The organism is Bacillus sp. RB3 (assembly GCF_030164735.1).
Lineage (GTDB): Bacteria > Bacillota > Bacilli > Bacillales > Bacillaceae_G > Bacillus_A > Bacillus_A cereus.
This window is the reverse complement of the sequence record NZ_JASNGE010000004.1, coordinates 115,344-171,457: the sequence shown is the minus strand read 5'-3', so window position 1 is coordinate 171,457 and position 56,114 is coordinate 115,344. Positions and strand designations below refer to the sequence as shown.

Here is a 56,114-nt window from a genome sequence, read left to right as displayed (position 1 = left end):
CAGCTGGCAAAAAAATTGTCACTGTAACAATGCAAGATAGTGATTATTTTCAATATCTTAGAATAGAAGATAGAAACCAGCCTGGTGTATTTCATGATGTGAAGGTTTTGTCAGAAGATAAGAGGAAGAATGGAACGAAAGTAGTTCAATTTGAAATTGGTGAGTTTGAGAAGAAGCACAATATGCAAATGCATATACTTATTCCAGCTATTGGATATGATCACAAATATCAAGTTCAATTTGAAATTAAAGATCCAACTGTAGGTAACAAAGAAACAGAGAAACCAGATGATAACTCTAATTCAGGCAATACGGAAACGGATAATCCAGTTGATAATCAAAATATGATAACAGATAACAAATTAAGAGAACTTGTGAATAAAAAAGTATTTAATAGAAAAGATTTAAATACACCAATTACGAAAGAAGAGTTATTACAAGTAAAGGATTTGTTTTTAAATACGAATGAGATACTTGATTATAGTGCATTAAAATATATGCCAAATTTAAAATCTTTAACAGTTGCGAATGCGAAGATAAAAGATCCGTCGTTCTTTGCGAACTTAAAGCAATTAAGTCATTTAGCTTTGCGTGGTAATGAATTTTCAGATGTAACGCCACTTGTTAAGATGGATAATTTAGAATCTCTTGATTTAAGTAATAATAAAATTACAAACGTTGCACCACTAACTGAAATGAAAAATGTAAAAAGTTTATTTCTATCAGGCAACCAAATAGAAGATGTAACAGCATTAGCGAAAATGGAACAACTAGATTACTTGAATTTAGCAAATAATAAAATTACGAACGTTGCTCCATTAAGCGCTTTGAAAAATGTAACATACTTAACTTTAGCAGGTAATCAAATTGAAGATATTAAAGCGTTATATTCATTACCTTTAACAGACTTAGTATTAACACGTAATAAAGTTAAAGATTTATCCGGCATTGAGCAAATGAAGCAATTAGAAGAATTGTGGATCGGGAAAAATGAAATAAAAGATGTTACTCCTCTAAGTAAGATGACACAGTTAAAACAATTACACTTACCTAACAATGAGTTAAAGGATATTAGGCCATTATCAAGTTTAGTAAACTTACAAAAGCTTGATTTAGAAGCGAATTATATTTCAGACTTATCACCAGTTAGTAATTTGAAAAAATTAGTATTTCTAAGTTTTGTTGCAAATGAAATCCGAGATGTCCGACCAGTTATAGAACTAAGTAAGACGGCTTATATTAATGTCCAAAATCAAAAAGTATTTTTAGAGGAAACAGAAGTAAATAAAGAAGTAAAAGTACCTATATATGAAAAAGATGGTGAGGTTTCTACGAAAATCCGTCTGAAGAGCGATAACGGTACGTATAGTAATGGTGTAGTGAAATGGAGTACACCAGGTGAGAAAATATATGAATTTGGTGTGAAAGATCCATTCGCGGATACAGGAATTTTCTTTACAGGGTCTGTTATTCAAAATGTAGTAGAAAGTAAAGACGGTAATACGTCTAAAGAAGATGAGAAAACAGAAGTGGTAGAATTTAAAGATGTACCAAAGGGACATTGGTCAGAAGAAGCAATTAATTACTTAGCGAAAGAAAAATTATTTATAGGCTATGGAAATGGTGAATTTGGATTTGGTGATAACATTACTCGTGGACAAGTAGCTCTTCTAATACAAAGGTATTTAAAATTAGAAAATAATCTAGTACCAAAAACGGCATTTACAGATACGAAAGGAAATATGTATGAAACGGCTATTGATGCAGTGGTTCAAGCTGGAATTATGACAGGCTATGGAAATGGTATGTTCCGTCCAGATGGAGTATTAACTCGATATGAAATGTCAGTAGTATTACAAAGAGTATTTCAGTTAAAAGAAAATGAAAATAGTGCAGAGAATTTTAAAGATATACCAAATGACCATTGGGCGAAAGGATATGTGAAAGCTTTAGTGGATAATAAAATATCAAAAGGCGATGGGGAAGGGAATTTTTTAGGAGATAATTTCGTAACACGTGAACAATATGCACAGTTTTTATATAATGCAATAAAGAAATAAAGTGAAACTTTAATCAGTGGGGGTTTTGTTCATTCCCCACTGATTATTAGCCCTCACTAATCGGGCTGCCCGTTAATGCGGAATAAAAAATGAGGAAAATACGCTATTCTTTAATTAAAGAGTAGCGTATTTTTATGTACAAAATGAAATAGGAAATAGATAGGAGTATAGACATATGAATAGCCTATTTTAAAGAAGAACCACGAAACTATATTGACAAAAAAGCGTTCTCATGTGATAATTCAATTAATTTTTAGAATAATCAAAAAATATTCCTTTTACATAGAAAGGATTCGAACCTTATATGAATATTATGCCGGGGGTGACGAAATGTTATTTTTTCTGAAGAAATGGAATGAATTAAAAGATGTGAAATCTGAATTGGCACTTCGTGATTGGTTTTATGGTACCAAAATTAGCTTATCGCTATGTACGTCAAAAGAGCCGTTAACATTCTTAGTAAATGTTGAAGGAAGAGATAAAGGGCTATTTTCGGAAGAAGATTTTATTGTCGTAAATTGCATGTGCGAGTCAGTATTTGAAAATGAAGAAAAACCAGCTGCAGAGTCATTTATGCATGCGGATATTTATAAAAAAAGTAGTGCAGGATGTATTTTACAAGTGCAGACTGTAGATAGTCATTTAATATCAGAGTTATATGGGGAAGAAGGAGAAGTAACGTTCGATAAACGCAGTGTGGAGCGTGTTTTCGGAAAAGAAGGTATAACAGAAATGACAATTCCAATTGTAGAAGATGAAAAAAAATTCGCTGATTTATTAGAAAGGAATGTTCCGAATTTCATTGAAGGTGGAGGAGTAGTTCTTGTTCATAATTACGGCATGATTGTGTGGGGAAAAACGCCAGAAGAGGCGAAAAAATGGCTAGAGGGTATAGAATATTTAATGAACTATCATGTAAAGTTATTAATGATTAAGGGGGCAAGGAGCTCTGTTATATAAAAATGGATGTGATATAGCTACAAGTTAATAAATAAATGAAAGCGTTTTAAAAATAATTTCACTCATAAAATATAGGTCTCCTTATTATATATAGATTACATGTTGACATGTAAGGAGGAACATATTTTGCGAGTTAAATATCATTTTCTGCCAAAGCAGCAAGTAACATTTTGCAAAATAAATGATTCTGGTGAAGAGGCACTGCAAATGATGAACGAAACGGGATTTCGAGCCATCCCGGTATTAGCAGAAGATGAGAAGAAATTCACGGGGATTATTTATAAAGTAGATTTATTAGAAAAAAAATGCAATAGCGGATTAGAGCATGTAAGTGCAGGGGATATGCTCGACGATTCCAATGCATTTATTTTTGAAAAGGATTCCTTCTTCAGAGCCTTTTATGTAATTCGTCGGCTTCCGTTTTTAGCCGTGCTAAATGATTATAATGAATTTGTCGGTATGTTAACGCATTCGAATATATTTGATGTTATTGAAGATTCATTTGGTATGCGAACAGGTGGTTATATATTAACAATTGCAACACAAGATTGTAAGGGAACGATTAAAGAGCTTGGGACATTGTTAAAAGCATATAATATCGGTGGCCTATTTACGCTAGATAACGGTGATCAATATATCCGCCGCGTTATTGTAAATATATCAGATGAGTTAGATGAAACAAAATTAAAGCAATTAATCGGAAAAATAGAGAAAAAAGGATTCAGAGTGAGTCACGTAGATTATATTTAAGTTAAAAAGAAAAGTACCTATCTGTTATATATAGATAGGTACTTTTTTGTCCCACTATTTGTGGGTAGTAAAATCCACGCCTCAAAATTTGGTGAAAGCAAAGAAGTTAGGTGGGCGGGTGTTACCTGTAAAAGCCCAATTGGTGAGGGCTGATTATATGTGAGTAATGAACTTTATTTTGAAACAGGAGGCGGGGATAATGCTAGATCAGATAAGAAAATAAAGTCTGCATGCTCACGAATTTTAGGGATAGAAGTTTCAATAACGCGTGATGTAATTTCACCTGGGGGGCCCACATGCCCGATAGCTACCATAATAGGTTTTTCTTGAATTTTTTTGATGAGTAATTGGGCTTGTTTTGAAATATGTCCTGCTGTATACACATCATCAAAAAATAGTTGGTTTTCAATAATAGGAACTCCTAATTCTTTTCCGATTTTTGGGACGACACTATTAGGATTCGTTTTACTATCTAAGTAAAATAAACCGTGTTTTTTACAAGCAGCAAGTATAAGGCGAACAATTCTTTCATCCGCTGTTACTTTTGACCCCATATGATTGTTCATTCCAATTGCATGCGGTACTTCTTGAATGGCTTGTTCAAGTCGGTTGTTTATTTCTTCATCGCTTAAATCAGTTGTAATTGCTTTCGGCCCAAGCCATTCTTTTTTACCTTTTATAGGTTCCATTGGCATATGTATAATAACTTCATGGCCTTTCTTATGGGCAGCTATTGCGTCTTCTTTTGTGGAAGGAAGAAAAGGCATAACAGCAACAGTGAGTGGAATGGGAAGTGATAACATTTGATTAGTCCCCTTCATATTATTACCGAAATCATCAATGACAATAGCAACTTTATTCGTATGAGCATTTGCTTGAATAGGAAATAAGAAAGACGGTAAAAACAAAACAATGATGAATAATGCAATCGTATATTTTCGCATATAAATATTTCCTTTCTATTGTTATCCTGCTATTTGTGGGTAGTAAGACTCCCACCTCAACATTGGGCTGGATAGGTGGGAGATTCACTGCCTACCCGATTGGTGAATGCCAATTATCAGTGGGGGCTGAACAAAAAAACACTGATTAAAGTTTCACTTTATCAATCATCATTATGTTTTGCTTTTTTATATAAATTAAACAAAAAATGTCGAAGAAAAGTAGGTGGAAAATTAAGAATCCCCGGTTTACGTAGAATTTATAAAAAAAGAAGATGAAAAAAATGTCTATTATTGCGAATGTATTTACAAAGATAGAATAATTTGTAATAATTCTCAAAGTGAGGGTAAAGATTTGTAAATTACAGGGAGAAAATGTTAAATTTTCTGATTCTTCAAATTTGCATATGATTAAGTAGTTAAAAAAAGTCAATGGAGAAGTGAAGTTAAGAGCATGGAAGTATAATAAGGGGGATATGGATGTTTACTGTAAAAAGGAAGTACACATTAGAAAAGCTTTCACGTGATATTCATATGAAACGTGAAGAAATGATTCAACTAGGATTAACAAGTGGGCTAAATAGTAGGGAGACAATTCAAGTTAGTCAAGAATTGGACAAGCTTATTTTACAATATCAATGTTATAAAGAAAAACAAACACCGAAATGGTTTTCAATTATAAAAATACCTATTTTCCAAATCGGGTATGAAGGAAAATCAAATAATTTTTGGCGAATGCTTGTGGCTGGTTTTATGAAATAAGTATAATTACCCTTATAGGATAAGGATAATTATACTATGTGTAACGGAATTTCGATATGAACTGTCGTTCCTTCATTTTCTGTACTGTCGATAAAAATATGCCCATTATACATCTCTACAATTCGTTTACATATGACAAGTCCAAGACCTGTTCCAGTATCTTTATTAGTAAAGAACGGATGAAAGAGGTGTTTTTGAATATGTTGCGGAATCCCTTTTCCAGTATCTGTAATATGCAGTTGTGCGTGTGTTTCATTGTTTTTTACTACAATGGTTAGTGTATCATTAGAAGTCATGGCCTCAATTGCATTTTTGGTAATGTTTAAAACCACTTGTTTCATATGGTCTTTCGAACAACGGATATGAACAGGATGGTCTGGCAAATGTAAATGGAATACAATGTTATGTAAATTCGCCTCAGATTGAATAATTAATGCTACCTCATTTAGAATTGTTCTTACATCATATGTTTGTTCGATGATGGCGGTTGGCTTTCCTAGAATAAGAAATTCACTTACAATTTCATTGATTCGCTCTATTTCTTGTTCAATTACGGAAAAGTAGAACTGATCTTGTTCATCTTTATATTTCTCTTTTAATAGAGCGACGAGTCCTTTAATTCCAGTAAGAGGATTACGGATTTCGTGTGCTGTACTCGCTGCAAAAGTTCCAACTAATTCAATTTTCTGTAGTTCATTTTGTTGTCTTTCAAGTTTTGTTTGACGTTTTAACAACATATATTGAGCAAGCAAAAATAAAATAGACATTAAAAATAAAGTAGCTATACACTCTATTGCAACCCACTGGTATAAGTTTTTTTGATGAATGGGTAATGGAGAAACAGAGACCTTCCAATTTAATCTTTGGAGTGGGGTAGTAAGCATATTAGAATGCGTATCACTTGTGTCGTTATTATCATCGGTTAGAAAAACTACATCATGTTTATCAGTTACCTCAAAATGGTATTGTGGTTTAATGGCATTTAAAGAAGAGGAAATGTAATCAAAGCGTAAACTAGCTAATAATAATCCTGAGAGCTCCTTCTGTTTATTAAATATGGGGGCAGCAATCATAATAGCTTTATGTCCAAGAACGCGATCAGTAATGACTGATGATACAGTGGTTTTTTTAGTTTGGAGCGCGTCTTGAATATATTTACGGTCTGAAACATCTATAGGCTTTGATTCATCTTCAGATGCGATTGTAATGACTCCTTCTGGTGTAGCGTAATATAGACCAGAAAAGCGTGCATCGTTTCCATCTGTATCATGTACAATTTGTTTAATGCCATTTATATTACCAGTTTCGGTGCCTACAACTTTTGCAAGCATGTCTAAAGCAGAAATTGCTTCACCAAGATGATGATCCAAATAATCTCTATATAAAAAGAGAACTGTATGAGCAGATAATTTGTTTTCCTGTTTCATTTTATATGTATGATACGAATAAAATGTAGCACCAATCCCTATTGTCGGTAGGATAACAAGCAATATATATATAATTATGCTTTGGAATTTGACTTTCAAATGTGGTACTCCTTCTTTTTTTATTATCATTATATATAAACTATGTTAAAATTGTCATGTTTTTATTCAAGAATGATTTTTAATATATTAGGGGAGAGGAAATGGATGAGTGAATGCTCATTCGGAATTCACATGAAGTATGAAGTGGTATTTTCTTTTTATTGCTGAGAATTTAAGTGAAGGGTTGAAAGTTGTATGACATCAAATAATGAACGAGAAGATATTTCTCAATCTTTAAAAGTATTTATTGCATTATCTCGTGTACATCGTTCTGTTATGGATACTACAAATAAATCTATACAAAGTAACGGGTTAAATCCAACTGAATTTGCTGTATTAGAACTGCTATATCATAAAGGCGGTCAACCACTCCAGCAAATTGGTGAGCGCATTTTAATAGCTAGTGGCAGCATTACATATGTTGTAGATAAGTTGGAAAAAAAGGGATTAGTAAAGAGAATCCCATGTCCGAATGACAGACGTGTTATTTACGCGCAATTAACTGAGTCTGGCGAGAACTTTATTGCTTCTATTTTTCCGGGGCATGAGAAAGTTATACATCAGTCTTTTGAAATGTTAACGAAAGATGAAAAAGATGAATTACTTGATTTATTAAAAAAAATTGGGAAGTATGAAAAATAATATGTTCCAAAGGAGCTTTGGATAAATAAATCCAAGGCTTTTTTATTTGTAATGAACTCATGGCAGTCACTGCCGAAATTTGTTGAAAATTAAGAGGGGATTCGAGAATACGTATTGAATTATAATAAAGGTATGTAATGGAGAGGAGGCTCGTTCATGTCATTTAAAGACTATGAATATAAACGCCCAAATATTGAAGAGTTAAAAGAGAAATTTACTGTTGCTTTAGAGAAGTTTGATAACGCAAAAACTGTAGAAGAACAAAAACAAGTCATTCATTCAATTAATGAGATTCGCAACGATTTTGGTACAATGGGAAACCTTTGTTACATTCGCCATTCTGTTGATACGACGGATACTTTTTATAAGGAGGAGCAGGATTTCTTTGATGAATTCTCTCCAGTTGTACAAGGATATGGTACAAAATATTATAAGGCACTCATTAATTCTCCATTTCGTGAAGAATTAGAGGCGTATTATGGAAAACAATTATTTGCTCTAGCAGAATGTGATTTAAAAACATATTCAGATGAAGTCGTGAAAGATTTACAATTAGAAAATAAATTATCATCGCAATATACACAGTTATTAGCATCTGCAAAAATTGACTTTGCTGGAGAAGAAAGAACGTTATCGCAACTGATTCCGTTTATGCAAGGAAAAGAAAGAAGCGAACGTAAAGCAGCAAGTGAAGCATACTACGGATTTTTAGCTGGGAATGAGGAAGAACTAGATCGTATTTATGATGAGCTTGTTAAAGTGAGAACGAAAATCGCAAAATCTTTAGGTTTCAAAAACTTTGTTGAACTTGGATATGCAAGAATGTACCGTACAGATTATAATGCGGAGATGGTGGCTAATTACCGTCAGCAAGTGCTAGATTATATCGTTCCCGTTACAACGGAATTAAGAAAGCGACAACAAGCACGTATCGGTGTAGAGAAGTTAGCTTATTACGACGAAAACTTTGAGTTTGCTACAGGTAACCCAACTCCAAAAGGAGATGCGGATTGGATTGTTGATCATGGAAAGACAATGTATAAAGAGTTATCGGTTGAAACAGATGAATTTTTCAATTTCATGCTAGATAATGATTTATTAGATTTAGTTGCGAAAAAAGGAAAAGCTGGTGGCGGATATTGTACATATATTGAGAATTATAAAGCGCCATTTATTTTCTCAAACTTCAATGGAACATCTGGTGACATTGATGTATTAACACATGAAGCAGGTCATGCTTTCCAAGTATATGAAAGTCGTAAATTTGAAATTCCAGAATATAATTGGCCAACATATGAGGCATGTGAAATCCACTCTATGAGTATGGAATTCTTTACATGGCCATGGATGAAGCTATTCTTTGAAGAAGATGCAGATAAATATTACTTCTCTCACTTAAGTTCAGCACTTCTGTTTTTACCTTATGGTGTATCTGTTGATGAATATCAACATTATGTATATGAAAATCCTGAAGCATCACCTGAAGAGCGTAAGACAGCATGGCGTAACATAGAGAAGAAATATTTACCACATCGTGATTATGAGGATAATGATTATTTAGAGCGCGGTGGTTTTTGGCAACGTCAAGGGCATATTTATAGCTCACCGTTCTATTATATTGATTACACGCTTGCTCAAATTTGTGCGCTACAATTTTGGAAACGTGCAAGAGATAATAGACAAGAGGCTTGGGAAGATTATGTGAATCTGTGCCAACAAGGTGGAAGTAAATCGTTCTTAGAATTAGTAGAAGTTGCAAATTTAACATCACCATTTGCTGAAGGCTGTGTGAAAAGTGTTATTACAGAAATTGAAGCATGGTTACATGCGATTGACGACACAAAATTGTAAAAAACATGCGCTTTTTTTCACATGTTTAACATCGACATAATGGGAAAATGATGAGATAATAAAAGAAAATTCAGAATACTAAAGAGGTGTTTCTAATAAGGAGCACCTCTTTTCACAAACAAAAGGGGGGAACAAGTATGCTTCAATCTAATATGGATGTAAGTTTAGAAAGTTTAGTAAACTCATTACAGTCTACTCGAAGCACGCTATTATCAGAAATTGAAATGTTAAATGACACAGAAATGAATGTAAAGCCACGCCGTGATAAATGGAGCATTATTCAAATTTTACACCACTTGCATTTAGTTGAACAATCTGTCACGTCTGCCCTTGTATATGCTTTACAAAAAAAGGAAAGAAACATGACTCCATTTAAAGACCTCCAACTTACGCTTGATCGCACACATAAACGAGAAGCTCCTCAGCAAATGCAACCAACAGAAACTTTAATGAAAAAACAGCAAGGAATTCAATTGCTAGAACATTCACGCCAAGAACTATTACACGCGCTTCATAGTGTTATAGATGAAAAAGATTTATTTGAAAATGGATTAAAGCATCCTGTTTTTAATGATCTGAATTTGTATCAATGGGTTCAATTTCTTGATTTGCATGAACAAAGACATCTTACGCAGTTAAAAGAGGCGAAACATGCAATTTTGCAACGCTAAAGTGGAAGAAGTGGGAAACCACTTCTTTTTTGATACGTGCATAGTTTTCTTTCTTATTTTGGAATACTACATGGAGAAAGAAAAGAAGGAGTTGAAAAAACATGTCTAAGAAGAAGCGAGAAGAAGAGCGCGCCTGGAAAGCACGTAAAGAAAATCAACAACCGCACGGAAAAGTGAAAGCTTTTGCTGAATTAGTTGAAGGAACAGAAAAAACGTGATGAGTATTTCATCACGTTTTTTGTATGAGTGGAAAAGTTAATAAAAAGGTTGTACCGATTCCTTTTTCACTTATAATATCAATTTTTCCATTCATAGCTTGAACAACACTGAATACGACCATCATTCCAAGTCCAGTACCTTTTTCTTTCGTTGAATAAAAAGGAGAGCCAAGACGTTTTACTTGTTCTGAATCCATACCGACTCCTGTATCTTTTATATATAACTGAATATGCTTATGATCAGGAACTAATGTGAAATAAAGATCACCGCCTTTTGGCATAGCCTCAATGCAATTTTTTAAAATATTTAATAAACATTGATTTAGTTTTTGCTTTTCTCCAACGATAAAAAAAGAAGTGCTTTGCTTTATATAATGAGTACGCACATTTGTTAAATTAGCAAGCGGTGTAATTAACGACAATGCATGTAGTAATTCTTCTTCTAACTGTAATGTTTGTTCTTTTTCAATGCTTGGTTTAGCAAAGGTTAAATAATCTGTAAGAACATGATTTGCTTGTTCGATGCCATTAATGGCAATGTCGATATATAATTTTCGTTCCTGCTCAGTGCATGTATCTGATTGTAACAGTTGTAAAAAACCTTTCGTTGAAGTTAATGGATTGCGAATTTCATGAGAGATAGACGCTGCCATTTCACCAATTAAATGAAACTTTTCAGCATTTATAAGTTCGTTTTGGAGACGAACTTGAGTTTGTAATATGTGTAGTAAATATAGAATTAGAATCGTACCAAGCATTGAACATAATTCATACACAATAATATGCGGTATATAATCAGTCTTATTTGTAACCTTTGAAAGGAAGAAGGGTATCCAACTAAATCCGTATGTGAGACTGTAGATAATAGCAAGTGTTATTTTTATACGATTAGAAGTTCGATTGAAAAATTTATATGTTAATAATAGAACAATAAATAGAAGAACAGAACCGATAAGAGATGGGAAAACACCTACCCCACCTAATAATAAGCGATATATGTTTAATACAACTAAGATAGAACCACCAGCAATAGGTCCTCCCGTTAATGTACCGACAATTAATACAATATGGCGCATATCAAATTGAAAACCATTATTTGTTTTTGCTGCAAATGTAATACAGAGTACGGTAGCAAGGCAACAGAGTACAATGAATATAGCTGAATTTAATTTAGGAGAGCGTTTCCCTTTTTGATTCCAAAATAAATGATATACGAGCATTGTAATCAGGATGAATAATATATTTAAAAAGAGATAAATAATAAAGGATTTCAGTGGGATGCCTCCTCTCTTCTTAGATTAAATTAATCATACTATAAAATGAAAGAAATGAAATAATAAATAGCGGAAAAATCAGAAATTTTTACGCTAGTATACAATATGTTACAATAAGCTGTGTCAATGAAAGAAGAAATTCCGTGCATCGCGCGGGAGAGGTTCGCGAACTCCCTCTATAAAAAACTATGGAAACAACAATATCCTTAGGTATTGTTTTGTTTTTTTATTGTGACAGTTCAAGAACGTTCTTTCTTCTTATTTATAGTAGAGAAGGAGAATGAGTGAAATGAAAAAAGAAAAAGCAGTTGTTGTTTTTAGTGGAGGACAAGATAGTACGACATGTTTATTTTGGGCAATAGAGCAGTTTGCAGAGGTAGAAGCTGTAACGTTTAATTACAATCAACGTCATAAGCTAGAAATTGATTGTGCAGCGGAAATTGCAAAAGAACTAGGAATAAAGCATACGGTACTAGATATGAGTCTATTAAATCAACTTGCTCCAAATGCGTTAACGAGAACGGATATGGAGATTACACATGAAGAAGGTGAATTGCCATCGACATTTGTAGATGGACGAAATTTACTCTTCTTATCATTTGCTGCTGTATTAGCAAAACAAGTTGGAGCACGTCATATTGTAACGGGTGTATGTGAAACTGATTTCAGTGGTTATCCAGACTGCCGTGACGTGTTTGTGAAATCGTTAAATGTTACTTTAAATTTATCTATGGATTACCCGTTTGTCATTCACACGCCACTTATGTGGATTGATAAGGCTGAAACATGGAAATTATCAGATGAACTTGGAGCATTTGAGTTTGTTCGAGAAAAAACATTAACATGTTATAACGGAATCATTGGTGATGGTTGCGGTGAATGTCCAGCATGTCAACTTCGTAAAGCAGGATTAGATACGTACCTACAAGAACGCGAAGGAGCGAATAACTAATGGATAACTTTTTTGGATTTCGCATCGTAGAGAATTTGCAAAAAATGGACAAGGATATTCAGCGTAAACAACTCAAATACCATAATAAAAGAGTAATGGTCAGCAAGGAATTTACATTTGATGCAGCACACCATTTACACTGTTATGAAGGGAAATGTAAAAACTTACACGGTCACACATATAAAGTTGTATTTGGAATTAGTGGATATGTAAATGAAATAGGTCTTGCAATTGACTTTGGAGATATAAAAGAAATTTGGAAAAATGAAATCGAAATTTATCTAGATCATCGTTATTTAAACGAAACGTTACCTGCAATGAATACGACTGCTGAAAATATGGTCGTTTGGATTTATGAAAAGATGGCAGAAGCACTAACAAAAGAGAATCGAGTGAACGAATATAAAGGAGCTCGCGTTGAATTTGTTCGTCTATTTGAGACGCCGACTAGTTATGCGGAAGTAAGACGGGAGTGGATGCTTGATGAGTAAAATCCCTGTCTTAGAAATATTCGGTCCGACTATTCAAGGTGAAGGAATGGTTGTAGGGCAAAAAACAATGTTTATTCGTACAGCTGGTTGTGATTATAGCTGTGCTTGGTGTGATTCTGCTTTTACGTGGGATGGATCAGCTAAAGATCAAATTAGACAGATGACACCAGAAGATATTTGGGATGAGCTTGTTGCAATTGGAGGAGAAAATTTTTCTCATGTTACGATTTCAGGTGGAAATCCGGCATTGCTGAAAAATATTGAGTTTCTTCTTTCTATATTAAAAGAAAATGGAATGCGAACGGCAATTGAAACGCAAGGGAGTAAATGGCAAGATTGGTTACTTCAAATTGATGAGGTAACAATTTCTCCAAAACCACCAAGTTCAACGATGAAAACAGATTTTCATAAGTTAGATGCTATTATTCAGAAACTAGCAGGAAAAGATATTAGTTTAAAAGTAGTAGTATTCGATGATCATGATTTTGAATATGCAGTTAAGATGCACGAACGTTATCCAAAGGTACCATTTTTCTTACAAGTAGGAAACGATGATACAAAAACAGTGGATGATGCGATGCTTATAAAAAATTTATTAGATAAGTATGAATGGCTGATTGATAAAGCTGTAAATTGTAAAGAGATGAATGATGCAAAAGTATTGCCTCAGCTTCATGCGTTAGTATGGGGAAATAAGCGCGGCGTATAACGAGAAGGGATGTTTAAAATGACAGGAAGATTAGATGAAGATTTAAAAGATGTAACATTACTAGGGAATCAAAATACAAAATATTTATTTGAATATAGCCCAGAAATATTAGAGGTATTTGATAATAATCATCCAAACCGTGATTATTTTGTAAAATTCAATTGTCCTGAATTTACAAGTTTATGCCCGAAAACAGGACAACCAGATTTTGCAACAATTTATATTAGCTATATTCCAGAGCAAAAAATGGTAGAGAGTAAATCTTTAAAGTTGTATTTATTTAGTTTCCGCAATCATGGTGATTTCCACGAAGATTGCATGAACGTTATTATGAACGATTTAATTAAATTAATGGATCCGCGTTATATTGAGGTATGGGGGAAATTCACACCACGTGGTGGCATTTCAATTGATCCATACTGCAACTACGGGCGCCCAGGTACGAAGTATGAACAAATGGCTGACTACCGCATGATGAACCACGATCTATATCCGGAAACAATTGATAATCGTTAATAGAAAGAAAGGGCCTGTATACTATACAGGCCCTTTCTTTCTATTATATTATGCATTTTGATTAATGACAGTATAGTTTTTATGACTTACAACTGTAAGAGGTTCCATATCTAGTTCTCTAAAATTCTTCATAATTGTTATATCAACAATAACAGAGTTTTGATTTACTTTTTGAACACGGCCTTGCATTCCACCTTTAAATTCGATGATATCTCCAGTTTCTGCGATCTGCATAAGCAACTCTCCTTGTTACAGTTTTCCCAAAAAAAGAATAAATTTGGGTTTTTTTATTTCCTCCTATTTTGAACCATATTTCCTACTTTGTAAATGTTTCCAAAGTAAAAATTCGAAAAATATTCACTTTTTGTAAGAAAATATGTAGAAAATCCATGTTTTTTAGAAAAAATAGCAAAAATGCGAGAATCTTTATATCGAGGTATAATGAAAAAGTAGAATAACCTGCTGAAGTGGGAGAAATTAGAGGCGGTAAAATGATGTTTGAATTTGTGGGGAGTGTTATAGCTTTAATTTTATTTTTATTTTCTTATATGCATTTAAAAAAGATTCGTCAATATGATACGAGTACATATTTTGATGGGATGGATGGTATCCATGCTTCGATAACACATGATAGTGGTGGGGAGATGTAAAGGTATATAACTTTATTTTCTTGCGTGGTATGATGTTTAGAACTAGTGCATAATAGAGTTCATAAGTGATGAATGGAGAGTGAAAAGAATGAAGATTTCTTTTATTCGTCATGGTTGTTTAAGTCGTATAAGAGAACCGATGACAATTAATTCATTTCACGAATGGATGAAACAGTATGATTCCGAGTCAATGATACAAAAAGCTAAAATTTCGATAGAAACAATAGAGGCAATTGAAGCAGCGAAATTTGTCTTAACAAGTGATCAAAGGCGTGCTGTACAATCAGCAGCTGAATTGACGGATTCTTTATCTTTTATGCAAAATTCTCTTTTTAGAGAAGCTGAAGTTCCTTCATGCTTTTTTGCTCCGAAGTGGTTGAAATGCACAATTAAGGTATGGATGTTCATTGGACGAACATTATGGATACTTGGCTACCATAAAGATGTTGAGTCTTATAAGGAAGTAAGAGAGAGGGTAAGGCAAGCGGCTTACCTGTTACATCGTTATGCTCTCGTACATGGAAGTATAGCTCTTGTAGGTCATAATTATGTGAATGTAATGATTGGTGCTGAACTGAGAGCGATGGGATGGTCTGGTTCTCCTATTTTGCACAGAGAGCCATGGGGATGTACAACATATACGTTTCACGAGGCGATGGATGGAAATATATTAAATACAAATTTAACATAAAAGCACACGATTTATATAAATCGTGTGCTTTCTTTTTAAGATATAGAAATTTTGACGTTTAATGGTTTTACGAGATGAGCATAAGGTTCTCCTACTAGCATAACAATTTCATCTTTTTTATAACCTAACTTTTCGTATAGTGAATAGGCGCGTTTGTTTTCTAAATTAACAAGTAAAGCGATTTTTTTATGCCCTTTTTCAGTTGCATAGATTTCGGCAGCTTCAATTAATTTAGAACCTATACCTTTTCCGCCGTGTGCACTTGAAACTGATAATGTATCAATGTAATACTCATCAAGCTCAGCTTCTTTTTCTAACGTAATTGATTCATCTTTATGTAATGCTCTTAAGTGATGTACAATTGGTGCGTCAAGCTGTGTTGCTTCACTACCGTGATAAGCGACAATAATTCCAACTGCACTCTCGTCTTGTTCATAGACAAAACAGTTTTCGTAGCTCAGACGGTTATTTTCTTTTGAGAACCATGTCTCAAGTCCTAGTAATACTTCTGCTTCAACTGTGCTACCTGTGATTTTTTCAGCAATTTCATGCAGAGCATTATACAATAAAGGAGCTATTGCCATTGCATCTGTCTTTTTTGCTTTCCGAATCATAGTATCCCTCCTAGTTCTATTTGTATATTGTAGCATAGTGGTATGGAACTTTGCATAATTGAATGGCGAAATGTTTGATATAGAGAAGTAGCTATGTTAGTATATGATATTTAGTGGACATATAGTAAAACAATATTGTTTGCGAAATAACGAAAATAAAATCATGGCATAACAACGAGATAAAGTGAAACGTTAATCAGTAAGATTTTTTGTTCATTCTACGACTGATTAGTAGTCAACACCAATCGGACTACCTGCAAATAGCGGGATAAATTTACAGTTGTTGACCTATAGAATATAAGATAAAATAAAATATTGCAGAGAGGTGAAATACATGGATAAAGAATTAGCAAATACAATTTTAGATCAGCTAAAAAATGGTGAAATAAAGGAGTATGTTGTTACGAAAGATGTATTTTATACGTTCAGAGAAGTTGTTGTAAATAGAGAAGACTTTAAGCATTTCATTGGTAACGCACAGCGAGGCGGGCAAGTGATTTATACATATTCAGAAACGCCACGTTCATAAAGGAGAATTTTGATCAGCAGGGCATCTCTCACTGATTAGTAGCCTTCACCAAACGGACGTTTAATGCGGGATAAATAAAAGATAAAGGAGAGGGGAATTATGGGCGATTTTAAACAAGGCATTTTACCACATTGGGATTATATGTGGAAAGATAGAGCCGGCAATCGATTTATGGGAATGGTTATGTATCCAGAGAAACGAAAATGTTCAGCAAAAATGCTTCGGAAAATAAAAAGAGCATATGAAGAAGCAATAGAAATTAAAGTAACTGTACAAGTTCAACATACATATCAGTACGTAGAAGGACTGATTGTATACTTTGATGAAGAGGCTCCTGTATGTACAATGCTTGATAAAGATGAAAATCCACATCATATATTTGTAAAAGATATTTTGCGCATTGAGTACTCTGAATAAACTTTTCATAAATAAATTGAAGTTCCATAATAATAATCTTTTTCTATAATAGTTATCTTTTAGTATGTAACGAAAAACGAAAGTATATGTATAATATATTTAATAAGGTAAATTTGATAAATGTAATCGTTTTTTAGAGCAGATTATAGTTTCATATCTGTTCTTTTTTGCGTGATGCTGGAGAAATATATTTCTTCAGCATCTACCGTTTTATGACAAAATATATTGTTAACTTTTTTAAAAATAAGGTTAAATTCGTTGACAACTTTTTTGAAAAGCACTTTATTGACATGAGTTTTAGAATGTTGTTTCATAGTCATTGTATTGAAAAAAAACGGCTATCATGTCGAAAAGTAAAAGTTAAAAAAAGAAAGAATTTATACATATATCTTGTGTCTTATTTTGAAACGTAATACAATATATAGAGAAATCAAGAACAACATATAGAGAATATAGATTTGAGAGGGAGGGTCGGAAATGTTAGTTGCATATGATTCTATGACAGGAAACGTGAAGCGTTTCATTCACAAATTAAATATGCCGGCCGTTCAAATTGATGAAGATCTAGTAATAGATGAAGACTTTATTCTTATTACGTATACAACAGGTTTTGGCAATGTACCAGAACGTGTTTTAGACTTTTTAGAGCGCAATAATGAAAAATTAAAAGGCGTATCTGCAAGCGGCAATCGTAACTGGGGAGACATGTTCGGTGCAAGTGCTGACAAGATTTCTACTAAATATGAAGTGCCTATTGTATCAAAATTTGAGTTATCTGGAACAAATAACGATGTAGAATACTTTAAGGAAAGGGTGCGGGAGATTGCGACACATTGAACTGAATAATGAAATCACGCAAATGCAGGACGGTTTTTATCAGCTTCATAAAGATAAAGAGGCATTAGAAGTCTTTATGGAAGAAGCTAGAGAGAATACCGTTCCTTTTAATAGCGTGGCAGAGCGAATGGAGTATATGAAAGAACATGATTACTATTACAACGTTCTGGACGAGTATAGCTTGGAGGAAGTAGAGGAAGTATATAACATCGCTTATGGTGAAAACTTCGAGTTCCAATCTTATATGGCAGCATCTAAGTTCTACAAAGATTATGCGTTAAAAACGAATGATCAAAAACAATACTTAGAAAGCTATGAAGATCGTGTAGCAATTGTTTCATTATACTTAGGACGCGGTGATGTTTCGAAAGCAAGACAATTCGCAAGCATGATTGTAAAACAAAACTACCAACCAGCGACACCAACCTTTTTAAATGCGGGAAGAAGCAGAAGAGGAGAAATGGTGTCTTGTTTCTTGTTAGAGATGGATGATAGCTTAAATTCAATTGGCTTTAACATTAATACTGCGATGCAATTATCAAAAATCGGCGGGGGAGTAGCTTTAAACTTATCTAAGCTACGCGCACGTGGTGAGCAAATTAAAGGTATCGACAACGCTGCAAGTGGCGTAGTACCTGTTATGAAATTGCTTGAAGATTCGTTTTCATATGCGAATCAGCTTGGCCAACGAAAAGGTGCCGGTGCAGTATATTTAAACATTTTCCATTGGGATATTATTGAATTCCTTGATACAAAAAAAATAAATGCCGATGAGAAGAGCCGTATTCAGTCTCTATCAATCGGAATTATCGTTCCAAGTAAGTTCTTTGAGCTTGCTGAGAAAAACGAACCTTTCCATGTTTTCGCGCCTTATACGGTTTATAAAGAATATGGCAAGCATTTAGATGATATTGACATTGATGAAATGTACGATGAATTAATGAGCAATCCGAAAGTGAAGAAGAAGCCACTAGATATTAGTGCACGTGATATGCTTATTAAAATCGCTATGATTCAGCTTGAGTCTGGTTACCCATACTTAATGTTTAAATCAAATGCAAATAATCAACATCCATTGAAGGATATTGGAACTGTGAAGATGTCGAACTTATGTACAGAAATCTTCCAGCTTCAAGAAACTTCAGAAATAAATGATTACGGTACAGATGACATTATCCGTCGTGATATTAACTGTAACTTAGGATCGTTAAATATCGTAAACGTAATGGAAAATAAAGAAATTCGTGAAGCAGTTCATGCGGGAATGGAAGCTTTAACAGCTGTTTCTGATATGACGATTATTCCGAATGCACCAACTGTGAAAAAAGCAAATGACGAGCTTCATTCAGTTGGACTTGGAGCAATGAACTTACACGGATATTTAGCAAAAAATAAAATCGCTTATGAAAGTGCAGAAGCGAAAGAATTCGCTCGTACATTCTTTATGATGTTAAATTACTATTCTATTGAGAAAAGTATGGAAATCGCTACAGAAAAAGGCGAGACATTTAAAGACTTCGATAAATCTGATTATGCGAATGGCACATACTTCGAAAAGTATGAAACGACAGATTACAGTCCAGTAACTGAAAAAGTTCAGCAACTATTTGAAGGAATTCATATTCCGACAAAAGAAGATTGGACAAGTTTAAAAGAGCAAGTACAGAAGAATGGTTTATATAACTCATATCGTCTTGCCATTGCTCCAACACAATCAATCAGTTACGTTCAAAATGCAACTTCAAGCGTAATGCCGATCGTAAGTCAAATCGAATCAAGAACATATGCGAACGCGACAACATATTATCCAATGCCGTATTTATCAAAAGATACGTTCTGGTACTATAAATCTTCTTACGATATGAATCAGTTTAAATTAATTGATTTAATCGCAGAAATTCAAGAACATATTGACCAAGGAATTAGTACAATTCTTTACGTTAATAGTGATATTTCAACACGTGAATTAGCACGTTACTACATCTATGCACATAAAAAAGGCTTAAAGAGTCTGTATTATACGAGAACACGTAAATTAAGCGTGGAAGAGTGTGTGGCTTGTACCGTTTAATATAAAAAGTGAGACATGATGAGCAGGGTTTTCTGAACCCTGCTCATGCTTAGTTATCATATTTAGAGAAGGGGCGATTTAATGCGTGCGGTAAACTGGAACAAAAAAGAAGATGATTTTAGTTTAATGTTTTGGAAGCAAAACATCGCTCAGTTTTGGACAGAAGAAGAAATTGCGGTTTCGTCTGACAAAAATACTTGGGTGCAATTATCGAAAGAAGAGCAAATTGCTTATAAGCGTGTATTAGGTGGTTTAACACTTTTAGATACGAAACAAGGTGGCGAAGGAATGCCACTTGTACTTGTTCATCTTGAAAATTTACAAGCGAAAAGTGTATTAGCTTTCATGGGAGCTATGGAAGAAGTACATGCGAAAAGTTATAGTCACATTTTCACAACACTAGCTACAGAAGAAGAGATTGATGATATTTTTGACTGGGTAGACAATCATCCGTTACTTGAGAAAAAAGCTGGTATTATTACTAGTTACTATCGTCGTTTATTAAAGCCTGAAGTAACAAAAAAAGAGTTATACATGGCAATGGTAGCAAGTGTGTTCTTAGAAAGTTACTTATTCTATAGCGGATTCTTCTATCCACTTTACTTAGCTGGTCAAGGAAAACTAACAGCAAGTGGTGAGATTATCAACTTGATAATTCGTGATGAGTCAATTCACGGCGTATTCGTCGGTATTTTAGCACAACAAATCTTCGCAGAACTTTCTGTAGAAGAGCAACAAGAAGTGCAAAAAGAAACACAAGAGTTATTAATGGAACTATATGAAATTGAAATGGCCTATACAGAAGAAATTTACACTTCTATCGGTCTTGTAGAAGATGTAAATCGTTTCGTTCGTTACAATGCAAATAAAGGGCTTATGAACTTAGGACTTGAGCCGAAGTTTGAAGAAGAAGAAATTAACCCAATCGTTTTAAATGGTTTACGTACAGATACGAAAAACCATGATTTCTTCTCTGTAAAAGGAAATGGTTACGTAAAAGCAACGAACGTTGAAAAGTTAGCTGACGATGACTTCGTGTTTAACTTTTAATATAGGATTATAAGGAAAAGCTGTCTTATTGATTGATAAGACAGCTTTTCTTTATAATTTTGTTTACATAACACTATTATTTTTGTATAGCGATTTATATTTGGGAAGTTCTATTCGGTTAACGGATAGAACTTTTTTGTAATTAAATGGGTATTTACAAACCTTTTGTATCAGTGTATTATTTAACTAGTACACCGATACAAAAGGAGGGAAGAAATGAAAATAGAGTTTTCTCCAAATACACCAATTTACATTCAGGTAATGGAATACATAAAAAAAGAGATCGTAACAGGACATTTATTGCCTGGTGATAAAATTCCCTCTGTCCGTGAATTAGCGAGTGAATTACAAGTGAATCCAAATACGATTCAGCGTACATTTCAAGAGCTAGAACGGGATGGAGTTGTTGTCACACGTAGAGGAATGGGACGGTATGTAACGAATGAAGGGGAGAAAATTATGGAGCTGCGAAAAGAGATGGCGAAAGAATTACTTCATTCTTTTATAGATGGAATGGACAATTTAGGTTTTTCAGAAGAAGAAATTCTTACAATTCTTCGTTCTTCATTACATGATAAGAGGGAGGAGAGCCAATGACAGAGCTATTGAAAATAGAAAACTTATGGAAGAGATACGGATTAAAAGCAGTGATCCGTGAATTAAACATAGAGATTACGGAAGGGAAAATCGTTGGGCTTGTTGGAGATAACGGGAGCGGGAAAACGACGTTATTGAAAATGATTGCAGGCTTGCAACACCCTTCTGAAGGTAGTATTACAATAGACGGTAAAAAGGTAGGATTACAGACGAAAGAAATCGTTTCATTTATGTCTGATAAGCCAGTCTTTGATGATTGGATGACTGTAAAAGATGCTTTATTTTTTTACCGAGATTTTTATAAAGACTTCGATATTCAAAAAGCGGTAGATACGATTGCAGAATTTAAAATACCGTTAGAAGAAAAAATTACAGCATTGTCAAAAGGTATGATAGAGAAGCTGCAAATCATTTTAACATTTTCTCGAAAAGCGAAGCTATACGTACTGGATGAGCCGTTGGGCGGGATAGATCCTCTTTCTAGAGAACATGTATTGGATTTAATTCTACAGTTCTATAGGGAAGATTGTACGATATTAATTTCCACTCACTTAATAAATGAAATTGAAAATATTTTTGATGAAGTGATCTTTTTAAAAGATGGAGAAATGGTTCTATATGAAAATGTAGAAGAAATTCGTTTTCAGAGAGGAAAAGCAGTTCATGAATTGTTTAAGGAGGTGTTTAGTAAGTGAAGTCAGTACTTTCCTATTTATGGAATGTAAATAAGAAAAGATATATTGTTACTTTTTTATTCTTTGTGCTAATTGAAGCTGTGTTATTTTCACAAATGATTGTAAGAAAAAGTGATGCGGCTATCAGTAGACAAGAGGGTATATTTGGAATCATTATGATTATATTTTTCTTTTATATTGTTTATATGTTTATACAAACAATGAAATCATATTCACGCTTACTAACTAATCCAATGTTACGACTTACAGCAATATCTGGGAAACAATATGTAATTTCTATGCTTATTTTCTCATTTATCGCAATGGCTATATGGTATGGGATATGTGGAATTCTTTTCTACGTAAGTTATGTATTAGCTTTTCCTACGACTTCTGTATATGTAGAGGCAAAAGAGATTATGCAAGTAGGCATAATTAATAATTTAATATATACGATAAGCGATTTATTTGAGTTTTTGTTTAGTGTGTTACAAATCATATTAGTAATTACTCTAGTTAAGTTACTTACCAAAAAGAAAAAGGCGCAAAATATACTGATCGTTATTATTTTTCTAGTAATAAATATAGCGATTACTTTAGCGACAACCTTGCTAGGAAAATTAGCTCCAGCTTTCCAAGTATTGCGAAGAGTAGAATATCATAGTGAAAGCAAGAGTCTATTTATTAATATGTTTCAAGAAAATGGATTTAACATTTTTAATATAAGTTTCATGGTAATGGTTAGTGCTCTAATAATATATGTAATTGCTTATATTATCGATAAAAAACTAGAAGTCTAAAGGAGGAATCAGCATTGGGAAACGTAGTAGTAAAGTTAGAGAATGTTCGAAAAAAGATTGGTGGAACGGAAATTATTCGTGGTTTATCATTTGAGGTTCGTGAAGGAGAAGTATACGGTTTCCTTGGACCGAACGGTAGCGGTAAGACGACGACGATCCGTATGATGACAGGTCTTATTTCAATGACAGAGGGCGATATTACAATTTGTGGACATAGTATTCGCTCGGAGCGTGAAAAGGCACTAGAGCAAATTGGAGCGATTGTAGAAAATCCTGAACTATATGATTATATGACAGGAATGCAAAACTTAAAGCATTTTGCGAACATGGCCATTACACCAATTAGTAAAGAGCGCATTGCTGAGATTGTCAAGCTTGTTGAATTAGAGCATGCGATTCATAAAAAGGTGAAAACATATTCACTTGGTATGAAACAACGTTTAGGAATTGCACAGGCATTACTTCATCAGCCGAAAATCTTAATTTTAGATGAGCCGACAAATGGATTAGATCCAGCTGGTATTCGCCAAATTCGTGATTATTTACAACGTTTAGCGAAAGAAGAGAATATTGCTGTAATCGTATCAAGTCACTTATTGAGTGAAATTGAATTAATGTGTGATCGCGTCGTTATTATTAAACAAGGTGAGTTTGTACAAGAGTACAACTTACATGAAAAAGTGAAACATGATGAGGCAGCCGTTGTAGCGTTTGAAGTAGATGAAGTTCAGAAAGCAAATGAAATCATTAAAGGTAAAGCAAAAGGGAATGTAATTGTAGCATCTGTAACAAAAGACAACATTCCGCAACTTGTAAAAAAACTTGTTCATGCTGATGTGCTTGTATATGGGGTTACTGTTCAAAATAAAACTTTAGAGGATGAGTTCTTAGCGATTACTGGGGGAGTGAAAGCGTAATGTTTAAATTAATTCAAAATGAATTTTTAAAGTTGCATGCGAAAAAAGGTATGTATATTTTAATTGGTGTCATTGCGGCACTCGAAATTTTAGGTACTTTAGCAATGTTGAAGTGGGGAAAAGGTGATGAGTTTAAGGGGTCATATTTAGATTATGCAAACTCAGAGATTGGCTTAATTGTTTTATTTACAACGATTTTTGGGATTACACTTGCTGCCCGTACTCTTACTGATGAGTTCCAAAAAGGTACAATTAAACAATTGTTAATCCGTCCAAGAAAAAGACTTGCAGTTTTATTTTCTAAATATATTACAGTGTTATTAGCAATGTTATTTATCGTATTAGCTGGTATGCTAATTGCAATGATTATTGGCGGTATTGTAATGGATGGTAGTAAAACAGAATTAACGTTAGGAATCGTAATGAAGTCAACTTTATATCAACTACTTTCACCGTTCTTTTTTGCAACACTTGCATTTTTCCTAGCAAATGTCTTTAGAAAATCTGTATTACCATTAATTATTACGATGTTCCTATTCTTCTTACAAGGTGCAATTAATATGGTATTAATAATGTTTGCAAAAGGTGTAGCGAAGTTTGTAGTATTCAACCATTTGGATTTAAGAGCTTACGATAGTAATAAATTAATCAATGGTGGAATGGAACCAACATTTACAGAATTTACGTTTACAACTTCATTATTACTTGTAGTTGCATACTTTGTTGTGTTACTTGTAGCATCAAGTGCATTATTCCAAAAACGTGACGTATTATAATAAAAGAAATCCCCGCTTGTAAAAACGGGGATTTTTATTACATAAAATTCACTTAGATTGCAACAAGTATGCAATTTTTCGGTGGAGAAGAAAGTGGTACAATCTCAATTACTGAATTACAAGCGCAAAGTAATTTATGGATTGGTATCGGTCTTACAGTTGTTGGATTACTTTGGTTAATTCCTTATGTTTGGAAACAATGGCGTACAGTAAAAGAAGTTGGCGTGCCACGAGTACGTTTTATAAATGAGCAAAAAGTAGTGAGTTCATCACAAGAAAATGAAGTGTATAGTCAAGTGATCGTAACCGATAGATTGATGGCCATAGAGTTACCAGATGAGGCTGTAAATAAGCTTCGGTTAGAAGAAAATGATTATGTAACAGTATCTGTAGAAGAAGATAAAATTGTTATAAAGAAAGCACATAATAGATAATTAAAAAGTAGCTCCTTAAGAGCTACTTTTTAATTTGTAATAATTTCCACGCGGAAATTATTACCGTTCTTTACATATTTAATATCTGTAACAGTACGGACCGTCTTTAAAATCTCCACTTTTTCACCAATTCGCGGGATGGTCGGAACATTGTCCCAAATACCAAGCAAGTCATCTAATTGTGCCGTTTTTTCATAAAACCAGATTTTCAATGTAAAGCCCCTTTCTCGAACTTTATGTATTTTAATACATAATATATTATTTTTATTCTTATTGTAAGGGGTTTTTTTATATTTTATGAATAAAAATAAATTAATCTTCTGGGAAGATATGTTCAATATCAGGAGTAAGAGATACTTCTGATAATACGATATGAGAAACGGTCGTTGCATATGAAGAAACATCATTGATAAATTCTTCCAGTTCGACGAGTGAAGGAACAGAAATTTTTACAATGTAGCATAAGCTTCCTGTTACTCGGTAACAAAAACTTGCAGATGGATAAGACTGAATAAACTGTTGCATACGTGTTGTATCACCATTTTTTAAAGTGATTTCTAAAATACAATCTAAAACGAGTCCTGCCTTTTTATAATCAATATCGATTGTGTATTTTTGAATAACCCCTTCGCTTTCGAGCTTACGAACACGTTCTGAAGTAGACGGAGCAGATAAGTTTACTCGTTTCGCCAATTCACGCATCGAAAGGCGACTATCATTATATAATTCATTTAAAATTTTTCGATCAACACGGTCTAATTGCATTTGTAAATATACCTCCAGTAAAATAATGATTTTTGTAAAGGGAAAATATAAATTAAGATTCATATGAAATGTAAAGTGAACGTTATTTATTTTACAATAAAACAGAAGGGAATAGGAGGGGAAATGATGGAGAGAATTTCATTATCAAATGTAGGAGATACAAAGTTTCAAAAGTTATTAGGGCATAATTCGGATATATTACATTCGTGGAGTACGTTAGAAGATACACTGTACAATAAAGGAACTCTTTCAGCAGAGTTGAAGGAGCAAGTGAGAAGAACATTAGCGTATGGGAATGAATGTCCGTACTGTATGGCAAAAGGAAGACCTGATGATGTGCAAAAGGCAGAGGAGATTGGTGTAGCCGTTACTTTTGCGCATACATTTGTTCATGACCGAAAAGCAATAGATGATACTATGTTTCACGTATTAAAACAATATTGGACAGAAAAAGAAATTGTAGAGCTTTGCGCCTATGTTTGCTTTATTACTGCGTCACAACAACTTGGTTTTCTATTTCGATTACAGCCAAATTAAGGGGGAAATGATGAAAAATCAAATAGCACTTATCATAATCGATGTACAAAAGGCATTTCAATTACCAGATTGGGGCGAGAGAAATAATATTTTTGCTGAAGAAAACATGAGAATTTTATTAGAAGAATGGAGAAAAAGGGAACGACCAGTTTTTCATATTCAACATGTAAATAAAGAAAATGCGCAGTCAATGTTTTATGAGAGAGCGGAAACGGTAAACTTTAAAGAAGAAGTGCAACCACTACTTGGTGAAGTGGTTATTCAGAAATTCGTTAACAGCGCGTTCATTGGGACAAATTTAGAAGAGCAATTAAGAAAGAACAAATGTAATGCAGTAATGGTTGTAGGATTAACGACAAATCACTGTGTGGAAACTACGACACGAATGGCAGGGAATTTAGGATTTACAACATATTTAGTGAGTGATGCAACGGCTACTTTTAACCGTAAAGGTTTAGATGGTAAGGAGTATAGTGCAGAGGATATTCACAATATGACACTTGTAAATTTACATGAAGAGTTTGCTACGATTGTGACGACAAAAGAAGTATTAAAATTATTTTAAGAAAATAATTGCGAATTATGTAGAAAAAAATAAGAATATTTCGTATAATCTAAGTACAATCATTTTGAAAATAGGGGTGGCATCATATGGAGCAAATTTCAGTAAAGAAATTAGAAGAGGTACTTGTTGTAGCAGGGGATGATAAACAAAAGCAAAAGGAATTTTATGAATTGCTCTTATCTACTGAGTTTTATGTTGCTGGTTCACTAGAAGCAGAGGACGGGGCAACAGAAGGAATACTTCGTTTGCGTCATTTCCAAGGAGAAGGTAGATGGATCGTTCCGTTCTTTACACAAATGGAATTTGTAAAAGATGTGTTGCCAGAAGGAACGCCCCTTATTACGATACGTGGGAAAGAGTTATTTGGTAGCATTGAGAAAGATGCTATAGCTGTATTAAATGTTGGCACTGATATAAGTAAAACATTTATTCCAGAAGAAATTGCAGATATCGCATCTGGACGAATTTTTAACTATTATAAATAAAAGGAAAAGCGTAATCGCTTTTCCTTTTTAATTTGAACACGGGGTGGCTACGCCGGAAGAAATAGAGAGTGTTTTATTATGTGTACTTATTGTAGCTGTAGCTCCAAGAGGAATCCCAATGTTTGGACTTATATGTCCAATCGGTAGACCGAACAGGACAGGGATAGCATATGGAGTGAAATACTCATATAATATTGTTTGCAATGATTGAGATGGCTTTGAAGGAGTGCAGTCGTGACAACTTGTGAAAATAACGCCCCTGCATTCATTAAACTTTCCAGATAAAAGTAGCTGATTTAACATACGGTCAATGCGGTACGGTTCTTCACCAATGTCTTCAAGTAATAAAAGTGTATTGTCCGTATTTATCTCGTAGGGCGAGCCAATTATACTTGTTAACACAGCTAAATTTCCTCCAACTAACGTACCTGTAACTGTACTGTGAGAGCTAGGTACGATACATTCTGATGCAGATAAAATGGTTGAATACGGATGGAATAGTTGATTGAAAGAGGATAAAGATAGGGAATCAATACCTTTTCCTAGTTCTTCAATCATCGGACCATGAAATGTTATAAGCTTTGCATAACGTGAAAAAGCATTATGTAAAGCTGTAATATCACTATACCCCCAAAAGATTTTAGGGTTTTGCCGAATGATTTCATATTGAATGTGAGGGAGGAGACGAGCACTTCCGTAACCACCTCGTGCACAGAAAACGGCCTTCACTTCATTATTTGTAAATGCTTCATGTATATCGTCAAGCCGAACTTGATCACTTCCGGCTAAAAATCCATATTTCTCGTAAACACTCTTCCCGATTATTACGGATAACCCCATCTCTTGTAATACATTCACACCTTTTAATACATTTTCGATTGTAGGTGGACCAGATGGTGCAATAATCATTACTGTATCACCTTGTTTTAATGCATTTGGATAAATCATTAAGCTCAGCCTCCTTCTCTTTCAATATATTCGCTTCATATGAAGTTCAACCCTTGCAAAAGCAGGGGAAAGCTTATCAAATAAAGAAGATATAAGGGAAATAGGAGGGAAAATGATGTTTACAAGTCGAGTAACAGACATATTAAAAATTGAGTATCCCGTTGTTCAAGCCGGTATGGCAGGCGCGATTACGACGCCAGAACTTGTTGCAGCAGTAAGTAATAGCGGAGGATTAGGGACGCTTGGAGCGGGCTATATGAGCCCAGAACAAATTCGTGAAGCGATTTATAGAATAAGAGAACTAACAGATAAGCCTTTCAGTGTTAATTTACTTGTAACGAAAGAGATACAAATAGAAGAAGAGAAGGTAAATGAGGCGAAAGTATTACTAAGTGGAGTAAATAGAGAATTAGGTATAGAAGTAGAAGGGACGTTAAAACTTCCAAAAAGCTATAAGGAACAATTACAAGTGTTATTAGATGAAAAAGTACCAGTCGTTAGCTTTGCATTTCAAACGTTAGAAAAAGAAGAAATAAATGATTTAAAAAGAAGTGGAATAAAAGTTATCGGAACAGCTACCCATGTGAAGGAAGCGAAAGTACTTGCCGAGCTAGGAGTAGATATTATTGTCGGGCAAGGAAGCGAAGCCGGAGGGCATAGAGGAACGTTTATTGGGAAAGAACGAGATGCTATGATCGGTACTTTTGCGTTAATACCTCAGTTAGTAGGGGCTATTCCGCATATCCCAATTGTCGCAGCAGGTGGTGTAATGAACGGACAAGGGCTTGTTGCGGCATTGGCACTAGGAGCAGAAGGTGTTCAAATGGGATCGGCCTTTTTAACAAGTGAAGAGAGTATTACGCACGATGTGTATAAAGAAGCGGTTTTACATAGTACAGATACGAGCACAACTGTAACTCGTGCGTTTTCTGGGAAATATGCGCGGGGTATTCGGAATGAATTTATAGAGAGACATGAAGGAAAAGAAGAAGGGCTACCGATGTATCCAGTGCAAAACGTATTAACTTCTAAAATACGCCAAGAGGCAGCGAAGCAAAATAAGGAAGAATATATGTCACTTTGGGCAGGACAGGCAGCATCATTAGCTCGAATCGAATCAGCTCAGCATGTAGTGGAGCGAGTTATGAAAGAAGCAGAGAATGCAATCGAACAATTACAAAATATATACAAAAAGACCACTTGAGTAATTCAAGCGGTCTTTTCATTAGTTTGCTTTATAAAATTGTTGGATGGCTTCGTCGATGTAAACCCAGCCTTTCCAACCTAAGTGCATATGATCTTTTAAGAAGTATTTATCGTATTCATGATTTGAGAAGTCGGCAATTGGATAACCAGCTTTTTCAATTTGCTCATGAACTTTCTTATAGTATGCTTCGCGGCGTTCTTTCGGGAAGCCAGCGTAGTCGTACCAAGGACCTTTTACAGGAACAGAAATGAAGAGTGGTTTTGCACCAGATTGTTTTAATAAATCAAGTACAATTTGTAAATCTTCATATTCTGGCGATTGGTCGTAAGCATCATTTTTTAAGTAACCTTCACGTTGCTTTAATTTTTTCTTAATTTTGCTATTGAAGTAACCATCTTCGATACCATATTCATTAGATCCAGATTCTGCTGCACCTGTTTGATCCGCATGTTTACGAGCTTCTTCCCAGTTCATTTGTTTTAATGAAGGATCGAGCTTCTCTTTGTGCGGTTTAATATTAAACATAGCTGTAAATAAATCTTTACGATCTAAAATGTTACGGTAAATATAAGCGAAAGGTTTAGCAGCAAGTGCTTTTACTTTATACTTCGTATCATCATAAGCGATGCCTTCAAGCGAGATTTTTAATAAAGTTTCTTTTTTTACAATCTCAAAGTTTAATAAACGCTTTGCAATTTGTTTTTTCATTTCAGGTTTTAAATCATTGTTGAAAATGAAGTGGTAACCTTGTTGTTTTGAAAAGTTAGGTGCAAAGTGCGTTTCATCAATACCTTGTGGTACAAACCATTGCGGAGAAAGAACGAATACCATTTTCTTATCTTTCAATTGATCCATTGTAGATGCAAAGTTTAACACATGTACAAGGTCTTGTGTTCCGCCGCGTCCAAGAAGGAATGGTGTGAACCCTTCAGGCTTTACTTTAAAATAATTAGATGGATGGAAAGCATCCATACGTGCGAATTCCGATGAACCGTACATCGGAAGATATTTTGGATCTGCTAACATCTTTTGCTGTAAAATCATACTTTGAATTTTTTCTTCTTTTAAAGAAGTGGCAGCTTGTTCTACTTTTTCATCACTTAAAAGTGGAAGTAGGAAGCGCGTTGGAATAAGTAAGAATACAGCAAAAAGGGCCAATGCTAAAAGCATCGGACCAAATTTTGCTTTGTTCATCGGATTTCTTCCAACTTTTTAATAACCATGTTTGGTGTAGCCCACTCGTCACGGTCAAAATCAGAAATAGAAACTTCAATATCTAAACGCTCTTGGAATTCAACTAATAAAGATACTACAGCAAAAGAATCAAGAATACCTTCTTCAAATAATTGAACATCTAAGTTTTCTTTCACAATATCGTTTTCACATACTTCTTCTAAAATATCTAATACTTGCTCTTTGAATTCTGCCATTTTTAAAATCTCCTTTATATCCGAAATATATTATATGTGCAACTTCTTAATGGAATAAGAAGGGTGCATTAAAAGTATCTGTTAAGGTGTCCAGAGAAGATTAGGAAACCGAAACATACAATGTGGAACGTAATTACAATCGCAAGGATGCGTGTGAATTTATTGTTTGGCCAAAATTTATGCTTCTTGTTTTTTCGTTCGAAAATATCGAATAAAATAAACAGTGCGGCATGATATAGACCATAAATAATATACTGCGCAACAGCGCTTCCTTGGATATGCCAAATTCCCATAATGAAGAAGTTTAAAAATGCACCGATATACGAAATTGTGTAACGGTTCTTAATTAACTTTTTCTTCGTTGCAAAAAATACGAAACGCATGTAGATGAAGTCACGGAACCAGAATGATAAACTCATGTGCCAGCGGTTCCAGAAGTCTTTAATATTACGACTAAGGAATGGCTTATTAAAGTTTTCTGGCGTTTTAATTCCCATCATATAACTTACACCAATTACAAAAGAGCTATAACCAGCAAAATCAAAGAATAGATATAAGCTATAGCTATACATGTAAATCATATTTGAAAAGATTGTATCGTGTTGAGCGAATGCTGGATCCATACAATATTGCTTTATTAAGTAAGCAATAATAAATTTATACAAGAAACCTTGGAAAATACGATTTAGTCCTGTATATAGTAAATTTTGATATTCTTCAGCGCTAGGTGGCTTTTGAATATCTTTTTGGAATCTACGGTAACGATCGATAGGTCCTGTTGAAATCGCAGGGAAAAATAAAACGAATTCCCAGAAGTTAAAGAAAGAAAGCTCTTTAATTAAACCATCACGAACTTCAAATACCATTTGAACTGCTCTGAATGTTACGTAAGATATACCTAGAAAAACAACAAGTTTTAACTCAGGTAGTAACGATGCAAATGGTGCGATTTTTGCCAAAATAAGAGGCAAAATCGATAAAATAACAGCTATGCAAAATGTGAATGTACTATTATTTTGTTTTCTTAAAATTAAATAGCCTTTAATTAGGGCATATTGCCAAATAATAAATGCGGCTAACATCATTGCTTGCTTTGGTTTATCTGAGAAGATAATAGCAAGCATGACTAATGTTAAAACGGCATTATATTTACGCAACATTTTACCTTTTAATCCAGCTATGATAGTAGGTATTAATAAAATGCCCACTATAGCGAAAAAATAAAATGATCCATATGCGGTCATGCTGTAACCTCACTCAATAATTTTTTGCGATCTACCTTTCCATTTGGTGTCATTGGAATAGAAGATTGATACATGAATTTACGTGGAATCATGTAGTTTGGTAATCGCTCATTGAGTTCTTTTTTGATTGCAGATGTTAATTTGAATTCTTTTTCAAACGAATGCTCCCCAGGAACAACAACCGCTAATAAATAATCGTATTTCTCACCTTTTTTAATTGGAACGATAACTGCTCCTTCTACGTAAGAACACGCACGAAGGTGATGCTCAATTTCTTCTAATTCCATTCGATAACCATGCAACTTAATTTGGAAATCAAGACGACCATTATAGAATAGAAGACCATTTTCAACATAGCCAGCATCGCCTGTTTTATAGGCGCGCTCACCGTCAATCATAGTAAATGCTTTTTCTGTTAATTCAGGGCTTCCTAAATATCCAACGCTTACGCTTGGACCGACAATTACGATTTCACCTTTTTCACCATCAGGTGCAATCGTGCCATCTTCTTTCATAATAAGAAGGCGACAGTCTGATTTACAATAGCCAACTGGAAGTGATTTGTATTGATTAAGCACTTCTTCTGTAACGTGAATACCTGTTACAGCGACAGTAGCTTCTGTTGGACCGTAAGTATTCATAATTGTTGCTTTTGGGAAACGCTCAATTAATTTTCTAGCCACTTCATTTGGTAACACTTCACCGCAGAATAAGAATGTTTTCATGTTCGGTAGCATACTTTCAGAGAAGGATGCTTCCATTAAACACATTTCAGCGAAAGAAGGTGTCGAAGTCCATACTTGAATATCCGATTGCTCTAAAGAAGCAAACAAGTCTTTTGGACGCGCAATCATATCTTTATCGATTGCCCAAAGTGTACCACCTGTTACTAATGATGGGTAAATATCCATTACAGATAAATCGAATGAGAAAGGTGCTTGATTTAAGAATACTTGCCCTGTTTGTAAGTTGAAATCTTCTACAGCCCATTTTGTAAAGCTAACAAGGCAGTTATAAGTAATCTGAACCCCTTTCGGATTACCTGTGCTTCCTGATGTGTAAATAATGTAGAAGTTCTCATCACCTTTTACCGCATGTTCAGGATTTGGAGTGTTCCCTTTATGAGTAAAGAAAATATCTTTTAAGTTGTCTTCACTTACGATGCGAACTGGTAAATCAGTTACAGTTACTGCTGTTGCCGATAAAAGTAATTTCGCACCAGAATTTTCAGCAATACGTTGTACACGATCAGCTGGGATAGATAAATCTACAGGAATGTAAGCATGTCCAGCTTTTACACATCCTAAAAAGTTAACAATCATTTCAGGTTGCATATGGCCATACACCATAATTGGTGAACGATCGTCTGGATACTCAGAAGAAATCCAATGTGCCAACGCATCAGAATCTTCCTTTAATTGTTTGTACGTAATTTTCGCATCTCGCCAAACAAAAGCGGTTTGATCAGGCGTTTCTGCAGCCCACTTTTCAATTTGTTCTAATAACTTCATAACGTTCCCACCCTAGAATTCATTGTAAATAAATGTACTTGTGTTTGTATCATGGAATCCATACAACCAAAGTAATGCAAATAAAATTGCAAGATAATAAACCGTCTTTGCAACCCATTGTGTGAGTGGTCGAGACCATATCTCTTTTAATCTTTCCATGTCTTTCCCTCTCTTAATGAAATAATAGCTCTTTGTAGGTATCATGTCCTACATTATTGTGAAAAAAACAAAATCCCACATTTTAGGTAAAAATAAGTCAAAAGGCTCTTTTTTGATATTAGCACTAAATACTAAAAAAGAAAATCCCTAACTTAGCAATTATATTACATTCAGCATGAATTTGTAATGGGTTTGACATGTAAATAGAAAGTGGATTGTGTGAATACATAAAAGTGGACTATAAGAATACGTAAAAATACAGTATTTGTTTTTATTAATCATTCAAGACGGAGTAAACTTTTAAATTTCTAGTTCTTTTGAAAAGGAGGAAATTATCATGAATAGAGTGTGGAAGAATCTAATTTCGGAAGAAAATATCGTGAAATGGAGAAGGCACTTCCATAAGTATCCGGAATTATCATTTCATGAAAAAGAAACTTCGCAATTTATATATGATACATTATGCTCATTTTCTTCTTTTGAAGTAACGAGACCGACGAAGTATAGTGTACTAGCAATTAAAAGAGGTGTGAAGCAAGGGAAAGTAATTGCGATTCGAGCTGATATAGATGCTTTGCCAATTCAAGAGGAGACAAGTAAATCTTATACATCTGTGAATAAAGGAATGATGCATGCATGTGGGCACGATGCTCACGCAGCTATTTTATTAAGCACAGCAGAGGTGCTATCAAATATAAAGGAAGATTTTGCAGGTGAGATTCGTCTATTCTTTCAGCACGCAGAAGAGGTGTATCCCGGTGGGGGACAAGAAATGGTTGAGGCAGGTGTAATGGACGGTGTTGATTATGTAATAGGTTTACATGTTATGTCTGGATTGGAAAGCGGAAAGGTAGGAATTGCGTATGGGCCGATGATGGCGGCACCAGACGTATTTACAGTTGAAATTCAAGGCAAAGGAGGACATGCGGCGCGGCCAGAAGAAACGATAGACCCTATTGCTATCGGAGCACAGATTATTACAAATTTACAACATATCGTATCAAGAAATACGAGTGCTTTTATGCAAAGGGTTATTTCAGTTACACAATTTCATGGGGGAACGGCTGACAATATTATTCCTAGTACAGCAACTTTAATGGGAACCGTTCGTTCATTTAATCAAGCATTGAGGGTGGAAGCAGAAGGGAAAATCGAGAAAATTGTGAAAGGAATTACAGAAGCACATGGAGGATCGTATACATATACGTATCGATATGGATATGATCCGGTTATTAATGATGAATATATTACGAAAATAGTAGAAGAAAGTGCACTACATTTGTTTGGGAATGAGCGTGTTGTGAAGCTTGAACCTTCTATGGGTGGGGAAGATTTTTCAGCATATTTAAGAAAAGCACCCGGTTGTTTCATTAAATTAGGAACAGGTAATGAAAATATATATACTTGTTATCCACATCATCATCCGAAATTTGACGTGGATGAATCAGCATTAATTTGTGGAGTGGAGCTATTTTTAGAGACGACTATAAGATTACTAAAATCATAGAAAAACAAAAAAAGGCAACTGCACTCTATTGCAGTTGCTTTTATTTCTTTCCGTCAGAGAGGGCTGAGAAAGAACTATGCTCATTCATAGTATATGAATAGCTAACGGACAAGCTTGTACATTTTAATCATTTTTTTAAAAATAGTTGTTGACATTGATAATCAATGTCAATTAATCTAAAAGTAGTTGAAATTGATAATTATTATCAATAGGATGGATGCGACATGTTAATGAGAAAAAATTTTCACCTTCTGCGGAGGGGATTAAAAGATAAAAATAAAGATAAAGATGTTGATCAGCATATGGAATGGCAAAGAAATGTAATTCGGTCTGAATATGTAGATGAGAAGAAGAGCATTCAAACAGAAAAAGAGATACAAAGTAAAGGGAGAGGTTCAGTTGAGTAAGTTAGTAATGATTTTTGCAAGTATGAGTGGAAATACCGAGGAAATGGCTGACCACATTGCCGGCGTAATTCGTGAAACAGAAAATGAAATTGAAGTTATTGATATTATGGATTCACCAGAAGCTTCTATATTAGAACAGTATGATGGAATTATTTTAGGTGCATATACTTGGGGAGATGGTGATCTTCCTGATGATTTTTTAGATTTTTATGATGCAATGGATTCTATTGATTTAACTGGGAAAAAAGCGGCAGTATTCGGATCGTGTGATTCGGCTTATCCGAAATACGGAGTGGCAGTTGACATTTTAATAGAAAAGCTACAAGAGCGCGGGGCAGCAGTTGTGTTAGAAGGACTAAAAGTAGAATTAACGCCAGAAGATGAAGATGTAGAAAAATGTTTACAGTTTGGAGCTGAATTTGTAAAACACCTTTCTTAATGGCAGAAGGGAGATGAAGAGCAAGTGCATGAGAAAATCTCAATCAAAACGATGACAGATTATCATTTGTATGATTTTATGCGTTGTCCGCATAAATTTTATTTTCGTCATATAAAAAGAAGAGAACCTTCTTCATTTGAATGGCAACAAATAGCACAAATGATTGTCAATCAAATTATTAACGAGTATTACACGCTACCTGCGGGTCAACAAACGAAAATTGTACTTTTAATATTAATAGAAAAGTATTGGAAAAAAGTAAGGATTAATATGTTTGCTTCGAAGACGGAGTACTATATTGTATTAGCTAAGCTAACGGATCACTTATTACAGTTTGTTGAAAAGGATGATAGTCAGACACCGCCATTGTTTTTATACGAGAAGTTTCAAACATATATGGAAGAGTTAGGTGTCCACATGTCATTGACATTTGAAGTTGGTGAGTGGAGTGCTGGGTCGTTTGTAATTAAAAAGTATGTCGTCGATGCGGATGAGGAAATGCTTGGTCTTTGTCAGAAGCTAATGACAGTATTCAGTTATAAAGCTTTCGGCGTTCTTCCAGGAAAGATTGAAGTTATTAATTTAATAGAAGGAACTAAGTATGAGTACATTCCAAAACAGGAAGATATTATAACTGGAATGGCTGATTTATCTAGAATGAAAGAAATGTTGCAACAACCTGAGCATTATACAGAGCGTCATTTTCGTTCTGAGTGTATAAGTTGTGCATTTCGTAGTGAATGCCAAGGGGAAGAAGTAAAGAAAGAAGCGGAGCAGAAGAAAAATATCGTACATTAAAGGATGCAACTTTGCATCCTTTTTTGTTGTTGACATGAAAAGCTTTTCATCATTTACCGTATATTTATAGCAGATTTTAATAAAGTGAATCTTTAATCAGTGGGGGTTTTGTCAATCCACCACTGATTATCAGCCCTCATTAATCGGGCTACCCGCAAATAGCAGGATAAAGGGAGGAATAATCAATGAAAGATGAAACAAAAGTATTTCAATGGTTAAAAGAACAAAATGCTCCTTTTGGAATTCAACTGCAAATTTTACAAGCATTTCAACTGTATAAAGTCATTGTTGAAATGGATAAAAAGTTAATGTTGTATGAGGAGAGAGAGCAGAGGGAGAGAATGTAATCTCATCCCTGCAGTATTATTTTCAGTTGTTCTATACCCGATATGAATTCAAGTTCCTCGTTTCTAAGTTAAGTTATTCCATTTTATGATATCAGAATTTTCTTTCTATATGTTAAAATATAGCTATCATTATGAAGAAGGGCGGGAGCATTACGAAAAAAAGACTGTTAATCAGTTCTCTATGTATCGCTTTTATATTGTTTTGGTCATATAAAGAGGAGGTTTTTGCTACCTTTAAACCGATTGATCAGTACGAGTTAAATAAGGAGTTAAAGAACAAAAGTATAGAAAATTTAACTCATAATGAAATGAAAAAGGTAGGAGAGCATTTTGTGACCGAGCAACTATCAGTGTTTGGGTCTACTAATAAAGAAGATGTGAAACGAAAAGGTGAAGAACTATTTTTAAATAGAGGGTATGAACAATTAATGGGAAATTATTATCCAAATCGTTTTCGAGATTTAGAGTATAAATTTACAAACGAGGAGATACGTGAAGAGACCGATGAGAGTTTTCTTTATCAAGCTGTAGCGTACGTTGCGGGTACTGAAAATGGTAAGAGAAGCGAAATGAAATTGAATTATGAAGTGAAAATTGTAAAGGTTAATAATATATTTATGGTGCTAGAACAAAAGCAGCGCGTACAATAAAGGAAATTCATTGCTCAATAGAACATTTTGGGGTGTGTACTACTTAATGCGGAATAAAAAGGCCCTCAAGGAATAAAGGGCCTTTAAAGATTTTCATTTTGTTGACCAAGTTCTTTTTGAGCAATATATAAATTTCCTTGCTCGACTTGTTTAAGGGTATGAACAGAATCTCCTGCATATCCTTTTTGTGTTTTAACAGTTCTTTTTGAACGATTGGAATCTTGTTTCTTCATATAATAGGCCACCTTTCATCAAAAATAAACGAAAATGATAAGTATGAGTAATACAGCAGCGAAAATGGTAATGCCCATTAAAAACGAAGTGTTTTTATATTTAGGTGGCTTATGTACATCTTGCCGATATCCAGGTGAAATTTCAGAGGCAAATTCTTCATCGAATGATTGCTTTTTTTCTTTGTCGTCCATATGTACCCACCTTTCTTTTTCATTATATTATACGTTACAAGAAAAAATATGCATAAAGAAAACAGCCGCTTTATTATTAGCGGCTGTTTTGTGTTGTATATTTTCGTTGTACTTGAAAGAGACGGATAAGTAGGAAGGCAGCGCCAAATGCTAGACCGATAATAAGACCGATCCAATAGCCTTTTGCGGCCCATTCTGTATACGTTGCTAATATATAACCTAGTGGTAGACCTATTATCCAATAAGCAATTAAAGTCATAATTAGAGCGACATTTACATCTTTATAACCACGCAGAGCTCCTTGTACAGGGGTTGCAATTGCATCTGAAATTTGAAATAAAATCGCAAAGATAAGAAATTCTTTTGCTAAATGATGAACTTTTGCATCTGTCGTATAAATAGAAGCAATTTGATCATCAAAGAAGTAGAGAAGAATCGAATATAATAAAGCAAAGGCAAGGGCTAATCCAATTCCAATCAGTCCGTATTGTTTTGCATTATCGAAACGTTTTGCACCAACTTCGAATCCGACCGCAATAGTCATTGCCATTGCTAAACTTAGCGGAGTCATATATAACAAGGAAGCAAAGTTCATAGCTGCTTGGTGAGCTGCAATAGTTGTCGTACTAAAATTACTCATCATAAGCGTTACCGCAGCGAAAATACTCGTTTCAAAAAAGATAGCAAATCCGATAGGGACGCCAAGCTTTAAGAATGCTGTCCAACTCGAAAGAGAAGGGCGGTATAATTGTTTGAAAATGTTGAAAGAGGCAAAAGGCTCTTTCGTCTGAATAATAATGACTGTAATAATTAAAATGCACCAGTATGTTGCAGTGGAAGCAATTGCCGCTCCAACACCACCAAGTTTTGGGAAACCGAAGTTACCAAAGATTAATAAGTAATTTAATATTACGTTAATTGGTAATGATAGTAATGTAATAATCATCGTTGTTCGAGTTTTTCCTAATGCATCAATAAATCCACGTAAAACCGTGTAAGTGAATAAAGGTATAATTCCTATTGCGATAATACTTAAAAATTGAGCTGCAATACGTTCCACAGGTTCTTCTAAGCGCATGCCGTTTAAAATAGGTGAAACGACGAAGAAACCGATGAGGATAACAACGAAACTAGCACAAATTGCTAAATAAACTGCTTGTATGACAACGTGGGGAACGTCCTCTTTTTTCTTGGATCCAACGAGTTGTGCAACAATGGGAGTCGTGGCCATTAAAATTCCTGTTAACCCAGTACTAACTGGAATCCATATACTTGTTCCAATTGCGACACCTGCTAAATCAGTTGGGCTTGCATGTCCTGACATTGTTGTATCGAAAAAGCTCATCGCAAATAATGACATTTGCGTTACGAAAATCGGAAAAAATAGTAATACAAATTGCTTTAACTTTTGTGAGAATGAAGTAGTCTCTTTCATAAAATCCCCTTTCCGTATAAAAAAACAAACTCTTACTATCATACAATTTAATCAAAGATTAGAAAAGAAATACGCGCCTACAACATATGAAGCCAATAAAAAAAGGATGCACTTTGAAAAGGGATAAGGTATTATGATAAGGTGTGAAAAAATTACATATTATTTGTTATTAAGGAGGCACTACTTGTGGCTGATTGGTTAATTGGTTTAATCATGGGTGCTGTTGAAGGGTTAACAGAGTTTCTACCAGTATCATCAACAGGACATATGATTTTAACAGGACATTTAATTGGATTTGACGATGAGAGAGCGAAAGTTTTTGAAGTTGTAATCCAATTGGGATCGATTTTAGCGGTTGTAGTTGTATTTTGGAAACGATTATGGTCGTTAGTTGGAATTGGGAAAGTAAAAGAAGGGCCATCGTTAAATTTATTACATATTATTATTGGGATGATTCCTGCCGGGGTACTCGGTGTATTATTCCATAGTGCAATTAAAAAGGTTTTATTTGGTCCAGGACCAGTTGTCATTAGTTTAGTAGCTGGTGGTATTTTAATGATTGTTGCTGAGAAGTTTTCAAAACCAAGTACAGCAAGAACGTTAGATGAAATCACATATAAGCAAGCATTTACAATTGGAATGTTCCAATGTTTAGCACTTTGGCCAGGATTTTCTCGTTCTGGTTCTACAATAAGTGGTGGTTTATTAGCTCGCGTGTCGCATACAGCGGCAGCTGAATATACGTTCATTTTAGCAGTACCGATGATGGTAGCTGCAACTGGATTAGATTTAATTAAAAGCTGGGATGTATTAAGCTCGGCAGATGTAACGCTATTTGCAACAGGATTTGTAACTGCATTCGTTGTTGCGATGCTTGCAATTGTCTCATTCTTAAAATTATTATCTCGTGTAAAACTAACACCGTTCGCTTATTATCGTTTCATTTTAGCTGCGGTATTCTATTTCTTCATTATGTAAAATAAAAACCTGCCGAGCTCGGCAGGTTTTTATTTTACTAATTTTTCTATCATGTTTTCCATTACATGTTCCCAAAGAGAAGTATCATCAGCTAATGTAGCACGGAAATTAGCATACATTTCTTTTTGTTTTTCTTCGAATGTTGGATCTTCTTTTTCAGGTAATGTAGCGCGCATTGAAGTTACTAATTCTTGTACTTTTGGAGCGCGTGGTCCAAAGACGGCTTGTTCATTTCCATCTTTATCAATGAAAATAAAGATTGGAATCGCACGTGCTGTTCCATTTGTTAAATATTGATCCATTAATTCTAAGTTTTCATCGCGAATTAATAAACGCATATCAATATTTGCAACTTCAGAAATTCGTTTCATAACAGGTACGCATAAAAGAGCATCGCCACACCAATCAGCAGTTAATACGATAACACGCCAGCCATCATTTTGACGTTCTTCTAATACAGGAAGTAATTCATTTGGAATTAAAAAATTATTGTAAATGTGTAGTAGCTCGTATTGGTTTACTTGCATTTCATTCACATATGTATCAAAGGACATACCTTTATCAGCCCATTGTTGTAAGTTCATAATTAACACCTCTTTAGTAAGATTTGCTTTCATTGTACCAATTTTTATATAGAAAAGCTTGTATTCTTACTCTTTCTTGTCACTTAATAATTTATTTAATAGAAAAAAGAATAGTACGACACATAATTCAGTTAAGTTGGACATTTGTACGCTTTCTATCCAATCATCAGCAGTATGAATGACGAACCAATCTAGTGTAATTTCAATGAATGAGAAAAGAGTGAGAGAAATCCAATTTGGCATGTTTTGAGTCAATGGATATAGCAGCGCTTTGAAGAAACTGAAAATAAATAATGTAATACCATCTAAGAAAGTGATTAATAAAAAAAAGAGAAGTAAAGCAGTACGTGAACTATACGCTATACCTGTAATTTGAAAGATTCCTACATATACAAAAAATATAAATGTAAAAACTATAATGAGAAAAAGAGCAATAATACTAATGATAATTGTTTTATCTTTTAGGCTGAGATTTGAGAACCTATCCTCCTCATGCATTAAAATATCCCTTTTTCTGGAAGTTGACTTCATTTTATCATGAAATACATATTAAAAAACTACGAATTATGGGAAAATAAGGTGACAAAAAGTAAGATTTCATGTAAAATTATTAATAAGGTTTTTATTTAACTAAATGAAATAAAAGGAGCTGTCAATGTTGTCTCAAAATCGAGAGCAATTAATGGAAGAACTATCGACAAATGTGTTTGCTATGTTTCGCACGTTGCGTAATGATATCGGAAAAATATTCGGTGGTTACATACCGTGGAATGAATTCATCGTCCTAAGAATATTAAATCGTACGAATAAAGAAATGGTATCGCGTGTAGCAAATGAATTAAATGTGTCGAATAGTCATATTACAGCTGTTACAGAAAAATTAATTAATAAAGGTTTTGTAACTCGTTCACGTTCTACATCAGATCGCCGAGTTGTGTATTTAGAGATTACAGAACAAGGGAAAGATTTAGTTGCGAAAATGGAAGATGCGAAAAAACAATATTTACAAGAAAGATTCTCTGCACTTTCAGAAGATGAAATGAATGTAATGATTTCAATTTCCAAAAAACTTATTTAAGTGATTATAAACAAGAAAACGCTTACGTGATAAAATAGAAGGTCTTCCTTATAGATGGGAGATCTTCTTTCGTGTGTAATAGATGTTAATAAATAAAATGTGTATGAAAAAAGATAGAGCGCCATACTACTAATACAAGGAAGGAGGGAGAAATATGACGAATCGTAACGGTAGTAAAGGGAGCGGTAATCAAGGATCACCAAAGTCCGGCCAGTTTAATCAGGAATTTAGCACTGAATTTGAAACTGGTAATGATAATAAAGGGAAAGAATATCGTTCTAAAAAAGGGAGTAAATCAAAAAAGGAGTGAATTAATTCACTCCTTTTTTGATTTAAGATGCTGCCGATTGATCCGTATTATATTTTTCTTCTGATTTTGCGACAATCATTGCGCAAATTGCATCGCCAGAAATGTTTACAGCTGTTCTAGACATATCTAGAATACGGTCAATACCGATAATTAAAGCGATACCTTCTACTGGTAGATTTACTTGATTTAAAACCATTGTAAGCATTACAAGTCCAACACCAGGTACACCAGCAGTACCGATACTAGCTAGTACAGCAGTTAATACGACCATAGCTAATTGCGGTAATGTAAGTTCAACTCCGTATACTTGAGCGATAAATACAGTGGCTACTCCTTGCATAATGGCAGTACCATCCATATTAATAGTTGCCCCTAGTGGTTGTACAAATGAGCTTATCGCTTTTGGAACGCCAAGCTTATCTTGTGCTGTTTTCATTGCAAATGGAAGCGATGCATTAGAGCTAGATGTACTAAATCCAATTGCCATTACTGGCCCGAAATGTTTAAAGAAACGAACAATACTTTCTTTTGCTAATATCTTTAATAAGCCACCATATACAAAGACCCCGTGAATAATGAGTACTAACATAACGACAATCATATACTTGAACATCGCAGCGACGCCTGCAAGCCCCATTTTACCAACGGATGAAGCGAGCAAACCGAATGTTCCAATTGGGGCTAATTTCATAACGAGATTAACAAGATACATCATTAATTCGTTGCCCTGTTCAAGTAATGAATGGATACCTTGAACTCGTTTTCCTAAAATAGCTATACCGAGTCCAATCAATACGGCAAAGGCAATGATTTGTAACATGTTTCCGTCAGCCATCGCTTTTGCTGGGTTATCTGGTACGATATTTAGCAATGTGTCAACGAAAGATGTTTCAGTTTTTGCACCTTCATACTTAAGACCTTCTGTTTTAAAATTACCGCCAGCTCCTGGTTTTATAATAAGTGCAAATGTAACCGCTATAGAGATGGCAACCGCAGTTGTTACGAGAAAGAATGAAATTGATTTTAAACCGATTCTTCCAAGTTGTTTCGGATCTCCAAGGCCGGCAGCACCAAGTACGATAGAAATGAACACAACAGGAACAACTAGCATTTTAATAAGTCGAATAAACAATTGACCAATTGGGTTGAACACATATTGATTTAGTGGCTCAAAGATAGATGGAGCAGCTAAATTTAGAGTGAGTCCAACAACTAGACCTAGAAATAATGCGATTAAGATTGCTTTTGTTTGTTTCAATAAAATCCCCCCTTTTGTTTTTGTGAAATTTCTTTCTAAAGTAATTATACCGAAAAAATCCCTAATTTAACAATATTTTCTGAATTTTTTGGTTTTTAGGTGTAGATAGACTGATTTTGTGTTTGGAAAATAAAATAGACCATCACATAGGATGGTCTAGGGAAGGGGACAATTTATGTCAATTTAATTAGGGATGGAAGTTGCTTTAAGACACTGGGGAATGTCTTATAAATTAGGGAGGAACAACTTCAATACATATACTATAAAAGGTAGGTGTGACTCTCATGTGAACATAGGGTGAAAGAGAGAGGGAGTTTTAAATAAAAGATAGAAAGACAAAAAAATAAGACCATCACATAAGATGGTCAAGGAAGGGGACAATTTATGTCAATTTAATTAGGGATGGAAGCTGTTCAAAGACACTGGGGAATGTCTTATAAATTAGGGAGGAACAACTTCGATACATATACTATAAAAGGTAGATGTGACCTCTGTGTGAACATAGAGTGAAAGAGAGAGGGAGTTTTAAATAAAAGATAGAAAGACAAAAAAATAAGACCATCATTTATAAGATGGTCAAGGAAGGGGACAATTTATGTCAATTTAATTAGGGATGGAAGCTATTCAAAGACACTGGAGAATGTCTTATAAATTAGGGAGGAACAACTTCGATACATATACTATAAAAGATAGCTGTGACCTCTGTGTGAATATAGAGTGAAAGAGAGAGGGAGTTTTAAATAAAATGAAAATTTAATGAGTGTTTTTTGTTCATCCCCTGTTGATTATTAGCCTTAACCAATCGGGCGTTTATTGCCCACAAATAGCGGAATAAAAGATAAAGCAAACAAAAAATAAGACCATCATTTATAAGATGGTCAATGGAAGGGGACAATTTATGTCAATTTAATTAGGGATGGAAGCTATTCAAAGACACTGGGGAATGTCTTATAAATTAGGGAGGAACAGCTTCGATACATATACTATAAAAGGTGGATGTGACCTCTATGTGAACATAGAGTGAAAGATATGGGGAATTGAAAGATAGTACATATGAAATTGTTATTGCTAGCAATATAGAATTAGGATATAGAGTTTTCCAGCATAAAACGAAAAGGAATCTGAATATAAATAAAAGTTGTAATCTATGAAAAAAAAGATTATGCTCAACTATATTATGAGAATATAAGGTTTGTCCCAATTATTTAAGGGCTTTTAAAAAGCTTTTTATTGTATGAGGGGAAGCTTCACTTTAATAAGGGAGTTAGTGATATGGACGTAACAAAAAAACAAGGGCTGTATAATCGTCTTATACGATTAAACCCACCACAAATATTAGCATTAGGCTTTTTCTGCTTAATTGTGGTTGGCGGTTTGTTATTAAAATTACCATTCGCAACGAAAGTACATATTAGTTGGGTAGATGCTTTCTTTACAGCAACGTCAGCAGCGACCGTAACTGGTTTGGGAGTAGTGGATACAGCAAGTACATTTACGATGTTTGGCGAAATTGTTATTATGTTTTTAATTCAAACAGGTGGTCTAGGCCTTATGACAATTGCCATTTTAATTGTTTGGGTACTAGGTAAAAAAATCGGATTACGCCATCGTTTATTAATTGGAGAAGCATTTAATCAAACAAATATAGGTGGTCTTGTAAAATTAGTAAAGCGTGTCTTTATATTTTCGATTTGTATTGAACTTATTGGGGTCATCTTTTTATCGTTTCGCTTTATTCCAGAGTTTGGTTTTGGAAAAGGTTTATACTATAGTATTTTTCATGTAATTGCATCTTATAATAATGCAGGGTTTGCTTTATGGCCAGATAATTTAACAAGATATGTAGGGGATCCCATTATTAATATTGGGATTTGCTCTTTAATTGTAATTGGTGGACTCGGTTTTACCGTATTAATTGATATATGGTATAGTCGCAGTTTTCGAAAATTATCACTTCACTCAAAAATAATGATTATTGGAACAGTAGTACTAAATGTTATAGCAATGATTGTGATTTTTGTATTGGAATATAATAATGTGAAGACGTTAGGGAATTTATCTTTAAATGAAAAACTATGGGCTTCCTTCTTTCAAGGTATTACTCCGCGGACAGCTGGATTTAATACGGTTGACTATGGAGGTATGGAAGAATCATCTATATTATTTACGATGATTTTAATGTTTATTGGTGCAGGAAGTGTATCAACAGGTGGAGGAATTAAATTAACGACGTTTGTTATCTTAATTACATCTGTCCTTTCTTTCTTTAGAAAAAAGGAGGAAATTGTTTTATTTCAGCGTACAATTAAAATGTCGACAGTAACGAGGGCCTTAGCGATTGCTGTTGCCAGTCAAATACTTATTTTAGCAGCGGTATTCATATTAATGCTTACAGAAAACTTCAGCTTTATTCAATTATTATTTGAGACAATATCAGCGTTTGGCACAGTCGGATTAACGATGGGAATTACTGCAAAGCTATCGGCATTCGGAAAATGTATTATTATGTTTGTTATGTTCTGCGGATTAATTGGACCATTAACACTTGTGTTCTCTTTAGCGCGACCAGCAAAACAAAAAATAAAATATCCATCGGAAGATGTGTTTACAGGATAAGGTATCCCGCGTTAAGCGAGATACCTTTTTCTTTTTTAGAACAGGGAGAACAATAGACCAATAAGTGCTACTCGGAATAAAATTGCGATAAGTGCAGCAATTCCACCGACAACTGCAGCGATACCGCCAGTTACAGTAGCTCCGCGATTATAAGCGTAAATACCGAGTAAAACAGAAACAAGACCAAATAGTGTTGGAAATGTAAATAGCGATAAGATAGATAGCGCAAGAGCGATAAAACCAGCAGTTGATCCAGCAGCGGACGATTTTACAACATCTTTATCGTCTTTATCATCGTAATCATAATCAATGCGTTGTGGTGCAACCTCAGCGGCGTACTCTTCTTTATAGTCACTATAATCACTATCTATTCTATCTCTTTTTTTATAATCATCAAATTTCTCAGTCAAAGTCATGACTCCTTTCATAACAAGGTTCAATAGTAGTATGTATCTCTTTTTCTTTTTTATCCCGCTATTTGTGGGAGTCGAGCTACGTACACATCCCACTGATTAAAGTTTCACTATACCGGAGCATGTACAGGGAGTAGTATCTTTTAAAAGAAGGAAAATGTTTTTTTGAAATAGGAAAAGTTAGTATGACTTTCTCTATTTTGGAAAATATAAAAAGGAATAATGAGGAAAGGGTGCAATACATAATGGAACATCCAATTGAAAATTTAATGAAAACGGCAATGACAAATTTAAAAGAGATGGTAGATGTAAATACAATTGTTGGGAGCCCGGTTTCAACAGCTGACGGAAATGTAGTATTAACAGTATCTCAAGTGGCTTTTGGTTTTGGAGCTGGTGGAAGTGATTTTAAAGGGGATTTCATCACTGAAAAACATAACGGTGGGCAAAATCAGCATAAAGAGAACAAACAAGGGCATCCATTTGGAGGAGGAAGCGGGGCTGGGGTTTCCATTAGTCCAGTAGCTTTTTTAGTAGTTGGTTCTAATGGGGTGCAAGTATTACATCTCAACAGCAGTACACATTTAATTGAAAAGGCTTTAAATACTGTACCAAGCACTGTAGATAAATTTGTGAATGGTCGTCAAAAGTGAACTTGCATTTTTTAGGAATTATGATATATTAGAAAAAGTGCGCTTTAGGATGATCGGAATAATTGAAATGTAAATATATATGATGTGTGGAATAAGGGAGAGGAATTTATGATTAATATCAAAAACTTAGTAGTTGGCTTATTTATGTTAGTAAGCGGCTTTGTTGTATATGTAATAAAAGAAAAAGCTCCATTCTAAAACAGACAAACCGTTAATGTCTGTTTTTAATTTGCGGAAAAAAGTTGACAAGTTATTGTATTGGTGTTAGAATTTTAATTCGTGTCTCGGTTACAGCTAGTGTAAAGTAAATATCTCTTATGAATGCAATACGAAAAGTTTGCGAAAGATCGGGTAATTTTATCAACAACTTTTGTGAACAAACCCTATAAATTGTATTTGTAAGCTATATATGTATACTAGTGAATCAAGGAGCGGTCAGTGGAACCGTAATGATGAGAGAGAGGTAGGGCTTTCATCCAGTATATGTTACTTTCCCGTTAGGTGAATATAAAAAAGAGGACTCCTTTTAAAAGGGGTCCTCTTTCATTTTTTAAGTGCGACTTTCAACTTGTTGACAAATTTCATCCGTTGTTAAACCGTGAGCTGTAATGACTGATCCTTTAATTGATGTATCTGCAATGCCCATCACATTAGAATCTTGCCCAGTTACAACGCAACAATCACACCCTTGTGCATCCTGTTCTGAGTTAAGTGTAACAACTTCATGACCTTGTTGTTGAAGAGCTTGTTGAACGTCTGTTAATGAGTTTTCAACGCCAATTCTAGCCATAATTATCACCTCCTACCATCTAATTGCTAGTATGCTCAAGTTCACTGCATATATTTATGAAAAGACGGTAGGAAGTAAATCTTTGTTTAGTCGTTATATACGCCAGTAAGCATTTGACTAACGAATTGATCGTTTAATGTATCTTGTGCTGAAGAAGTATTTGAATGGATGTCGATTGAAGCAATAAAATGATTATGTTCTTTCGTATTTGGTTCTACCTCTACGTAATTATCGAATTTACAAAAACCTTTCGTATCCATTAGATCAAATAATTGCAGCATTTCTACTACCTCTTGTCTCGTTCCTTTAATTTGTACACACGCCATATTTATTTCCTCCTTTATTTTGACAAATTGTTTTTTTAAAATAGGATTATGATTACGAAATGAAAAATATGAATGTTATTTTTAGACAGCGCTATTTTTGTTATTTTCCCCCTTTTTCAGCAAAAGTCGTTATATATCCCCGGATTTATAAAATCGGACGTCCGTTTATTGAATACAATAGATTCGTATCAATTGATGAAAATCCTTCTTTTAAACAAATATTTTTTTAGTGGAAATTGGCGAAAAAAATTTTTTGACTTTTTGTAAACGTTAACAATGTTGTTAAATCAGTATAAGCAAAGAAGTACGTACGATTAAAAATTATAAATTTTCTAAAAATTCACTTGATTTATTTAGAAAGGAGAGTAAACTAGGAAACAATAAAAAATTCATAGAACATAGGAGGCGCTTCTAGTGAATGAGCAATGGATTTTCTTAAATGGAGAATTTGTTCCAAAAGATGAGGCAAAAGTTTCAGTATATGATCATGGCTATTTATATGGCGATGGAGTGTTTGAAGGAATTAGAGTTTATAGCGGTAATGTTTTCCGTTTGAGAGAGCATCTTGTCCGGCTGTATGAATCAGCAAAATCAATCCTTTTAGAAATTCCATATTCATTAGATGAAGTAACAAATATTGTTGTTGAGACGATTCGACAAAATAAATTATCTAATGGATACATTCGCCTTGTTGTATCAAGAGGAGCAGGAAATCTTGGATTGGATCCCGATTCATGTAAGAAGCCGAATGTAGTAGTAATTGCAGAACAATTATCTTTATTCCCACAAGAATATTATGAGAAAGGGATTCCAGTTGTAACAGTTGCAACGCGCCGAAATCGTCCCGATGTTTTATCCCCTCAAGTAAAATCTTTAAATTACTTAAACAATATTTTAGTTCGTATTGAAGCGAAATTAGCTGGAGTACAAGAAGCACTTATGTTAAATGATCAAGGATATGTAGCTGAAGGATCAGGAGATAATGTGTTTATTGTTAAAGGAAATAAATTAATTACACCACCAAGTTCTGCTGGAGCGTTAGAAGGTATTACACGAAACGCCATTTTAGAAATCGGCGAAAAACTTGGGTATGACGTAAGAGAAGAGTTATTTACAAGACATGATGTATATGTAGCTGATGAAGTGTTTTTAACAGGAACAGCTGCTGAAGTGATTGCTGTTACGACAGTAGATGGTAGAACGATTGGCTTAGGGCAAACAGGTCCACATACGAACCGTTTATTAAAAGAGTTTCGTAAGTTAGTTGTAGAAGATGGAGAGAAAATTTACGAAGAAAATAAAGTTGGATAACAACTTTTTTAACATAAGAAAGCGTTGATAGGGAGGAGTAGTTGATTGTGAAGCCTCACAGAGAGTCGGTGGTTGCTGAAAACCGATGGTTCACGTCGACGAACATCGCCCTTGAGTGCTAAGCTAAAGCATTTGTCTAGGCTTAGACGGTAGCTCCGTTATTAGCTAGATCCATTTATGGATCACTGAGGCAAGAGTATTCTTGCGAAGAAGGGTGGTACCGCGAAATCTTTCGTCCCTTCAGCACATAGCTGGAGTGTGGACGTAGGATTTTTTTATTGTATAAAAGTTTGAAAAAGGGGGCTTATAAGAACAATGTCTTCAAAAACGGAAGAGAAACTGGCAACTGGTGCACAGCTATTGTTAGAAGCGCTAGAAAAGGAAGGCGTAGAAGTGATTTTCGGTTATCCGGGTGGTGCCGTTTTACCTCTCTATGATGCATTGTATGATTGTGAAATTCCGCATATTTTAACAAGGCATGAGCAAGGGGCAATTCACGCTGCTGAAGGGTATGCCAGAATTACAGGGCATCCAGGGGTTGTAATTGCAACGAGTGGGCCAGGTGCTACAAATGTAATTACGGGTCTAGCTGATGCGATGATTGATTCATTGCCACTTGTAGTATTTACAGGCCAAGTAGCAACAACGTTAATTGGGAGCGATGCTTTTCAAGAGGCAGATATTATGGGACTTACGATGCCAGTGACAAAACATAACTATCAAGTGCGAAAGGCCTCAGATTTACCTCGAATTATTAAAGAAGCATTTCATATTGCTAAAACTGGAAGACCAGGACCAGTCGTTATTGACCTTCCGAAAGATATGGTAGTCGAGAAAGGTGAGCAATGTAGCAATGTACAAATGGATTTACCGGGATATAACCCTAATTATGAACCGAATCTACTTCAAATAAACAAATTACTCAAAGTAATTGAAACCGCAAAAAAACCGTTAATTTTAGCTGGAGCGGGTATATTGCATGCGAAAGCTTCGAAAGAATTGACAAATTTTGCTCGTAAATATGAAATCCCTGTTGTGCATACATTACTTGGTCTTGGTGGTTTTCCACCAGATGATGAATTATTTCTAGGGATGGGAGGAATGCATGGTTCTTATACAGCCAATATGGCGTTATATGAATGTGACTTACTCATTAATATAGGCGCGAGATTTGATGATCGGCTTACAGGGAATTTAGCTTATTTTGCTAAAGGGGCTACTGTTGCGCATATCGATATCGATCCAGCAGAAATCGGGAAAAATGTGCCAACTGAAATTCCTATTGTTGCAAGTGCTAAGCGGGCATTGGAAGTATTACTTGAACCAGAAGGGGGAAAAGAAAATCATCATGAATGGATCACTTTATTAAAGGGGAGAAAAGAACAATATCCATTCTCTTATAAAAGAAATTCTGAAAGTATTAAGCCCCAATACGCAATTGATATGTTATATGAAATTACGAAGGGAGAAGCGATTGTAACAACAGACGTTGGGCAACACCAAATGTGGGCAGCCCAATATTATCCGCTGAAAAATCCAGATAAATGGGTAACTTCTGGTGGATTAGGAACGATGGGGTTTGGATTTCCAGCAGCAATCGGTGCGCAAATTGCAAAGCCTGAAGAATTAGTTATTGCAATTGTTGGTGATGCTGGGTTTCAAATGACTCTACAAGAATTAAGTGTATTAAAAGAACACGCTTTACCCGTTAAAGTATTTATTTTAAATAATGAAGCTTTAGGAATGGTAAGACAATGGCAAGATGAATTTTACAATCAAAGATATTCACATTCTTTATTACCATGCCAACCAGATTTCGTCGCTCTTGCGAATGCATATGGCATAAAAGGTGTTCGTATTGACGATCCACTTCTTGCAAAGAAGCAAATCCAGCATGCGATCGAATTACAAGAGCCAGTCGTAATTGATTGTCGTGTACTTCAATCAGAGAAGGTTATGCCGATGGTTGCGCCAGGAAAAGGTGTTCACCAAATGGAGGGAGTGGAAAAAGGGTGAAGAGAATTGTTACAGCGACAGTTCGAAATCAAAGTGGTGTGTTAAACCGAATCACAGGGGTTATGACACGAAGACATTTTAATATTGAAAGTATTTCAGTAGGTCATACAGAATCATCAGATATATCGCGAATGACGATTGTTGTACACGTTGAAAGTGAACAGCAAGTGGAGCAGTTAATTAAACAACTGCATAAGCAAATTGACGTACTGAAAGTATCAGATATTACAGAAGAAGCAATGATTGCTAGAGAGCTTGCTCTTATTAAAGTAGCAACTTCTGTAGCGAGGGCAGAATTATATAGTTTAATTGAACCGTTTCGAGCCGCTGTAATAGATGTTGGGAAGGATTCCATAGTTGTGCAAGTAACAGGTACGCAAGATAAAGTAGAAGCGTTAATTGAATTACTTCGTCCATACGGTTTGAAAGAAATTGCTAGAACAGGTGTAACAGCATTTACACGTAGTATGAAAAAACAAGATAAGCAAGTTATGTTAATTCAATAATCATTTAAATATAGGGGGAAATGAAAATGGCAAAAGTTTATTATGAGAAAGATGTAACAGTAAATGTATTAAAGGAAAAGAAAGTAGCAATCATCGGATATGGCTCGCAAGGTCATGCACATGCGCAAAATTTACGTGATAACGGATTTGATGTAGTAGTAGGTTTAAGAAAAGGTAAGTCTTGGAATAAAGCGAATGAAGATGGATTTTCTGTATATACAGTAGCAGAAGCAGCGGAAAAAGCTGATGTAGTAATGATTCTACTGCCTGATGAATTACAACCAGAAGTATATGAAGCTGAAATTGCACCAAATTTACAGGCTGGAAACTCCCTCGTGTTCGCACATGGATTTAATGTTCACTTTGATCAAGTAAAACCACCAGCTAATGTAGATGTATTTCTAGTAGCGCCAAAAGGACCGGGGCATCTCGTACGCCGTACGTTCGCCGAGGGCGGGGCTGTTCCTGCATTATTTGCAGTATATCAAGATGCAACAGGAGTTGCGACTGAAAAAGCACTTTCTTATGCTGACGGAATTGGAGCAACGAGAGCTGGTGTACTAGAAACGACGTTTAAAGAAGAAACAGAAACAGATTTATTTGGAGAGCAAGCTGTACTCTGCGGCGGAGTGACTGCACTTGTAAAAGCTGGGTTTGAAACGTTAGTTGATGCAGGATATCAGCCTGAACTTGCATATTTTGAATGTTTACATGAACTGAAGCTAATCGTTGACCTTATGTACGAAGGTGGACTTGAAAATATGAGATATTCAGTTTCAGATACAGCGCAGTGGGGAGACTTCGTATCAGGACCACGCGTTGTTACTGAAGATACGAAGAAAGCGATGGGGGCAGTATTAGCAGAAATTCAAGATGGTACATTTGCAAGAGGCTGGATTGCAGAGCATAAAGCAGGAAGACCAAATTTCCATGCGACAAATGAGAAAGAGAATAAACATGAAATCGAAGTAGTTGGACGTAAATTACGTGAAATGATGCCTTTCGTACAGCCGCGAGTAAAGGTAGGGGTTAAATAATATGAAGCAGGTTTTGTTCATGGATACAACGCTTCGTGATGGCGAACAATCACCAGGAGTAAATTTAAATGAACAAGAGAAATTACAAATTGCTAGGCAATTAGAGAGGCTTGGTATTCATGTAATGGAAGCTGGATTCGCGGCAGCTTCCGAAGGTGACTTTCAATCGGTAAAACGTATTGCGAATACAATTCAAAATGCTACGGTTATGAGTTTAGCTAGAGCGAAAGAAAGTGACATTCGAAGAGCATATGAAGCTGTGAAAGGTGCTGTATCTCCTCGTCTACACGTATTTTTAGCTACGAGTGATATTCATATGAAATATAAACTTTGTATGTCAAAAGAAGATGTGTTAAATAGTATTCATCGCTCGGTTACGCTTGGAAAATCATTATTTCCGACAGTACAATTTTCTGCAGAAGATGCGACAAGAACAACAAGAGATTTTTTAGCTGAAGCAGTAGAAGTTGCGATTCGTGCAGGAGCGAATGTAATTAATATTCCAGATACAGTTGGATATACGAATCCGGAAGAGTATTATTCTCTTTTTAAATACTTACAAGAATCCGTTCCATCATATGAAAAAGCGATTTTTTCTTGTCATTGTCACGATGATCTTGGTATGGCAGTAGCAAATTCGTTAGCTGCGGTTGAAGGAGGAGCATTGCAAGTAGAAGGAACGATTAATGGCATTGGAGAAAGAGCAGGGAATGCAGCGTTAGAAGAAGTTGCGGTAGCTCTTCATATTAGAAAAGATTTTTATAAAGCAGAGCCTTCAATGACTTTAAAAGAAATTAAGGCGACGAGTATATTAGTAAGCAGGTTAACGGGTATGGTTGTACCGAAAAATAAAGCAATCGTTGGAGCGAATGCATTTGCTCATGAATCGGGCATCCACCAAGACGGGGTTTTAAAAGAAGTAACAACTTATGAAATTATCGAACCAGCGCTTATAGGAGAATCTCAAAATCTCTTTGTACTTGGGAAACATTCTGGCCGTCATGCGTTTACGGAAAAAATGAAAGAGCTTGGTTATGAATTTACAAATGAAGAGCGAGATGCGGCATTCGAAGCATTTAAAAAATTGGCTGATCGTAAAAAGGAAATTACTGAAGAAGATTTACGCGCACTTATGCTTGGTGAAGCAGCATTTGCAGCTCAGCAATATAACATTACGCAATTACAAGTGCATTTCGTATCAAATAGTACACAATGCGCAACAGTTGTGCTGAAGGATGAGGAAGGAAATGTATATGAAGATGCAGCCACTGGTTCTGGTAGTATTGAAGCGATATACAATGCGATTCAAAGAATTTTAGGATTAGAATGTGAATTGGCAGATTATCGCATACAATCTATTACACAAGGTCAAGATGCACTTGCTCACGTTCATGTTGAATTAAAAGAAGGTAGTCACCAAATATCAGGTTTCGGAGTTGCGCAAGACGTATTGGAAGCGTCGGCGAGAGCTTATGTCCATGCAGCAGGGAAATTAAAATCTCTTATAGCGCTTGTGAAATAAATATTTGATAGGTGAGAGAAGCTTTCCTCACCTATCAAATTAAAGTTCTGAAAATTCAGTTAAAAGGAGTGTTAAAAATGGAAAAACGTATCGTTTGTTTAGCTGGTGATGGTGTTGGTCCAGAAGTAATGGAAAGTGCGAAGGAAGTATTGCATATGGTAGAAAGGCTATATGGACATCATTTTCATTTGCAAGATGAGTACTTTGGTGGTGTTGCTATCGATTTAACTGGGCAACCATTACCACAGCGAACACTTGCCGCCTGTTTAGCGAGTGATGCGGTTTTACTTGGAGCAGTAGGTGGACCAAGGTGGGAGAGTGCGAAAGAAAGGCCTGAGAAAGGATTATTAGCATTAAGAAAAGGACTCGGTGTATTTGCGAATGTTCGCCCTGTAACGGTAGAAAGTGCAACTGCACATTTATCACCATTAAAAAACGCTGATGAAATTGATTTCGTTGTCGTTCGTGAATTAACAG

The 56,114-nt window shown here is 34.8% G+C and carries 68 protein-coding genes, 1 pseudogene, 1 riboswitch and 1 other annotated feature (2 of these 71 cut by a window edge); of the genes and pseudogenes, 47 read left to right on the top strand and 22 right to left on the bottom strand.

Annotated elements, in window-relative coordinates; all coding sequences use genetic code 11:
* The 3 genes from QO049_RS08420 to cbpA form a co-directional block, all read left to right on the top strand.
* Window positions 1-2,060, top strand: partial view of an NEAT domain-containing leucine-rich repeat protein gene (locus tag QO049_RS08420; protein WP_246962375.1) — the 3' portion only. Its footprint begins 241 nt before the window's first position; 2,060 of the gene's 2,301 nt are visible here — the last part of the coding sequence; its start codon lies off the left edge, out of view; the stop codon is at window positions 2,058-2,060.
* A 330-nt stretch (window positions 2,061-2,390) separates the two neighbouring features.
* Entirely contained in the window at window positions 2,391-3,020 is a 630-nt protein-coding gene (locus QO049_RS08415; protein WP_000896005.1) for a class II aldolase/adducin family protein, read from the top strand.
* 126 nt (window positions 3,021-3,146) lie between these two features.
* Window positions 3,147-3,770, top strand: a complete 624-nt coding sequence (gene cbpA, locus QO049_RS08410) for a cyclic di-AMP binding protein CbpA (protein WP_001264207.1) — start codon at window positions 3,147-3,149, stop codon at window positions 3,768-3,770.
* A 173-nt stretch (window positions 3,771-3,943) separates the two neighbouring features.
* Here cbpA and QO049_RS08405 read toward each other — a convergent pair whose 3' ends face one another.
* Window positions 3,944-4,714 (bottom strand): divergent polysaccharide deacetylase family protein, encoded by a 771-nt coding sequence (locus tag QO049_RS08405; protein WP_001234107.1) that lies wholly within the window; start codon window positions 4,712-4,714, stop codon window positions 3,944-3,946.
* Window positions 4,715-5,191: 477 nt separating this feature from the next.
* Here QO049_RS08405 and QO049_RS08400 point away from each other — a divergent pair, with 477 nt between their 5' ends.
* Entirely contained in the window at window positions 5,192-5,473 is a 282-nt protein-coding gene (locus QO049_RS08400; protein ID WP_000495536.1) for an aspartyl-phosphate phosphatase Spo0E family protein, read from the top strand.
* A 29-nt stretch (window positions 5,474-5,502) separates the two neighbouring features.
* Here QO049_RS08400 and QO049_RS08395 read toward each other — a convergent pair whose 3' ends face one another.
* The gene (locus tag QO049_RS08395) at window positions 5,503-6,999 is read right to left on the bottom strand and encodes a DUF3149 domain-containing protein (protein ID WP_098395762.1); all 1,497 of its coding nucleotides are present in this window, start codon (window positions 6,997-6,999) and stop codon (window positions 5,503-5,505) included.
* A 195-nt stretch (window positions 7,000-7,194) separates the two neighbouring features.
* Here QO049_RS08395 and QO049_RS08390 point away from each other — a divergent pair, with 195 nt between their 5' ends.
* From QO049_RS08390 to QO049_RS08375, 4 genes are all read left to right on the top strand, one after another.
* The gene (locus tag QO049_RS08390) at window positions 7,195-7,641 is read left to right on the top strand and encodes a MarR family winged helix-turn-helix transcriptional regulator (RefSeq protein WP_000203336.1); all 447 of its coding nucleotides are present in this window, start codon (window positions 7,195-7,197) and stop codon (window positions 7,639-7,641) included.
* A gap of 156 nt (window positions 7,642-7,797) precedes the next feature.
* Window positions 7,798-9,492, top strand: coding sequence for a M3 family oligoendopeptidase (locus QO049_RS08385; protein ID WP_000008578.1), 1,695 nt, complete (start codon window positions 7,798-7,800; stop codon window positions 9,490-9,492).
* 137 nt (window positions 9,493-9,629) lie between these two features.
* Window positions 9,630-10,163 (top strand): DinB family protein, encoded by a 534-nt coding sequence (locus QO049_RS08380; RefSeq protein ID WP_229163639.1) that lies wholly within the window; start codon window positions 9,630-9,632, stop codon window positions 10,161-10,163.
* 101 nt (window positions 10,164-10,264) lie between these two features.
* A complete protein-coding gene (locus QO049_RS08375) occupies window positions 10,265-10,381 on the top strand; it encodes a DUF6254 family protein (RefSeq protein WP_000038355.1) in 117 nt (38 codons plus the stop codon).
* Window positions 10,382-10,392: 11 nt separating this feature from the next.
* Here the strand turns inward: QO049_RS08375 and kinB are convergent, their stop codons facing one another.
* Window positions 10,393-11,601: a sporulation sensor histidine kinase KinB gene (kinB, locus tag QO049_RS08370; protein WP_000964155.1), complete on the bottom strand. Its 1,209-nt coding sequence runs from the start codon at window positions 11,599-11,601 to the stop codon at window positions 10,393-10,395.
* Window positions 11,602-11,807: 206 nt separating this feature from the next.
* A riboswitch (PreQ1 riboswitch) is annotated at window positions 11,808-11,851 on the top strand.
* A gap of 93 nt (window positions 11,852-11,944) precedes the next feature.
* Here kinB and queC point away from each other — a divergent pair.
* Genes queC through queF form a run of 4 tightly spaced genes read left to right on the top strand, consistent with a single transcriptional unit; the run spans window position 11,945 to window position 14,323 of the window.
* On the top strand, window positions 11,945-12,607 hold the full coding sequence (gene queC / locus QO049_RS08365; protein ID WP_000711595.1) for a 7-cyano-7-deazaguanine synthase QueC: 663 nt from the start codon (window positions 11,945-11,947) through the stop codon (window positions 12,605-12,607).
* Window positions 12,607-13,098 (top strand): 6-carboxytetrahydropterin synthase QueD, encoded by a 492-nt coding sequence (gene queD / locus QO049_RS08360; protein WP_000368414.1) that lies wholly within the window; start codon window positions 12,607-12,609, stop codon window positions 13,096-13,098. Before queC ends, queD begins: the two co-directional genes overlap by 1 nt.
* Window positions 13,091-13,807: a 7-carboxy-7-deazaguanine synthase QueE gene (gene queE / locus QO049_RS08355; protein WP_000036298.1), complete on the top strand. Its 717-nt coding sequence runs from the start codon at window positions 13,091-13,093 to the stop codon at window positions 13,805-13,807. The genes queD and queE overlap by 8 nt, the downstream gene beginning before the upstream one ends.
* Window positions 13,808-13,825: 18 nt before the next feature.
* Window positions 13,826-14,323: a preQ(1) synthase gene (queF, locus tag QO049_RS08350; RefSeq protein ID WP_001986050.1), complete on the top strand. Its 498-nt coding sequence runs from the start codon at window positions 13,826-13,828 to the stop codon at window positions 14,321-14,323.
* Window positions 14,324-14,371: 48 nt separating this feature from the next.
* On the opposite strand, the gene QO049_RS08345 is transcribed toward queF, so the two are convergent.
* Window positions 14,372-14,557 (bottom strand): YkvS family protein, encoded by a 186-nt coding sequence (locus QO049_RS08345; protein WP_001165082.1) that lies wholly within the window; start codon window positions 14,555-14,557, stop codon window positions 14,372-14,374.
* Window positions 14,558-14,817: 260 nt separating this feature from the next.
* Between QO049_RS08345 and QO049_RS08340 the strand changes: the two genes are divergently transcribed.
* Together QO049_RS08340 and QO049_RS08335 are read left to right on the top strand one after the other, a co-directional pair.
* Complete coding sequence (locus QO049_RS08340) at window positions 14,818-14,973, top strand: hypothetical protein (RefSeq protein WP_000461432.1); 156 nt, start codon at window positions 14,818-14,820, stop codon at window positions 14,971-14,973.
* An 88-nt stretch (window positions 14,974-15,061) separates the two neighbouring features.
* Window positions 15,062-15,664 (top strand): histidine phosphatase family protein, encoded by a 603-nt coding sequence (locus QO049_RS08335; protein WP_246962377.1) that lies wholly within the window; start codon window positions 15,062-15,064, stop codon window positions 15,662-15,664.
* 35 nt (window positions 15,665-15,699) lie between these two features.
* Here the strand turns inward: QO049_RS08335 and QO049_RS08330 are convergent, their stop codons facing one another.
* Complete coding sequence (locus QO049_RS08330) at window positions 15,700-16,278, bottom strand: GNAT family N-acetyltransferase (protein WP_000619548.1); 579 nt, start codon at window positions 16,276-16,278, stop codon at window positions 15,700-15,702.
* Window positions 16,279-16,612: 334 nt separating this feature from the next.
* On the opposite strand from QO049_RS08330, the gene QO049_RS08325 reads away from it, so the two are divergent.
* From QO049_RS08325 to QO049_RS08275, 11 genes and pseudogenes are all read left to right on the top strand, one after another.
* A complete protein-coding gene (locus QO049_RS08325) occupies window positions 16,613-16,807 on the top strand; it encodes a hypothetical protein (protein ID WP_000356684.1) in 195 nt (64 codons plus the stop codon).
* A 99-nt stretch (window positions 16,808-16,906) separates the two neighbouring features.
* The gene (locus QO049_RS08320; protein WP_098395759.1) at window positions 16,907-17,224 is read left to right on the top strand and encodes a hypothetical protein; all 318 of its coding nucleotides are present in this window, start codon (window positions 16,907-16,909) and stop codon (window positions 17,222-17,224) included.
* A gap of 477 nt (window positions 17,225-17,701) precedes the next feature.
* Window positions 17,702-18,061: a class Ib ribonucleoside-diphosphate reductase assembly flavoprotein NrdI gene (nrdI, locus tag QO049_RS08315; RefSeq protein WP_000959447.1), complete on the top strand. Its 360-nt coding sequence runs from the start codon at window positions 17,702-17,704 to the stop codon at window positions 18,059-18,061.
* Window positions 18,048-20,132, top strand: coding sequence for a class 1b ribonucleoside-diphosphate reductase subunit alpha (nrdE, locus tag QO049_RS08310; protein ID WP_001215839.1), 2,085 nt, complete (start codon window positions 18,048-18,050; stop codon window positions 20,130-20,132). The genes nrdI and nrdE overlap by 14 nt, the downstream gene beginning before the upstream one ends.
* Window positions 20,133-20,213: 81 nt before the next feature.
* Window positions 20,214-21,182, top strand: coding sequence for a class 1b ribonucleoside-diphosphate reductase subunit beta (nrdF, locus tag QO049_RS08305; RefSeq protein ID WP_001203031.1), 969 nt, complete (start codon window positions 20,214-20,216; stop codon window positions 21,180-21,182).
* A gap of 216 nt (window positions 21,183-21,398) precedes the next feature.
* Window positions 21,399-21,779, top strand: a complete 381-nt coding sequence (locus tag QO049_RS08300) for a GntR family transcriptional regulator (RefSeq protein ID WP_000687512.1) — start codon at window positions 21,399-21,401, stop codon at window positions 21,777-21,779.
* Window positions 21,776-22,474 carry an ABC transporter ATP-binding protein gene (locus QO049_RS08295; protein WP_000137747.1) on the top strand — a complete coding sequence of 233 codons (699 nt, stop codon included), beginning with the start codon at window positions 21,776-21,778 and terminating at the stop codon, window positions 22,472-22,474. The genes QO049_RS08300 and QO049_RS08295 overlap by 4 nt, the downstream gene beginning before the upstream one ends.
* Entirely contained in the window at window positions 22,471-23,253 is a 783-nt protein-coding gene (locus QO049_RS08290; RefSeq protein ID WP_000843921.1) for a hypothetical protein, read from the top strand. Before QO049_RS08295 ends, QO049_RS08290 begins: the two co-directional genes overlap by 4 nt.
* Before the next feature lie 14 nt (window positions 23,254-23,267).
* Window positions 23,268-24,170 (top strand): ABC transporter ATP-binding protein, encoded by a 903-nt coding sequence (locus QO049_RS08285; RefSeq protein WP_048568825.1) that lies wholly within the window; start codon window positions 23,268-23,270, stop codon window positions 24,168-24,170.
* Complete coding sequence (locus tag QO049_RS08280) at window positions 24,170-24,946, top strand: ABC transporter permease (protein ID WP_000475428.1); 777 nt, start codon at window positions 24,170-24,172, stop codon at window positions 24,944-24,946. Before QO049_RS08285 ends, QO049_RS08280 begins: the two co-directional genes overlap by 1 nt.
* Window positions 24,947-25,002: 56 nt before the next feature.
* Window positions 25,003-25,380: pseudogene (locus QO049_RS08275) on the top strand (AbrB/MazE/SpoVT family DNA-binding domain-containing protein); the annotation flags it as partial.
* Window positions 25,381-25,409: 29 nt separating this feature from the next.
* Here QO049_RS08275 and QO049_RS08270 read toward each other — a convergent pair.
* Together QO049_RS08270 and QO049_RS08265 are read right to left on the bottom strand one after the other, a co-directional pair.
* Complete coding sequence (locus QO049_RS08270; protein WP_000707107.1) at window positions 25,410-25,592, bottom strand: DUF3913 family protein; 183 nt, start codon at window positions 25,590-25,592, stop codon at window positions 25,410-25,412.
* Window positions 25,593-25,692: 100 nt separating this feature from the next.
* Complete coding sequence (locus QO049_RS08265) at window positions 25,693-26,145, bottom strand: Lrp/AsnC family transcriptional regulator (RefSeq protein ID WP_001175505.1); 453 nt, start codon at window positions 26,143-26,145, stop codon at window positions 25,693-25,695.
* Window positions 26,146-26,268: 123 nt separating this feature from the next.
* Here QO049_RS08265 and QO049_RS08260 point away from each other — a divergent pair, with 123 nt between their 5' ends.
* The 3 genes from QO049_RS08260 (at window position 26,269) to QO049_RS08250 (ending at window position 27,732) form a co-directional block, all read left to right on the top strand.
* Window positions 26,269-26,682: a carboxymuconolactone decarboxylase family protein gene (locus QO049_RS08260; protein ID WP_284489252.1), complete on the top strand. Its 414-nt coding sequence runs from the start codon at window positions 26,269-26,271 to the stop codon at window positions 26,680-26,682.
* A 10-nt stretch (window positions 26,683-26,692) separates the two neighbouring features.
* Window positions 26,693-27,247, top strand: a complete 555-nt coding sequence (locus tag QO049_RS08255; RefSeq protein ID WP_000795748.1) for a cysteine hydrolase family protein — start codon at window positions 26,693-26,695, stop codon at window positions 27,245-27,247.
* An 86-nt stretch (window positions 27,248-27,333) separates the two neighbouring features.
* Window positions 27,334-27,732 carry an SseB family protein gene (locus QO049_RS08250; RefSeq protein WP_000435264.1) on the top strand — a complete coding sequence of 133 codons (399 nt, stop codon included), beginning with the start codon at window positions 27,334-27,336 and terminating at the stop codon, window positions 27,730-27,732.
* A gap of 27 nt (window positions 27,733-27,759) precedes the next feature.
* Here the strand turns inward: QO049_RS08250 and QO049_RS08245 are convergent, their stop codons facing one another.
* A complete protein-coding gene (locus QO049_RS08245; RefSeq protein ID WP_000640067.1) occupies window positions 27,760-28,680 on the bottom strand; it encodes a S66 peptidase family protein in 921 nt (306 codons plus the stop codon).
* A 115-nt stretch (window positions 28,681-28,795) separates the two neighbouring features.
* Between QO049_RS08245 and QO049_RS08240 the strand changes: the two genes are divergently transcribed.
* Window positions 28,796-29,884: an NAD(P)H-dependent flavin oxidoreductase gene (locus tag QO049_RS08240; protein ID WP_000495286.1), complete on the top strand. Its 1,089-nt coding sequence runs from the start codon at window positions 28,796-28,798 to the stop codon at window positions 29,882-29,884.
* 21 nt (window positions 29,885-29,905) lie between these two features.
* Here QO049_RS08240 and dltD read toward each other — a convergent pair whose 3' ends face one another.
* From dltD to QO049_RS08215, 5 genes are all read right to left on the bottom strand, one after another.
* Entirely contained in the window at window positions 29,906-31,081 is a 1,176-nt protein-coding gene (gene dltD, locus QO049_RS08235) for a D-alanyl-lipoteichoic acid biosynthesis protein DltD (protein WP_001030268.1), read from the bottom strand.
* A complete protein-coding gene (gene dltC / locus QO049_RS08230) occupies window positions 31,078-31,317 on the bottom strand; it encodes a D-alanine--poly(phosphoribitol) ligase subunit DltC (RefSeq protein WP_000807310.1) in 240 nt (79 codons plus the stop codon). The genes dltD and dltC overlap by 4 nt, the downstream gene beginning before the upstream one ends.
* 68 nt (window positions 31,318-31,385) lie before the next feature.
* Window positions 31,386-32,561 carry a D-alanyl-lipoteichoic acid biosynthesis protein DltB gene (gene dltB / locus QO049_RS08225; RefSeq protein WP_000127953.1) on the bottom strand — a complete coding sequence of 392 codons (1,176 nt, stop codon included), beginning with the start codon at window positions 32,559-32,561 and terminating at the stop codon, window positions 31,386-31,388.
* The gene (gene dltA, locus QO049_RS08220; protein ID WP_000770512.1) at window positions 32,558-34,072 is read right to left on the bottom strand and encodes a D-alanine--poly(phosphoribitol) ligase subunit DltA; all 1,515 of its coding nucleotides are present in this window, start codon (window positions 34,070-34,072) and stop codon (window positions 32,558-32,560) included. The genes dltB and dltA overlap by 4 nt, the downstream gene beginning before the upstream one ends.
* Window positions 34,073-34,084: 12 nt before the next feature.
* Window positions 34,085-34,231, bottom strand: a complete 147-nt coding sequence (locus QO049_RS08215; protein ID WP_000440293.1) for a teichoic acid D-Ala incorporation-associated protein DltX — start codon at window positions 34,229-34,231, stop codon at window positions 34,085-34,087.
* Between the two features lie 337 nt (window positions 34,232-34,568).
* Here QO049_RS08215 and amaA point away from each other — a divergent pair, with 337 nt between their 5' ends.
* The 6 genes from amaA to QO049_RS08185 all read left to right on the top strand — a co-directional run bounded on the left by amaA (window position 34,569) and on the right by QO049_RS08185 (window position 38,379).
* Complete coding sequence (amaA, locus tag QO049_RS08210; RefSeq protein ID WP_001082785.1) at window positions 34,569-35,738, top strand: N-acyl-aliphatic-L-amino acid amidohydrolase; 1,170 nt, start codon at window positions 34,569-34,571, stop codon at window positions 35,736-35,738.
* Window positions 35,739-35,962: 224 nt separating this feature from the next.
* Complete coding sequence (locus tag QO049_RS08205; RefSeq protein WP_000929021.1) at window positions 35,963-36,145, top strand: hypothetical protein; 183 nt, start codon at window positions 35,963-35,965, stop codon at window positions 36,143-36,145.
* On the top strand, window positions 36,138-36,584 hold the full coding sequence (locus QO049_RS08200; protein WP_000041153.1) for a flavodoxin: 447 nt from the start codon (window positions 36,138-36,140) through the stop codon (window positions 36,582-36,584). The genes QO049_RS08205 and QO049_RS08200 overlap by 8 nt, the downstream gene beginning before the upstream one ends.
* A gap of 24 nt (window positions 36,585-36,608) precedes the next feature.
* Complete coding sequence (locus tag QO049_RS08195; RefSeq protein ID WP_000544578.1) at window positions 36,609-37,382, top strand: hypothetical protein; 774 nt, start codon at window positions 36,609-36,611, stop codon at window positions 37,380-37,382.
* A gap of 185 nt (window positions 37,383-37,567) precedes the next feature.
* Complete coding sequence (locus tag QO049_RS08190) at window positions 37,568-37,729, top strand: hypothetical protein (RefSeq protein WP_000651088.1); 162 nt, start codon at window positions 37,568-37,570, stop codon at window positions 37,727-37,729.
* Window positions 37,730-37,860: 131 nt separating this feature from the next.
* Window positions 37,861-38,379 carry a hypothetical protein gene (locus tag QO049_RS08185; protein ID WP_000715261.1) on the top strand — a complete coding sequence of 173 codons (519 nt, stop codon included), beginning with the start codon at window positions 37,861-37,863 and terminating at the stop codon, window positions 38,377-38,379.
* An 83-nt stretch (window positions 38,380-38,462) separates the two neighbouring features.
* Here the strand turns inward: QO049_RS08185 and QO049_RS08180 are convergent, their stop codons facing one another.
* The 3 genes from QO049_RS08180 to QO049_RS08170 form a co-directional block, all read right to left on the bottom strand.
* On the bottom strand, window positions 38,463-38,612 hold the full coding sequence (locus QO049_RS08180) for a hypothetical protein (RefSeq protein WP_000743742.1): 150 nt from the start codon (window positions 38,610-38,612) through the stop codon (window positions 38,463-38,465).
* Window positions 38,613-38,630: 18 nt separating this feature from the next.
* Complete coding sequence (locus QO049_RS08175) at window positions 38,631-38,804, bottom strand: 2-isopropylmalate synthase (RefSeq protein WP_246962383.1); 174 nt, start codon at window positions 38,802-38,804, stop codon at window positions 38,631-38,633.
* Between the two features lie 76 nt (window positions 38,805-38,880).
* On the bottom strand, window positions 38,881-40,239 hold the full coding sequence (locus QO049_RS08170) for an MATE family efflux transporter (protein WP_000665550.1): 1,359 nt from the start codon (window positions 40,237-40,239) through the stop codon (window positions 38,881-38,883).
* 186 nt (window positions 40,240-40,425) lie between these two features.
* On the opposite strand from QO049_RS08170, the gene uppP reads away from it, so the two are divergent.
* On the top strand, window positions 40,426-41,217 hold the full coding sequence (gene uppP / locus QO049_RS08165) for a bacitracin resistance undecaprenyl-diphosphatase (RefSeq protein ID WP_000796258.1): 792 nt from the start codon (window positions 40,426-40,428) through the stop codon (window positions 41,215-41,217).
* 29 nt (window positions 41,218-41,246) lie between these two features.
* Here the strand turns inward: uppP and QO049_RS08160 are convergent, their stop codons facing one another.
* The gene (locus tag QO049_RS08160; protein WP_001999429.1) at window positions 41,247-41,834 is read right to left on the bottom strand and encodes a thioredoxin family protein; all 588 of its coding nucleotides are present in this window, start codon (window positions 41,832-41,834) and stop codon (window positions 41,247-41,249) included.
* Window positions 41,835-41,867: 33 nt separating this feature from the next.
* Entirely contained in the window at window positions 41,868-42,299 is a 432-nt protein-coding gene (locus tag QO049_RS08155; protein WP_000544068.1) for a regulatory YrvL family protein, read from the bottom strand.
* A gap of 160 nt (window positions 42,300-42,459) precedes the next feature.
* Between QO049_RS08155 and QO049_RS08150 the strand changes: the two genes are divergently transcribed.
* Window positions 42,460-42,879, top strand: a complete 420-nt coding sequence (locus tag QO049_RS08150) for a MarR family winged helix-turn-helix transcriptional regulator (RefSeq protein WP_000081432.1) — start codon at window positions 42,460-42,462, stop codon at window positions 42,877-42,879.
* Between the two features lie 154 nt (window positions 42,880-43,033).
* Window positions 43,034-43,189, top strand: coding sequence for a hypothetical protein (locus QO049_RS08145; RefSeq protein ID WP_000184928.1), 156 nt, complete (start codon window positions 43,034-43,036; stop codon window positions 43,187-43,189).
* Between the two features lie 22 nt (window positions 43,190-43,211).
* Here the strand turns inward: QO049_RS08145 and QO049_RS08140 are convergent, their stop codons facing one another.
* Window positions 43,212-44,447, bottom strand: coding sequence for a dicarboxylate/amino acid:cation symporter (locus tag QO049_RS08140; RefSeq protein WP_000814807.1), 1,236 nt, complete (start codon window positions 44,445-44,447; stop codon window positions 43,212-43,214).
* 1,272 nt (window positions 44,448-45,719) lie between these two features.
* Between QO049_RS08140 and QO049_RS08135 the strand changes: the two genes are divergently transcribed.
* Window positions 45,720-47,063 carry a TrkH family potassium uptake protein gene (locus tag QO049_RS08135; protein ID WP_000383526.1) on the top strand — a complete coding sequence of 448 codons (1,344 nt, stop codon included), beginning with the start codon at window positions 45,720-45,722 and terminating at the stop codon, window positions 47,061-47,063.
* Between the two features lie 35 nt (window positions 47,064-47,098).
* On the opposite strand, the gene QO049_RS08130 is transcribed toward QO049_RS08135, so the two are convergent.
* Window positions 47,099-47,473: a hypothetical protein gene (locus QO049_RS08130; protein WP_000136535.1), complete on the bottom strand. Its 375-nt coding sequence runs from the start codon at window positions 47,471-47,473 to the stop codon at window positions 47,099-47,101.
* Window positions 47,474-47,661: 188 nt separating this feature from the next.
* Between QO049_RS08130 and ytfJ the strand changes: the two genes are divergently transcribed.
* Together ytfJ and QO049_RS08120 are read left to right on the top strand one after the other, a co-directional pair.
* Window positions 47,662-48,129 (top strand): GerW family sporulation protein, encoded by a 468-nt coding sequence (ytfJ, locus tag QO049_RS08125; RefSeq protein ID WP_002061011.1) that lies wholly within the window; start codon window positions 47,662-47,664, stop codon window positions 48,127-48,129.
* A 108-nt stretch (window positions 48,130-48,237) separates the two neighbouring features.
* Window positions 48,238-48,327 (top strand): hypothetical protein, encoded by a 90-nt coding sequence (locus QO049_RS08120; RefSeq protein ID WP_000608227.1) that lies wholly within the window; start codon window positions 48,238-48,240, stop codon window positions 48,325-48,327.
* A gap of 352 nt (window positions 48,328-48,679) precedes the next feature.
* Here QO049_RS08120 and QO049_RS08115 read toward each other — a convergent pair whose 3' ends face one another.
* The gene (locus QO049_RS08115; RefSeq protein ID WP_000101022.1) at window positions 48,680-48,919 is read right to left on the bottom strand and encodes a YkuS family protein; all 240 of its coding nucleotides are present in this window, start codon (window positions 48,917-48,919) and stop codon (window positions 48,680-48,682) included.
* 86 nt (window positions 48,920-49,005) lie between these two features.
* The gene (locus QO049_RS08110; protein ID WP_000752512.1) at window positions 49,006-49,245 is read right to left on the bottom strand and encodes a DUF3911 family protein; all 240 of its coding nucleotides are present in this window, start codon (window positions 49,243-49,245) and stop codon (window positions 49,006-49,008) included.
* A gap of 414 nt (window positions 49,246-49,659) precedes the next feature.
* Here QO049_RS08110 and ilvE point away from each other — a divergent pair, with 414 nt between their 5' ends.
* The 6 genes from ilvE to leuB form a co-directional block, all read left to right on the top strand.
* Window positions 49,660-50,556 carry a branched-chain-amino-acid transaminase gene (gene ilvE, locus QO049_RS08105; RefSeq protein ID WP_001005487.1) on the top strand — a complete coding sequence of 299 codons (897 nt, stop codon included), beginning with the start codon at window positions 49,660-49,662 and terminating at the stop codon, window positions 50,554-50,556.
* Between the two features lie 15 nt (window positions 50,557-50,571).
* Window positions 50,572-50,799, top strand: a binding site (T-box leader).
* Between the two features lie 72 nt (window positions 50,800-50,871).
* Window positions 50,872-52,572 carry an acetolactate synthase large subunit gene (ilvB, locus tag QO049_RS08100; protein WP_000095832.1) on the top strand — a complete coding sequence of 567 codons (1,701 nt, stop codon included), beginning with the start codon at window positions 50,872-50,874 and terminating at the stop codon, window positions 52,570-52,572.
* Window positions 52,569-53,078, top strand: coding sequence for an acetolactate synthase small subunit (ilvN, locus tag QO049_RS08095; protein WP_000822952.1), 510 nt, complete (start codon window positions 52,569-52,571; stop codon window positions 53,076-53,078). Before ilvB ends, ilvN begins: the two co-directional genes overlap by 4 nt.
* Window positions 53,079-53,104: 26 nt before the next feature.
* The gene (ilvC, locus tag QO049_RS08090; protein ID WP_001151747.1) at window positions 53,105-54,115 is read left to right on the top strand and encodes a ketol-acid reductoisomerase; all 1,011 of its coding nucleotides are present in this window, start codon (window positions 53,105-53,107) and stop codon (window positions 54,113-54,115) included.
* A gap of 1 nt (window position 54,116) precedes the next feature.
* Window positions 54,117-55,637, top strand: a complete 1,521-nt coding sequence (gene leuA / locus QO049_RS08085; RefSeq protein WP_000815755.1) for a 2-isopropylmalate synthase — start codon at window positions 54,117-54,119, stop codon at window positions 55,635-55,637.
* A gap of 77 nt (window positions 55,638-55,714) precedes the next feature.
* Window positions 55,715-56,114 carry the 5' portion of a 3-isopropylmalate dehydrogenase gene (gene leuB, locus QO049_RS08080; protein ID WP_246962387.1) on the top strand. 665 nt of this gene lie beyond the right edge of the window, so 400 of the gene's 1,065 nt are visible here — the first part of the coding sequence; its start codon is at window positions 55,715-55,717; the stop codon falls past the right edge of the window.

Excerpts from the sequence above, each read along its gene's own strand:
- QO049_RS08245 (WP_000640067.1), bottom strand. The coding sequence starts at position 28,680 with ATGATTTATCCAAATGCATTAAAACAAGGTGATACAGTAATGATTATT.
- QO049_RS08190 (WP_000651088.1), top strand. The coding sequence starts at position 37,568 with ATGAAAGATGAAACAAAAGTATTTCAATGGTTAAAAGAACAAAATGCT.
- QO049_RS08110 (WP_000752512.1), bottom strand. The coding sequence starts at position 49,245 with ATGGCGTGTGTACAAATTAAAGGAACGAGACAAGAGGTAGTAGAAATG.
- QO049_RS08115 (WP_000101022.1), bottom strand. The coding sequence starts at position 48,919 with ATGGCTAGAATTGGCGTTGAAAACTCATTAACAGACGTTCAACAAGCT.
- QO049_RS08320 (WP_098395759.1), top strand. The coding sequence starts at position 16,907 with ATGGGCGATTTTAAACAAGGCATTTTACCACATTGGGATTATATGTGG.
- QO049_RS08160 (WP_001999429.1), bottom strand. The coding sequence starts at position 41,834 with ATGAAAGCAAATCTTACTAAAGAGGTGTTAATTATGAACTTACAACAA.
- kinB (WP_000964155.1), bottom strand. The coding sequence starts at position 11,601 with ATGCTCGTATATCATTTATTTTGGAATCAAAAAGGGAAACGCTCTCCT.
- QO049_RS08215 (WP_000440293.1), bottom strand. The coding sequence starts at position 34,231 with ATGGAAAGATTAAAAGAGATATGGTCTCGACCACTCACACAATGGGTT.
- QO049_RS08345 (WP_001165082.1), bottom strand. The coding sequence starts at position 14,557 with ATGCAGATCGCAGAAACTGGAGATATCATCGAATTTAAAGGTGGAATG.
- QO049_RS08175 (WP_246962383.1), bottom strand. The coding sequence starts at position 38,804 with ATGGACGACAAAGAAAAAAAGCAATCATTCGATGAAGAATTTGCCTCT.
- QO049_RS08390 (WP_000203336.1), top strand. The coding sequence starts at position 7,195 with ATGACATCAAATAATGAACGAGAAGATATTTCTCAATCTTTAAAAGTA.
- dltC (WP_000807310.1), bottom strand. The coding sequence starts at position 31,317 with ATGGCAGAATTCAAAGAGCAAGTATTAGATATTTTAGAAGAAGTATGT.
- QO049_RS08185 (WP_000715261.1), top strand. The coding sequence starts at position 37,861 with ATGAAGAAGGGCGGGAGCATTACGAAAAAAAGACTGTTAATCAGTTCT.
- QO049_RS08380 (WP_229163639.1), top strand. The coding sequence starts at position 9,630 with ATGCTTCAATCTAATATGGATGTAAGTTTAGAAAGTTTAGTAAACTCA.
- QO049_RS08135 (WP_000383526.1), top strand. The coding sequence starts at position 45,720 with ATGGACGTAACAAAAAAACAAGGGCTGTATAATCGTCTTATACGATTA.
- leuA (WP_000815755.1), top strand. The coding sequence starts at position 54,117 with ATGAAGCAGGTTTTGTTCATGGATACAACGCTTCGTGATGGCGAACAA.
- QO049_RS08400 (WP_000495536.1), top strand. The coding sequence starts at position 5,192 with ATGTTTACTGTAAAAAGGAAGTACACATTAGAAAAGCTTTCACGTGAT.
- QO049_RS08265 (WP_001175505.1), bottom strand. The coding sequence starts at position 26,145 with ATGCAATTAGACCGTGTTGATCGAAAAATTTTAAATGAATTATATAAT.
- QO049_RS08250 (WP_000435264.1), top strand. The coding sequence starts at position 27,334 with ATGGAGCAAATTTCAGTAAAGAAATTAGAAGAGGTACTTGTTGTAGCA.
- QO049_RS08205 (WP_000929021.1), top strand. The coding sequence starts at position 35,963 with ATGTTAATGAGAAAAAATTTTCACCTTCTGCGGAGGGGATTAAAAGAT.
- QO049_RS08120 (WP_000608227.1), top strand. The coding sequence starts at position 48,238 with ATGATTAATATCAAAAACTTAGTAGTTGGCTTATTTATGTTAGTAAGC.
- QO049_RS08295 (WP_000137747.1), top strand. The coding sequence starts at position 21,776 with ATGACAGAGCTATTGAAAATAGAAAACTTATGGAAGAGATACGGATTA.
- QO049_RS08405 (WP_001234107.1), bottom strand. The coding sequence starts at position 4,714 with ATGCGAAAATATACGATTGCATTATTCATCATTGTTTTGTTTTTACCG.
- queD (WP_000368414.1), top strand. The coding sequence starts at position 12,607 with ATGGATAACTTTTTTGGATTTCGCATCGTAGAGAATTTGCAAAAAATG.
- QO049_RS08300 (WP_000687512.1), top strand. The coding sequence starts at position 21,399 with ATGAAAATAGAGTTTTCTCCAAATACACCAATTTACATTCAGGTAATG.
- QO049_RS08335 (WP_246962377.1), top strand. The coding sequence starts at position 15,062 with ATGAAGATTTCTTTTATTCGTCATGGTTGTTTAAGTCGTATAAGAGAA.
- QO049_RS08375 (WP_000038355.1), top strand. The coding sequence starts at position 10,265 with ATGTCTAAGAAGAAGCGAGAAGAAGAGCGCGCCTGGAAAGCACGTAAA.
- queE (WP_000036298.1), top strand. The coding sequence starts at position 13,091 with ATGAGTAAAATCCCTGTCTTAGAAATATTCGGTCCGACTATTCAAGGT.
- QO049_RS08325 (WP_000356684.1), top strand. The coding sequence starts at position 16,613 with ATGGATAAAGAATTAGCAAATACAATTTTAGATCAGCTAAAAAATGGT.
- ilvC (WP_001151747.1), top strand. The coding sequence starts at position 53,105 with ATGGCAAAAGTTTATTATGAGAAAGATGTAACAGTAAATGTATTAAAG.
- QO049_RS08145 (WP_000184928.1), top strand. The coding sequence starts at position 43,034 with ATGACGAATCGTAACGGTAGTAAAGGGAGCGGTAATCAAGGATCACCA.
- queC (WP_000711595.1), top strand. The coding sequence starts at position 11,945 with ATGAAAAAAGAAAAAGCAGTTGTTGTTTTTAGTGGAGGACAAGATAGT.
- QO049_RS08155 (WP_000544068.1), bottom strand. The coding sequence starts at position 42,299 with ATGCATGAGGAGGATAGGTTCTCAAATCTCAGCCTAAAAGATAAAACA.
- QO049_RS08330 (WP_000619548.1), bottom strand. The coding sequence starts at position 16,278 with ATGATTCGGAAAGCAAAAAAGACAGATGCAATGGCAATAGCTCCTTTA.
- QO049_RS08340 (WP_000461432.1), top strand. The coding sequence starts at position 14,818 with ATGTTTGAATTTGTGGGGAGTGTTATAGCTTTAATTTTATTTTTATTT.
- dltD (WP_001030268.1), bottom strand. The coding sequence starts at position 31,081 with ATGAACAAAGCAAAATTTGGTCCGATGCTTTTAGCATTGGCCCTTTTT.
- queF (WP_001986050.1), top strand. The coding sequence starts at position 13,826 with ATGACAGGAAGATTAGATGAAGATTTAAAAGATGTAACATTACTAGGG.
- dltA (WP_000770512.1), bottom strand. The coding sequence starts at position 34,072 with ATGAAGTTATTAGAACAAATTGAAAAGTGGGCTGCAGAAACGCCTGAT.
- QO049_RS08260 (WP_284489252.1), top strand. The coding sequence starts at position 26,269 with ATGATGGAGAGAATTTCATTATCAAATGTAGGAGATACAAAGTTTCAA.
- dltB (WP_000127953.1), bottom strand. The coding sequence starts at position 32,561 with ATGACCGCATATGGATCATTTTATTTTTTCGCTATAGTGGGCATTTTA.
- QO049_RS08180 (WP_000743742.1), bottom strand. The coding sequence starts at position 38,612 with ATGAAGAAACAAGATTCCAATCGTTCAAAAAGAACTGTTAAAACACAA.
- QO049_RS08385 (WP_000008578.1), top strand. The coding sequence starts at position 7,798 with ATGTCATTTAAAGACTATGAATATAAACGCCCAAATATTGAAGAGTTA.
- amaA (WP_001082785.1), top strand. The coding sequence starts at position 34,569 with ATGAATAGAGTGTGGAAGAATCTAATTTCGGAAGAAAATATCGTGAAA.
- QO049_RS08170 (WP_000665550.1), bottom strand. The coding sequence starts at position 40,239 with ATGAAAGAGACTACTTCATTCTCACAAAAGTTAAAGCAATTTGTATTA.
- QO049_RS08280 (WP_000475428.1), top strand. The coding sequence starts at position 24,170 with ATGTTTAAATTAATTCAAAATGAATTTTTAAAGTTGCATGCGAAAAAA.
- QO049_RS08255 (WP_000795748.1), top strand. The coding sequence starts at position 26,693 with ATGAAAAATCAAATAGCACTTATCATAATCGATGTACAAAAGGCATTT.
- QO049_RS08415 (WP_000896005.1), top strand. The coding sequence starts at position 2,391 with ATGTTATTTTTTCTGAAGAAATGGAATGAATTAAAAGATGTGAAATCT.
- nrdF (WP_001203031.1), top strand. The coding sequence starts at position 20,214 with ATGCGTGCGGTAAACTGGAACAAAAAAGAAGATGATTTTAGTTTAATG.
- ytfJ (WP_002061011.1), top strand. The coding sequence starts at position 47,662 with ATGACTTTCTCTATTTTGGAAAATATAAAAAGGAATAATGAGGAAAGG.
- QO049_RS08240 (WP_000495286.1), top strand. The coding sequence starts at position 28,796 with ATGTTTACAAGTCGAGTAACAGACATATTAAAAATTGAGTATCCCGTT.
- ilvB (WP_000095832.1), top strand. The coding sequence starts at position 50,872 with ATGTCTTCAAAAACGGAAGAGAAACTGGCAACTGGTGCACAGCTATTG.
- nrdI (WP_000959447.1), top strand. The coding sequence starts at position 17,702 with ATGTTAGTTGCATATGATTCTATGACAGGAAACGTGAAGCGTTTCATT.